This window comes from Paraburkholderia ribeironis (assembly GCF_900019265.1).
GTDB classification, from domain to species: domain Bacteria; phylum Pseudomonadota; class Gammaproteobacteria; order Burkholderiales; family Burkholderiaceae; genus Paraburkholderia; species Paraburkholderia ribeironis.
The window spans coordinates 1-57671 of sequence record NZ_CYGX02000032.1; the positions used below are offsets into that span (position 1 = coordinate 1).

The 57671-nt window shown below is 63.6% G+C and carries 51 protein-coding genes and 2 pseudogenes (1 of these 53 running past the window's edge); 32 read left to right on the forward strand and 21 right to left on the reverse strand.

Features of this window, described 5'->3' with window-relative positions:
• The 4 genes from BN2475_RS15480 to BN2475_RS15495 all read right to left on the reverse strand — a co-directional run.
• Positions 1 to 334 (reverse strand): ABC transporter permease subunit (locus tag BN2475_RS15480; protein ID WP_425435537.1); only part of this gene is annotated, 334 nt, incomplete at its 3' end.
• Between the two features lie 225 nt (positions 335 to 559).
• Entirely contained in the window at positions 560 to 1759 is a 1200-nt protein-coding gene (locus BN2475_RS15485; RefSeq protein WP_094780396.1) for a branched-chain amino acid ABC transporter substrate-binding protein, read from the reverse strand.
• A gap of 542 nt (positions 1760 to 2301) precedes the next feature.
• Complete coding sequence (gene ispH, locus BN2475_RS15490) at positions 2302 to 3261, reverse strand: 4-hydroxy-3-methylbut-2-enyl diphosphate reductase (protein WP_094780397.1); 960 nt, start codon at positions 3259 to 3261, stop codon at positions 2302 to 2304.
• Between the two features lie 2 nt (positions 3262 to 3263).
• Positions 3264 to 3719 (reverse strand): FKBP-type peptidyl-prolyl cis-trans isomerase, encoded by a 456-nt coding sequence (locus tag BN2475_RS15495; RefSeq protein ID WP_094780398.1) that lies wholly within the window; start codon positions 3717 to 3719, stop codon positions 3264 to 3266.
• Between the two features lie 212 nt (positions 3720 to 3931).
• On the opposite strand from BN2475_RS15495, the gene radC reads away from it, so the two are divergent.
• The 4 genes from radC to nadB all read left to right on the forward strand — a co-directional run bounded on the left by radC (position 3932) and on the right by nadB (position 7205).
• Positions 3932 to 4711, forward strand: coding sequence for a RadC family protein (gene radC / locus BN2475_RS15500; protein WP_094780399.1), 780 nt, complete (start codon positions 3932 to 3934; stop codon positions 4709 to 4711).
• Positions 4712 to 4950: 239 nt separating this feature from the next.
• Positions 4951 to 5184 carry a 50S ribosomal protein L28 gene (gene rpmB / locus BN2475_RS15505; protein ID WP_094780400.1) on the forward strand — a complete coding sequence of 78 codons (234 nt, stop codon included), beginning with the start codon at positions 4951 to 4953 and terminating at the stop codon, positions 5182 to 5184.
• A 10-nt stretch (positions 5185 to 5194) separates the two neighbouring features.
• A complete protein-coding gene (rpmG, locus tag BN2475_RS15510) occupies positions 5195 to 5362 on the forward strand; it encodes a 50S ribosomal protein L33 (protein WP_008919555.1) in 168 nt (55 codons plus the stop codon).
• A gap of 244 nt (positions 5363 to 5606) precedes the next feature.
• Positions 5607 to 7205 carry an L-aspartate oxidase gene (gene nadB, locus BN2475_RS15515; RefSeq protein WP_094780401.1) on the forward strand — a complete coding sequence of 533 codons (1599 nt, stop codon included), beginning with the start codon at positions 5607 to 5609 and terminating at the stop codon, positions 7203 to 7205.
• A gap of 85 nt (positions 7206 to 7290) precedes the next feature.
• Here the strand turns inward: nadB and nadC are convergent, their stop codons facing one another.
• The 6 genes from nadC to purN all read right to left on the reverse strand — a co-directional run bounded on the left by nadC (position 7291) and on the right by purN (position 14220).
• Positions 7291 to 8202, reverse strand: a complete 912-nt coding sequence (nadC, locus tag BN2475_RS15520; protein WP_094780402.1) for a carboxylating nicotinate-nucleotide diphosphorylase — start codon at positions 8200 to 8202, stop codon at positions 7291 to 7293.
• Positions 8202 to 9341: a quinolinate synthase NadA gene (gene nadA, locus BN2475_RS15525; RefSeq protein ID WP_094780403.1), complete on the reverse strand. Its 1140-nt coding sequence runs from the start codon at positions 9339 to 9341 to the stop codon at positions 8202 to 8204. Before nadA ends, nadC begins: the two co-directional genes overlap by 1 nt.
• A gap of 130 nt (positions 9342 to 9471) precedes the next feature.
• Positions 9472 to 10668, reverse strand: coding sequence for a DesA family fatty acid desaturase (locus BN2475_RS15530; protein WP_094780404.1), 1197 nt, complete (start codon positions 10666 to 10668; stop codon positions 9472 to 9474).
• A 218-nt stretch (positions 10669 to 10886) separates the two neighbouring features.
• Positions 10887 to 12239: a mechanosensitive ion channel family protein gene (locus BN2475_RS15535; protein ID WP_425435538.1), complete on the reverse strand. Its 1353-nt coding sequence runs from the start codon at positions 12237 to 12239 to the stop codon at positions 10887 to 10889.
• 71 nt (positions 12240 to 12310) lie between these two features.
• Positions 12311 to 13570, reverse strand: a complete 1260-nt coding sequence (locus BN2475_RS15540) for an RsmB/NOP family class I SAM-dependent RNA methyltransferase (protein ID WP_094780406.1) — start codon at positions 13568 to 13570, stop codon at positions 12311 to 12313.
• A complete protein-coding gene (purN, locus tag BN2475_RS15545) occupies positions 13567 to 14220 on the reverse strand; it encodes a phosphoribosylglycinamide formyltransferase (RefSeq protein ID WP_094780407.1) in 654 nt (217 codons plus the stop codon). The genes BN2475_RS15540 and purN overlap by 4 nt, the downstream gene beginning before the upstream one ends.
• 116 nt (positions 14221 to 14336) lie before the next feature.
• Between purN and BN2475_RS15550 the strand changes: the two genes are divergently transcribed.
• From BN2475_RS15550 to dut, 6 genes are all read left to right on the forward strand, one after another.
• Positions 14337 to 15332: a bifunctional riboflavin kinase/FAD synthetase gene (locus BN2475_RS15550; protein ID WP_094780472.1), complete on the forward strand. Its 996-nt coding sequence runs from the start codon at positions 14337 to 14339 to the stop codon at positions 15330 to 15332.
• 166 nt (positions 15333 to 15498) lie between these two features.
• Positions 15499 to 18336 (forward strand): isoleucine--tRNA ligase, encoded by a 2838-nt coding sequence (gene ileS / locus BN2475_RS15555; protein WP_094780408.1) that lies wholly within the window; start codon positions 15499 to 15501, stop codon positions 18334 to 18336.
• Entirely contained in the window at positions 18336 to 18854 is a 519-nt protein-coding gene (gene lspA, locus BN2475_RS15560) for a signal peptidase II (protein ID WP_094780409.1), read from the forward strand. Before ileS ends, lspA begins: the two co-directional genes overlap by 1 nt.
• A gap of 115 nt (positions 18855 to 18969) precedes the next feature.
• A complete protein-coding gene (gene coaBC / locus BN2475_RS15565) occupies positions 18970 to 20184 on the forward strand; it encodes a bifunctional phosphopantothenoylcysteine decarboxylase/phosphopantothenate--cysteine ligase CoaBC (protein WP_094780410.1) in 1215 nt (404 codons plus the stop codon).
• A gap of 72 nt (positions 20185 to 20256) precedes the next feature.
• Positions 20257 to 21273, forward strand: a complete 1017-nt coding sequence (locus BN2475_RS15570) for an LLM class flavin-dependent oxidoreductase (protein ID WP_094780411.1) — start codon at positions 20257 to 20259, stop codon at positions 21271 to 21273.
• Between the two features lie 16 nt (positions 21274 to 21289).
• Entirely contained in the window at positions 21290 to 21736 is a 447-nt protein-coding gene (gene dut, locus BN2475_RS15575) for a dUTP diphosphatase (protein WP_094780412.1), read from the forward strand.
• A gap of 142 nt (positions 21737 to 21878) precedes the next feature.
• Here the strand turns inward: dut and clpA are convergent, their stop codons facing one another.
• Both clpA and clpS read right to left on the reverse strand, forming a co-directional pair.
• Positions 21879 to 24176, reverse strand: coding sequence for an ATP-dependent Clp protease ATP-binding subunit ClpA (gene clpA / locus BN2475_RS15580; RefSeq protein WP_094780413.1), 2298 nt, complete (start codon positions 24174 to 24176; stop codon positions 21879 to 21881).
• Positions 24173 to 24487 carry an ATP-dependent Clp protease adapter ClpS gene (gene clpS, locus BN2475_RS15585; protein ID WP_008919570.1) on the reverse strand — a complete coding sequence of 105 codons (315 nt, stop codon included), beginning with the start codon at positions 24485 to 24487 and terminating at the stop codon, positions 24173 to 24175. The genes clpA and clpS overlap by 4 nt, the downstream gene beginning before the upstream one ends.
• Before the next feature lie 547 nt (positions 24488 to 25034).
• Here clpS and BN2475_RS15590 point away from each other — a divergent pair.
• Complete coding sequence (locus tag BN2475_RS15590) at positions 25035 to 25241, forward strand: cold-shock protein (protein ID WP_007180614.1); 207 nt, start codon at positions 25035 to 25037, stop codon at positions 25239 to 25241.
• 263 nt (positions 25242 to 25504) lie between these two features.
• On the opposite strand, the gene icd is transcribed toward BN2475_RS15590, so the two are convergent.
• The gene (gene icd / locus BN2475_RS15595; protein ID WP_094780414.1) at positions 25505 to 26761 is read right to left on the reverse strand and encodes an NADP-dependent isocitrate dehydrogenase; all 1257 of its coding nucleotides are present in this window, start codon (positions 26759 to 26761) and stop codon (positions 25505 to 25507) included.
• Between the two features lie 347 nt (positions 26762 to 27108).
• Between icd and BN2475_RS15600 the strand changes: the two genes are divergently transcribed.
• From BN2475_RS15600 to BN2475_RS15650, 11 genes and pseudogenes are all read left to right on the forward strand, one after another.
• Complete coding sequence (locus BN2475_RS15600) at positions 27109 to 27678, forward strand: pseudouridine synthase (RefSeq protein WP_094780415.1); 570 nt, start codon at positions 27109 to 27111, stop codon at positions 27676 to 27678.
• Positions 27679 to 28131: 453 nt separating this feature from the next.
• On the forward strand, positions 28132 to 28320 hold the full coding sequence (locus tag BN2475_RS15605) for a hypothetical protein (RefSeq protein WP_094780416.1): 189 nt from the start codon (positions 28132 to 28134) through the stop codon (positions 28318 to 28320).
• 144 nt (positions 28321 to 28464) lie between these two features.
• Positions 28465 to 28971 (forward strand): DUF192 domain-containing protein, encoded by a 507-nt coding sequence (locus BN2475_RS15610; protein WP_094780417.1) that lies wholly within the window; start codon positions 28465 to 28467, stop codon positions 28969 to 28971.
• A gap of 294 nt (positions 28972 to 29265) precedes the next feature.
• The gene (gene fusA, locus BN2475_RS15615; protein ID WP_094780418.1) at positions 29266 to 31371 is read left to right on the forward strand and encodes an elongation factor G; all 2106 of its coding nucleotides are present in this window, start codon (positions 29266 to 29268) and stop codon (positions 31369 to 31371) included.
• Positions 31372 to 31569: 198 nt separating this feature from the next.
• Positions 31570 to 32085, forward strand: a complete 516-nt coding sequence (locus BN2475_RS15620; RefSeq protein ID WP_094780473.1) for a cupin domain-containing protein — start codon at positions 31570 to 31572, stop codon at positions 32083 to 32085.
• An 85-nt stretch (positions 32086 to 32170) separates the two neighbouring features.
• Positions 32171 to 32500: pseudogene (locus BN2475_RS15625) on the forward strand (HoxN/HupN/NixA family nickel/cobalt transporter); the annotation flags it as partial.
• 284 nt (positions 32501 to 32784) lie between these two features.
• Positions 32785 to 34449, forward strand: coding sequence for an ABC transporter substrate-binding protein (locus tag BN2475_RS15630; RefSeq protein ID WP_094780419.1), 1665 nt, complete (start codon positions 32785 to 32787; stop codon positions 34447 to 34449).
• Between the two features lie 31 nt (positions 34450 to 34480).
• The gene (locus tag BN2475_RS15635; protein WP_094780420.1) at positions 34481 to 35491 is read left to right on the forward strand and encodes an ABC transporter permease; all 1011 of its coding nucleotides are present in this window, start codon (positions 34481 to 34483) and stop codon (positions 35489 to 35491) included.
• Complete coding sequence (locus BN2475_RS15640) at positions 35488 to 36366, forward strand: ABC transporter permease (RefSeq protein ID WP_094780421.1); 879 nt, start codon at positions 35488 to 35490, stop codon at positions 36364 to 36366. Before BN2475_RS15635 ends, BN2475_RS15640 begins: the two co-directional genes overlap by 4 nt.
• Positions 36363 to 38567 carry an ABC transporter ATP-binding protein gene (locus BN2475_RS15645; protein ID WP_094780422.1) on the forward strand — a complete coding sequence of 735 codons (2205 nt, stop codon included), beginning with the start codon at positions 36363 to 36365 and terminating at the stop codon, positions 38565 to 38567. The genes BN2475_RS15640 and BN2475_RS15645 overlap by 4 nt, the downstream gene beginning before the upstream one ends.
• Before the next feature lie 223 nt (positions 38568 to 38790).
• A complete protein-coding gene (locus BN2475_RS15650; RefSeq protein WP_094780474.1) occupies positions 38791 to 39252 on the forward strand; it encodes a hypothetical protein in 462 nt (153 codons plus the stop codon).
• 36 nt (positions 39253 to 39288) lie between these two features.
• On the opposite strand, the gene BN2475_RS15655 is transcribed toward BN2475_RS15650, so the two are convergent.
• Positions 39289 to 40134 (reverse strand): aldo/keto reductase, encoded by an 846-nt coding sequence (locus tag BN2475_RS15655; protein ID WP_094780423.1) that lies wholly within the window; start codon positions 40132 to 40134, stop codon positions 39289 to 39291.
• 265 nt (positions 40135 to 40399) lie between these two features.
• Here BN2475_RS15655 and BN2475_RS15660 point away from each other — a divergent pair, with 265 nt between their 5' ends.
• Positions 40400 to 41146, forward strand: coding sequence for a GntR family transcriptional regulator (locus tag BN2475_RS15660; protein WP_094780424.1), 747 nt, complete (start codon positions 40400 to 40402; stop codon positions 41144 to 41146).
• A gap of 127 nt (positions 41147 to 41273) precedes the next feature.
• On the opposite strand, the gene BN2475_RS15665 is transcribed toward BN2475_RS15660, so the two are convergent.
• Positions 41274 to 42662 carry a CoA transferase gene (locus BN2475_RS15665; protein WP_094780475.1) on the reverse strand — a complete coding sequence of 463 codons (1389 nt, stop codon included), beginning with the start codon at positions 42660 to 42662 and terminating at the stop codon, positions 41274 to 41276.
• Between the two features lie 136 nt (positions 42663 to 42798).
• Between BN2475_RS15665 and BN2475_RS15670 the strand changes: the two genes are divergently transcribed.
• Complete coding sequence (locus BN2475_RS15670; RefSeq protein ID WP_094780425.1) at positions 42799 to 44046, forward strand: citrate/2-methylcitrate synthase; 1248 nt, start codon at positions 42799 to 42801, stop codon at positions 44044 to 44046.
• A gap of 22 nt (positions 44047 to 44068) precedes the next feature.
• Here BN2475_RS15670 and BN2475_RS15675 read toward each other — a convergent pair whose 3' ends face one another.
• A complete protein-coding gene (locus BN2475_RS15675; RefSeq protein WP_094780426.1) occupies positions 44069 to 44374 on the reverse strand; it encodes a DUF2917 domain-containing protein in 306 nt (101 codons plus the stop codon).
• A 217-nt stretch (positions 44375 to 44591) separates the two neighbouring features.
• On the opposite strand from BN2475_RS15675, the gene BN2475_RS15680 reads away from it, so the two are divergent.
• Positions 44592 to 46010, forward strand: a complete 1419-nt coding sequence (locus BN2475_RS15680; RefSeq protein WP_094780427.1) for an aminotransferase-like domain-containing protein — start codon at positions 44592 to 44594, stop codon at positions 46008 to 46010.
• Between the two features lie 64 nt (positions 46011 to 46074).
• On the opposite strand, the gene BN2475_RS35555 is transcribed toward BN2475_RS15680, so the two are convergent.
• Positions 46075 to 46272 carry a hypothetical protein gene (locus tag BN2475_RS35555; protein ID WP_245841350.1) on the reverse strand — a complete coding sequence of 66 codons (198 nt, stop codon included), beginning with the start codon at positions 46270 to 46272 and terminating at the stop codon, positions 46075 to 46077.
• Between BN2475_RS35555 and BN2475_RS15685 the strand changes: the two are divergent.
• Both BN2475_RS15685 and BN2475_RS15690 read left to right on the forward strand, forming a co-directional pair.
• A pseudogene (locus BN2475_RS15685) lies at positions 46193 to 46886 on the forward strand (MFS transporter). The gene BN2475_RS35555 and the pseudogene BN2475_RS15685 overlap by 80 nt on opposite strands.
• A 245-nt stretch (positions 46887 to 47131) precedes the next feature.
• Positions 47132 to 48406 carry an EAL domain-containing protein gene (locus BN2475_RS15690; protein WP_094780476.1) on the forward strand — a complete coding sequence of 425 codons (1275 nt, stop codon included), beginning with the start codon at positions 47132 to 47134 and terminating at the stop codon, positions 48404 to 48406.
• On the opposite strand, the gene BN2475_RS15695 is transcribed toward BN2475_RS15690, so the two are convergent.
• A complete protein-coding gene (locus BN2475_RS15695; RefSeq protein WP_094780428.1) occupies positions 48362 to 49360 on the reverse strand; it encodes a sigma-70 family RNA polymerase sigma factor in 999 nt (332 codons plus the stop codon). The genes BN2475_RS15690 and BN2475_RS15695 overlap by 45 nt on opposite strands.
• 291 nt (positions 49361 to 49651) lie before the next feature.
• Here BN2475_RS15695 and clpP point away from each other — a divergent pair, with 291 nt between their 5' ends.
• Both clpP and BN2475_RS15705 read left to right on the forward strand, forming a co-directional pair.
• The gene (gene clpP / locus BN2475_RS15700) at positions 49652 to 50299 is read left to right on the forward strand and encodes an ATP-dependent Clp endopeptidase proteolytic subunit ClpP (RefSeq protein WP_094780429.1); all 648 of its coding nucleotides are present in this window, start codon (positions 49652 to 49654) and stop codon (positions 50297 to 50299) included.
• Between the two features lie 197 nt (positions 50300 to 50496).
• The gene (locus BN2475_RS15705) at positions 50497 to 51951 is read left to right on the forward strand and encodes an NYN domain-containing protein (RefSeq protein WP_094780430.1); all 1455 of its coding nucleotides are present in this window, start codon (positions 50497 to 50499) and stop codon (positions 51949 to 51951) included.
• A 358-nt stretch (positions 51952 to 52309) separates the two neighbouring features.
• On the opposite strand, the gene BN2475_RS15710 is transcribed toward BN2475_RS15705, so the two are convergent.
• The 3 genes from BN2475_RS15710 to xseA form a co-directional block, all read right to left on the reverse strand.
• Positions 52310 to 52882 (reverse strand): glycine zipper family protein, encoded by a 573-nt coding sequence (locus BN2475_RS15710; protein WP_094780431.1) that lies wholly within the window; start codon positions 52880 to 52882, stop codon positions 52310 to 52312.
• A 483-nt stretch (positions 52883 to 53365) separates the two neighbouring features.
• A complete protein-coding gene (gene sodB, locus BN2475_RS15715) occupies positions 53366 to 53944 on the reverse strand; it encodes a superoxide dismutase [Fe] (RefSeq protein ID WP_094780432.1) in 579 nt (192 codons plus the stop codon).
• A gap of 218 nt (positions 53945 to 54162) precedes the next feature.
• The gene (xseA, locus tag BN2475_RS15720) at positions 54163 to 55542 is read right to left on the reverse strand and encodes an exodeoxyribonuclease VII large subunit (protein WP_094780433.1); all 1380 of its coding nucleotides are present in this window, start codon (positions 55540 to 55542) and stop codon (positions 54163 to 54165) included.
• Between the two features lie 592 nt (positions 55543 to 56134).
• On the opposite strand from xseA, the gene lpxK reads away from it, so the two are divergent.
• The 3 genes from lpxK to kdsB form a co-directional block, all read left to right on the forward strand.
• A complete protein-coding gene (gene lpxK, locus BN2475_RS15725) occupies positions 56135 to 57151 on the forward strand; it encodes a tetraacyldisaccharide 4'-kinase (RefSeq protein WP_094780434.1) in 1017 nt (338 codons plus the stop codon).
• Positions 57132 to 57335, forward strand: a complete 204-nt coding sequence (locus tag BN2475_RS15730) for a Trm112 family protein (protein ID WP_094780435.1) — start codon at positions 57132 to 57134, stop codon at positions 57333 to 57335. Before lpxK ends, BN2475_RS15730 begins: the two co-directional genes overlap by 20 nt.
• Before the next feature lie 182 nt (positions 57336 to 57517).
• Positions 57518 to 57671, forward strand: partial view of a 3-deoxy-manno-octulosonate cytidylyltransferase gene (gene kdsB, locus BN2475_RS15735; protein ID WP_094780436.1) — the beginning only. Its footprint extends 647 nt past the window's final position; 154 of the gene's 801 nt are visible here — the first part of the coding sequence; it begins with the start codon at positions 57518 to 57520; its stop codon lies off the right edge, out of view.

The following is a 57671-nucleotide window of genomic DNA, read 5'->3' on the forward strand; positions in this document are numbered from 1 at the left end:
ACACCCCGATGGCCGTGATCAGCGGCGCGAGACGCGGCGCTTTGCGCAACGGCCGGTAAGCCACGCTCTTGATCGTGTAGCCGACCACCGAGCAGACGGCCGCTGCGATGATCAACGCGATGACCAGCGTCAGCACGTTGCCGAGGCCGGGGAAGTGGTTCTGCAGCACGCCTATGGCGGAGAGCGCGACCATCGCGCCCACCATCAACACGTCGCCGTGAGCGAAGTTGATGATGCCCAGAATGCCGTAAACCATCGTATAGCCCAGTGCGATGATGGCATAAACGCTGCCAAGCACCAGTCCGTTTAGGATCTGCTGGATGAAGATATCCATTTATTGCTCCTTAGCCCGTGCGACTGGATTCGTGTTCTGCATCAGCCGGTGGGTGATGCGCTACGGAATCTCAACGGCACTGCGGGTACTGATGTAAAAGACCGGTAAGGGTTATCCGCCGCCGGTTTCGCCTGTTGACCGGGATGCGGTCGCGGGCTCGCCTTGAACGGATGCAAAAACGGCACCGTTGGGTGGTTCGGTGCCGTCAGGCTGAACGTTCCGTCATCACATTTTCACGACGTCGAGAACCGCTTTCTTGCCGTCCTTGAAGTCGTAAAGCGTAATGGCGCCCTCTTTCAAATCACCCTTGTCGTCGAACGCGATGTGACCGATTACTCCGTTGTAGTCGGTCGATGGCATCGCAGCCAGCACCTTGGGCGCCTCGATCGAATTAGCGCGCTTCATTGCATCGACGACCACGTACACAGCGTCATACGTGAACGGCGCGTAAATCTGCACCGGCGTGTGGAAGCGGTCCTCGTACTTCTTTTCGAAGTCCGCTCCCTTGTCCATTTTCGAAAGCGCCAGTCCTGCCTCCGAACAGACCAGGTTTTGCACGGCGGTTCCCGCCAGCTCACCCACCTTGTCGGTACACACACCGTCGCCGCCAAGGATTTTTGCCCCGATACCGAGCGCCGCCGCCTGCTTCGTCAGCGGCCCGCCCGTTGCGTCCATGCCGCCGAACATGATCACGTCCGGCTGAACACTCTTGATCTTCGTGAGAATGGCCCGGAAATCCGTGGCCCGGTCGTTCGTCGCTTCCCGCGCGACGACTTTCGCTCCGCTCGCCTCCACGGTCTTCGCGAATTCATCCGCAAGCCCCTTACCGTAGGCGGTCGCATCGTCGACGATCGCGATGCGTTTGGCGCCCAACGCCTTCGTGGCGTAATTGGCGAGCGCCGGACCTTGTTGCGCGTCGGTGGCGACGACCCGATAGGTCGTCTTGAAACCCTGCCGCGTGAACGCCGGATTGGTCGACGACGGCGAGATCTGCACGATGACCGCATCGCTATAGATCTTCGAAGCCGGAATCGACACGCCCGAATTCAGATGCCCGATCACCGCGACCACATGGTCGTCGACCAGCTTCTGCGCCACCGACGTACCTGTTTTCGGGTCCGCCGCGTCGTCTTGCGCGTCGAGCTGCAACTGGATCTTGCGGCCGTCGATCGTCAAACCCTGCGCGTTGATTTCCTCGACCGCCAAACGCGCGCCGTTTTCGTTGTCCTTGCCTAGATGTGCGATACCGCCCGTCAAAGGGGCCGCATGACCAATCTTCACAACAGTTGCTTCGCTCGTGGAGGCCGCCGCGACCGCAGCCGCCGACGCACCCAGGTCCGCTTCGCCATCCTGTTTTTTGCCGCACGCGGTCAGCATCACGACCGCGGCCGCGATGGACACGGCGTAAGCAAACTTGACTCGCATTAAGTAGGTCTCCTGCGCCTTGCACCATCCAATGTTCGGGACCGTAAGGCCTTGAGAACGCGCGCATTGTAACTCCAATTATGCGGCAGGCAATATTGTTGAACCGGCAGGGTTTTCCTGCATTGCAACCGCATTTTGAAGGCCAATTCCCTCAAAAAGAGCAACCTGGTTGCGATTGATTTTCGTGCATCAGTTGCACCATCGCGAAACCCAATGGCATCAAGTGTTGCAGCGAATCGGCCCGAGCGCCGGTCGCACCGCGCTTTGCGTAAAGTATTACGTTTGTAGCCGCATTAAAGATCACGCACTATCGTAGTGCGCCAAAATTCAGCCCGGCTGATTTGGTGGATTTTTAACGGGGACGCATCACTCGAAAAGCATAAAGAACCGGATCAAAATTCCTAAGGAATTTGTGCGCAAGGACACCTTGAGGGGCTTTTGTCGATGATATGGCACTTTATTTTCTGCACGCTCTCCGAGAGACAGACGCAAAAAAAGCGCGCCCTGGGGCGCGCTTTCCTTTCAACTCAATCAGCCGTTTGTCAGGCCGGCAGACCCAGCCCGCGCGGCAGCGGAAACGCGATGTTTTCCTCGATACCGTCAAGCGCACGAACGTTGCGTACGCCGAGCTCACGCAAGCGCGCGATCACCGCTTGCGCCAGCACCTCCGGCGCCGACGCGCCGGCCGTGACGCCAATGCGGCGCTTGCCCTCGACCCAGACCGGATCGATCTGAGCGGGCGAATCCACCATATAGGCAGGCACGCCGAGCTTTTCGGCCAACTCGCGCAACCGGTTGGAGTTCGAACTATTCGGGCTGCCGACCACGATCACGACGTCGCACTGCGGCGCCATGAACTTCACCGCGTCCTGACGATTCTGCGTGGCGTAGCAGATGTCCTGCTTCTTCGGCTCACGGATGGACGGATATTTTGCCTTCAACGCGCGGATGATTTCCGCCGCGTCGTCGACCGACAGCGTGGTTTGCGTGACGAACGCAATCCGTTCGGGATCAGCTAACTGCAATGCCTGCACGTCTTCGATGTCTTCGACCAGGTGCATGCCTTCGCCCGCTTGCCCCATCGTCCCTTCGACTTCGGGGTGGCCCTTGTGGCCGATCATCACGATGTCGAAGCCATCCTGACGCATCTTCGCGACTTCGATGTGCACCTTGGTCACCAGCGGACAAGTCGCGTCATACACGCGCAGCCCGCGAGACTCGGCTTCCGAACGCACCGCCTTCGACACACCGTGCGCGCTGAAGATCACCGTGTTGCCGGCCGGCACTTCTTCCAGCCGCTCGATGAAGATCGCACCCTTCTTGCGCAGGTCTTCGACCACATAGGCGTTATGGACGATTTCATGGCGCACGTAGATCGGCGAACCGTGCAGCTTGATGGCCCGCTCGACGATCTCGATCGCCCGATCGACGCCGGCGCAAAATCCGCGCGGCTGCGCCAGCAAGATCTCGGCTTCGGCAAGAGTCGTATCCATGATGCTCATGTTTACAAAATCCCGATGATTTTCACTTCAAACGCCAGCGCCTGGCCGGCAAGCGGGTGGTTGAAATCGAACAAGGCCGACGTCTCGCCGACTTCCTTCAGCACACCTGCGTAGCGGCCGCCCCCGGGCGCGTTGAATTCGACCAGATCACCCGGCGAAAAATCCTCGCCGATCACGCTGTTTTCGCGCAGCGTGGCCAGCGATACGCGCTGAATCAGCTCCGGGTTGCGGGGACCGAACGCCTGGCCCGGCGCTAGCTGAAAGGTCGAATGGTGGCCCACCTTCAAACCCAGCAAAATGTCTTCCAGCGGCGGCGCCAGTTGGCCGGCGCCGAGCAGCAGCGTGGCCGGCTTGTCGATAAACGTATTGATGACTTCGGCGCCATCGGCAAGGGAAAGCCGGTAGTGAAGCGTCACGTGTGAACCGGGTTTCACCTCGGAAATGTCGATGATGCTCATGCAATGCTCGCTCAGTCGAAGCGCGCTGCACGCGTGTGCGGCGGACGCCAGTCAACGCCGCAGGCAACGCGTGTGGCAAACCGTCGTGGTGCCGTGCGCAAAGCGTCTATTGTAAGCCACATAGCGGGCGGCGGCTTGGTCCGTCGCGAGCATGGCGGCATGGCCGCCGCGCGGCGCCGCCCCACCCATCCGAAGCGGAGGACCCTATCCAGATGACCGATCACGTCAGCACAATCGACGCAACGCCCGTGGCGCCGGCCCCGCCGCAGCCACAGGCAAACGCCGCCACGCAATCCGCACCGCCCGCAGGTCCAGCGCGCCTGCGCGGTAAATGGCATAAGAGCGACATGCCGCGCGAGCGGCTGATCGAGCGGGGCCCCGGCGTGTTGTCCGATGCCGAGATGATCGTGCTGGTGCTGGGCTCGGGTCTGCCAGGCCACGACGTCTTCAGCGTGGCGCGCGCGTTGCTGGACCGCTTTGGCTCGCTGCGCGCGATGCTCGACGCGACCTACGCGGATTTCGACGGCCTGCGCGGGCTCGGGCCGGCGAAAAAGGCGCAACTGGTCGCGATCATGGAAATGGCACGCCGCTCGCTGGTCGATAAAATGCGCCGGCGCACGTTGATGAACTCGCCCGAAACCGTGGAAAACTATCTGCGCCTGCTGATCGGCGGCCGCCCGCACGAAGTTTTCGTGTCGCTGTTTCTCGACGCCCGGCATCGGCTGATACGTTGCGAGGAAAGCGCGCAGGGCTCGCTCACGCGCATGGCGGTCTATCCGCGCGAAATCGTGCGGCGCGCGCTGAGCGTGAACGCGGCCAGCCTGATCGTCGCGCATAATCACCCGTCGGGCGCAGTCCAACCAAGCGCGAGCGACTGCCGCCTGACCCACACGCTGCGTGACGCCCTCGCCCTGATCGACGTGCAACTGATCGATCATCTGGTGGTCGGCGCCGACAGCGTCTACTCGTTCGCCCGCGCCGGCTGGCCCTGACACGGCTCTAACCAGGATCGCGAGCGCATGGCGCCAGCTCAGGCATCGCAAATAAGGTTTGATTTTGCGGCTTTTTTTCTGCTAGAATTCCGGTTTGCCTATTTCCAACCCCCTGTTCCGAAGCCATTAAGGCGTTCCGGAAAGGACCAGGCGCCCTGGTTTCAAGAACTTGAGCGCGGATCTTTTCGGGAAACTTTCACGGCGTTCGAACTCAGAATTAGCGTATTAGGAGTGCTCTCATGGCACGCGTATGCCAAGTAACTGGGAAAGCGCCGATGAGCGGCAACAACGTTTCCCACGCGAACAACAAGACCAAGCGCCGGTTCCTGCCGAACCTGCAAAACCGCCGCATTTGGGTGGAAAGCGAAAACCGTTGGGTGCGTCTGCGCATTTCGACCGCAGGCCTGCGCCTGATCGACAAGAACGGTATTGACGCTGTGCTCGCAGATCTGCGAGCACGCGGTGAAGCCTAAGGAGTAAATCATGGCGAAAGGCGCACGCGACAAGATCAAGCTGGAATCGACCGCAGGCACGGGTCACTTCTACACGACAACGAAGAACAAACGCAACATGCCGGAAAAGATGCTGATCAAGAAGTTTGATCCGGTCATCCGTAAGCACGTTGACTACAAGGAAACCAAGATTAAATAAATCTTGGCTCCTGCCTGACGAAGGCAAAAGACATACAAAAAGCCTCGCATTCATGCGAGGCTTTTTGTTTTCTGCGCGCCGTTATCGCGTCATCCCAAGCTTGCCATTCGCTCTTCGCGCCCGCGAATCGTCTTATCCTGTTCGGCCAGCTTTCGTTCGCTCGCTGCGGCGCGTATCCTCTCCTGTTTTAGCGGTGAGCGAATCGCACGCCGCCATGGGAAAACAAAAGACGGAGATGTAGGCAATGGAATTCGATGTAGCGATTGTCGGTAGCGGTCTGGCTGGTCTGAGCGTCGCGCTCAATCTCGCGCAGACCCGGCGAGTAGCGGTGATCGCCAAGCGATCGATGACCGAAGGCGCAAGCGACTGGGCACAAGGCGGCATCGCGGCGGTCCTCGATTCGGCGGACAGCATCGAAAACCATGTGCGCGATACGCTGGTCGCGGGCGGCGGTCTGTGCGACGAGGCCGCTACACGCTTCATCGTCGAACATGGGCGTGCCGCGATCGAATGGCTGATCGCGCAAGGCGTACCGTTCACCAAAGACGATGCCGCCGAACTCGGGTTTCATCTGACGCGCGAAGGCGGCCATAGTCATCGCCGGATCATTCACGCCGCGGATGCGACCGGCCACGCGGTGGTCGCCACACTCAGCGAACGCGTGCGCCACCATCCGAACATCACGCTGCTCGAAGATCACTACGCGATCGACCTGATCACGTCCGACCGCCTCGGTTTGCCGGGACGCCGCTGTCATGGCCTGTACGCGCTCGATCTGCAAAGCGGCCGCACGGTGACGATTGAAGCGCCGCATACGGTGCTCGCGACCGGCGGCGCCGGCAAGGTCTATCTCTACACCACCAACCCGGACACCGCGACCGGCGACGGCATCGCGATGGCCTGGCGGGCCGGCTGCCGAGTGTCGAATATGGAATTCATCCAGTTCCATCCGACCTGCCTGTTCCACCCGTACGCGAAGTCGTTTTTGATCTCGGAAGCGGTGCGCGGCGAAGGCGGCATCCTGAAGCTGCCGGACGGCACGCGCTTCATGCCGAACCACGACGCACGCGCCGAACTCGCGCCGCGCGACATCGTTGCACGTGCGATCGATTTCGAAATCAAGAAGCGTGGCATCGATTGCGTGTACCTCGACATCAGCCACCAGCCGCCGGCGTTCCTGCGCGAACATTTCCCGACGATTCTGGCTCGCTGCCTGGAATTCGGCATCGACATCACCAAGGAAGCGATCCCGGTCGTGCCGGCCGCGCACTACACTTGCGGCGGCGTCGTGACCGATCTGGCGGGCCGCACCGATCTGGCGGGTCTCTATGCCGTTGGCGAGACGTCCTGCACCGGTCTGCACGGCGCGAACCGCCTTGCCAGCAACTCATTGCTGGAGTGCCTCGTGGTTGGGCGCTCGGCTGCGCAAGCCATCGAAGACGAAGGCTTCGGCGCCGCCGTCCACGCGCCGCTGCCGGATTGGGATGAAAGCCGTGTATCGGATCCCGACGAAGAAGTCGTAGTCGCGCACAATTGGGACGAGCTGCGCCGGCTGATGTGGAATTACGTCGGGATCGTGCGCACGGACAAACGGCTGGCGCGCGCAAAGCACCGCCTTGCGCTGTTGCGCGACGAAATCCACGAGTACTACGCGAACTTCAAGGTAAGCCGCGATCTGCTCGAACTGCGTAATCTGGTCGACGTAGCCTCGTTGATCGTCGAAGGTGCGCGCGCACGACGTGAGAGCCGTGGCCTGCACTTCAGCCGCGACTGGCCGGCGACCTTGCCCAAGGCGCTGCCGACGGTGCTATCGCCGGAGTACGTGCGCAATCGCAACGTCTGACACGGTGGGATGAAACGAAAAGGCCATCGCCGCTTGACCGCGGCGATGGCCTTTTCTATTGGACGCGAACGCTGAAGCGCAAGCGTCAAACAATCCGCATCGAGTAATCCGTCGCGCGCACGTCTTTGGTCAGCGCGCCGATCGACACCCGGTCGACGCCCGTTTCCGCGATCGTCCGCACGGTCTCGAAGTTGACGCCGCCGGACACCTCCAGCACCGCTCGCCCCGCCGTGATGCGGACCGCGTCGCGCATCGCATCGAACGAAAAGTTGTCCAGCAGAATGGATTGCGCGCCGTGCGCGAGCGCAGTTTCCAGCTCATCGAGCGTCTCGACTTCGATCTGGATCGACACGCCCGCATTCAACGCCAGCGCCGCGTCGATTGCCGCACCGACACCACCCGCGGCGGCAATGTGGTTCTCCTTGATGAGAATGCCGTCGTACAACGCGAGGCGCTGATTCGCCCCGCCACCCACGCGCACCGCGTACTTCTGCGCGAGCCGCAAACCCGGCAGCGTCTTGCGCGTATCGAGAATGCGCGTGCGCGTATGAGCAATCGCGTCGACATAGCGACGCGTTGCAGTTGCCACACCCGACAGAAGCTGCAGAAAATTCAGCGCGTTGCGCTCCGCGGTCAACAGCGCGCGCACCGGCCCGCGCAGTTCGCAAACCGGCGTGTCCGCGCTCATCCGATCACCCTCGCGGTAACGCCACTGCACCTCGATACGCGGATCGACCTCGCGCAGCACCGCGTTGAACCACGGCACGCCACATAGCACAGCATCCTCGCGCACGATGATGCGCGCATCGCGTATGTCGTCGGCGGGAACCAGGCGACCGGTCTGATCGCCGGTGCCGACATCTTCGGCGAGCGCATCGGCCACGTTGCGCGCCAACGCGGTGTCGAACGCCGCGCCGTACTGCGCGTGAATCTCAGCGAACAGCGGCGACACCGCCTCGATCTGATTGCGCTCCACTGCTCCCTCTAGCACCGCCATCACGCCGCCCCTACGTTCGAATACAGTTGCGCGTCGCGTGCGAGATCGCCGCTTGCCTGCACGCGCTTCTTGTGGCGCGCGGCAAAGTCCAGCATCCGGTCGATCGGCAGACGCGCCCGCTCGCCGATCGCACGATCGACGAAAATTTCGTTGTGGCCGCGCTCGAGCACGTCCGCCAGATTCGCGAGGCCGTTCATCGCCATCCACGGGCAATGCGCGCAACTCTTGCAGGTCGCGCTGTTGCCGGCCGTCGGCGCGGCGATCAGCGTCTTGCCGGGTGCGGCGAGCTGCATCTTGTGCAGAATGCCGAGATCGGTCGCGACGATGAAATGCGTCGCGTCGAGTTTTCGGGCGGCGTCGATCAGTTGCGTGGTCGAGCCCACCACGTCCGCTTGCGCGACCACGCTAGCCGGCGACTCGGGGTGCACCAGCACTTTCGCGCCCGGGTATTCGGCGCGCAGCAGATCCAGCTCGATGCCCTTGAATTCGTCGTGCACGAGACACGAGCCCTGCCACAGCAGCATGTCCGCACCAGTCTTGCTCTGGATGTAGCGGCCGAGATGCCGGTCCGGCGCCCAGATGATCTTTTCGCCGCGAGCGTGCAGATCGGCCACGATCTCCAGCCCGATCGACGACGTCACCATCCAGTCCGCGCGCGCCTTGACCGCCGCGCTGGTGTTCGCGTACACGACCACCGTGCGGTCCGGATGCGCGTCGCAGAAAGCCGAGAATTCGTCCACCGGGCAGCCGAGATCGAGCGAACAGGTCGCGTCGAGATCCGGCATCAGAATGCGCTTGTCCGGACTGAGAATTTTTGCTGTCTCGCCCATGAAGCGCACGCCTGCCACCACCAGCGTTTGCGCCTCGTGATCGCGCCCGAAGCGCGCCATCTCCAGCGAGTCCGCTACGCAGCCGCCGGTTTCATCGGCAAGCTCCTGCAATTCTGCATCGACATAATAGTGCGCGACGAGCACTGCCTTCTCGCGCGCAAGCAACGCGCGGATGCGCGCCTTCAGCGCCACCTTTTCTTGCGCCGATGGGATGGCGGGCACCTTCGCCCACGCCTGCCCGATCCCGCAGGTGGTGCCCTGCGCTTGCGGACGGTCGTACTCGACCGGTTTGATCGCCTGCTGATCCATGATCTCCTCTGCCTTCGCACTGCCGCTGCGGACTGTCAATCTCGTGTCGTTGCAGTTTGCGCGGCCCAAAAAGCAAAACCCCGCCAACGCGGGGTTTTGTGACGTAATGAAATTTTAATAGATTTCGCGATCAAGCATAGCGACGCAGTCGCAACGCAAAATCCTGCAGCGCTTTGATGCCGCTTTGCTCGGCGCGATGACACCAGTCCTGCAACTGGACCAGCAACTGATCGCGCGATGCATTGGAGCGCTCCCACATGGCCGCCAGTTCATTGCGCATGTCGATGTAGGTTTTGAGCTTCTGGCTGTTCGCGAAGATCTGCGGCAACAGGCGTTTCTGCGGCTCGTCCAGCCCGGCTTCTTCCTTGTGGAACCAGCTACGGGCGCCGCGCATGACCTGATACTTTTCGCGCGCACCGACTTCCTTCAGATGCGCAAGTTCCTGCCGATACGCGCGCTTGAGTGCCTTGCCATAGCGGGCCATCACTTCGTAGCGGTTTGCCAGCACCGCTTGCAGCGTGTCTTGATCGAGCACCAGTTTGCCGGTGGTCAGGCGCGGCGTAGGCGCGACCTTCTTCACTTTGGCAAGACGGAACGCCGACATGATGCGGATATACATCCAGCCGATGTCGAACTCGTACCACTTGTTCGACAGCTTGGCCGACGTCGCATACGTGTGATGATTGTTATGCAGCTCTTCACCGCCGATGATGATGCCCCACGGGAAGATATTGGTGCTCGCATCCGCCGAATTGAAGTTGCGATAGCCCCAGAAGTGCGCGAGGCCGTTGACCACGCCGGCAGCCCAGAACGGAATCCACACCATCTGCACCGCCCAGATCGTCAGGCCGACGACGCCGAACAGCGCGACGTTCAGCACCATCATCAGGCTGACGCCGAGGATCGGGTACTTGGTGTACACGTTGCGCTCCATCCAGTCGTTCGGCGTGCCGTGACTGAACTTGCGCATGGTTTCTTCGTTTTTCGCTTCAACGCGATACAGCTCCGCGCCTTCGAGCAATACCTTCCAGATGCCGCGCGTTTGCGGGCTGTGCGGATCTTCTTCGGTTTCGCACTTGGCGTGGTGCTTACGGTGAATCGCGGCCCACTGGCCGGTCAGCATGCCGGTGGTCATCCACAGCCAGAAGCGGAAGAAATGACTGGCGATCGGGTGCAGTTCGAGCGCGCGGTGGGCCTGACAGCGGTGCAGATAGACTGTCACGCCGATGATCGTAATGTGCGTCACGACCAGCGTGTACACCACGAATTGCCACCACGAGAAGCGCAGCAGGCCGTGGGCAAGGAAATCGAGCAAGGAATTCAACAAGGCAATTTACCTGTGGAACAAGAGACACGAGGCACGCGCAGAATGCGCGTGTCAAGAAAGTGAAAGCATACAGCGGAATTGGACGATATTCTACTTGAGGCATCCCCAAGTGTTTGTAACAAATAGGGATTTTTTGTTCGGTATCAAGCGCAGCGCGCCCGCCGGAGCCGGATTCTGGCTCTGCGACATAAGCGCACAATACCGTCAACCGGCGCCCGTCAGCCGGCGCTGTCCGTCTGGTTGGCGGCCGGAGCGGTGATTGTTACCGGTTGCAGCATTGCGTCGACCGCGCTACCGACGACGCGCACTTCGCGTTGCGCGACGGGAATCGAGATGCCGTGCTCGGAAAACAGGCGCCAGATATTGCGGTTGACCGCCGAGCGCACGCCCGCGGTGCCGGTCGCCGCATCCTCGATCCAGAAACCCAGCTCGAGATTGATGCCGTCTGGGCCGAAGCTCGCCAGAAGAGGCGTCGGCGCAGGCTCCCGCAGCACTCGCGCAACGCCTTCGCCGGCCTGCGCGAGCAGGCTCATCGCCTGCTCGACGTCGGATGTATACGCGATCTGCACGGCCGCCTTCGCGTAGCCGCGCGTCAGATACGACGACTGGTTCTGCACCACGTCCGTAATCAGCTTTTCGTTCGGAATCAGCGTTTCGATGCCGTCGAGCCCGCGCACCACCGTATAGCGCGTGCGGATCTGCGTGACCTTGCCCTGCAGGCCGCTCACGTTGATCGTGTCGCCGATGTGCAGCGACCGGTCGATCAAAATGATGAAGCCCGACACATAGTTGCTGGCGATCTTCTGCAGGCCAAACCCCAGCCCGACGCCCAGCGCGCCGCCGAACACGCCGAGCACCGTGATGTCGATGCCGACCAGCGACAGGCTGATCAACACCGCCGCCAGCACGAACGCCGCCCGGCCGACCCGCGCCACCACCACCTTCAGGTTCGCGTCGAGCGTCGTCGAGCGCATCAGGCGGTCTTCGAACGCGGAACCGAGCCACATCGCGACGATCATCGTAACGCCGACCCACAGCAGACCCGTGGTAAGCGAAAGGAGCGTCATGTGGGCATTGGCGAGCCGGAAGTGGACGCTGTCCATCCACGCGATCACGTCGTCCTGGATGCCTATCACGGTGAGCACCATAGCGACCCAGACGACCAGCGACACGGCCTTCTCAACGAGAAACAGCCACGGATGAATCTCGCCGTCCTTGCTGAAGACCCGGCGCGCGAAGAAAAACGCGATGTAAATCAGCCCGATGCCGAATAGCGGCACCAGCGCCAGATCGAGCAGCGACGTATGCATGAACTGGCCGGCGATCGACCGCGCGAGCCACACGAGCGAAGCGCCGATCAGCGGAAACGACGCCCGGTCGAGGCTCTCCGCACCAAAGCGCAGCGTCTGGTAGCGCGGCTGGCGGCGCTGCTCCAGCGCGCGGCGCAACGCGCGCGCGAGTAGCCACGCGACTAGCAACGTCGCGAGCAGGATGCCGACCTGCCACAACATCACCGGCTGACCGAAGTCGCGCACGAGGTCGCTGAACATGTGAGGAAAAATGTTGTGCATGATGTCGCCGATATCGCCGGTGCGCGCGGGTTCGGGAACGACCCGCGCGCACCGGCCAAGACCCGTTGCGCTTAGCTCTGTCGCTCGAGCACGGCGGCAAAGAAGCCGTCGGTTGCGTGGCGATGCGGCCACAGCGACAGATAGTCGCCCATTTCCAGATCGATACGCTGCTCGGCGAGCACATCGCGTACGGGCACCAGCGCGAAATCCGGATGGTCGGCGAGGAACTGCTGCACCACGGCCTCGTTTTCGGCTTCCAGGATCGAACAGGTGGCGTAGACCAGACGGCCGCCCTTCTTCACCAGACGCGCCGCGCTCGCCAGAATCGACGCCTGCTTCGGCGCCAGCTCGGCGACCGATTCCGGCGACTGGCGCCACTTCAGGTCGGGGTTGCGCCGCAGCGTGCCGAGGCCGCTGCACGGCGCATCGACCAGCACGCGGTCGATCTTGCCGGCGAGGCGCTTGATCTTCGCGTCATGTTCACTGTCGATCAACACCGGATTCACGTTCGACAGCCCGCTGCGCGCGAGGCGCGGCTTGAGCTTGGCGAGGCGCCGCTCGGAAATGTCGAACGCATACAGACGTCCGGTGGAACGCATCGCCGCGCCCAGCGCCAGTGTCTTGCCGCCGGCGCCCGCGCAGAAGTCGACGATCATCTCGCCGCGCTTGGGCGCGACCAGCGAGCACAGCAACTGGCTGCCTTCGTCCTGCACTTCGAGCCAGCCGTGCTGGAACGCGTCGAGCTTGGTGAGCGGCGGCTTGCCGACCACCCGCACGCCGAACGGCGCGAACGGCGTCGCGCCGGCCTCGATGCCGGCGTTCGACAGCGCGCCCAGCACGTCGTCGCGGCTCGCCTTGATCGGGTTCGCGCGCAGATCCAGCGGCGCCGGGTAGTTCAGCGCGGCGGCCAGTTGCGCCAGCTCCGCGGCTTCGAAACGCGTGCCCAGCGCCTGACAGATCCAGTCGGGCAGATTCAGGCGAATCCGCAGCGGCAGGCTCTCCGGGTCGATCATCGCGACATGTTCGAGCCACTTCGACTCCGCTTCCGACACGAACGGCTTGAGCGCCGTGCGACCCGCAGTCTGCATCAGGCCGAGCAGAGCCATGCGGCGTGCGGGGCTGCCCGTGCCGCTTTCGGCGAGGTGGGCGAATTCCATCCGGCGACGCAGCACCGCGAACACCGCCTCGGCGATCACGCCGCGCTCGCCGTGTCCGAGCTTCGGATGGGCGCGGAAAAAGCGGCTGGTGGTGGCGTCGGCGGGGCCGTTTAGCCTGAGCACTTCGGCCAGCAAAGTCTCGGTTTGTCCAATCAGAAAACCATGCAATCTCATGCGCCCTCTCCGGCGGTATGACCGGCAAAGAGCCATTGCGGCTCAGGCGGCGTAAGCGTGACGCGCAGGCCGTCGAGAGCCAGGCGCCCTTCGACGAACCAGCGCACCGCGCGTGGATAAATAATGTGTTCGGTTGCCAGCACGCGCTCGGCGAGCGTGGCCGGGGTGTCGCCGGTTTCGACGGGCACCGCCGCCTGCACGACGATCGGCCCGTAGTCCAGTTGCGACGTGACGAAATGCACCGACGCGCCGTGCAACCGCACGCCCGCGTCGAGCGCCCGCTGGTGGGTTTTCAGGCCCGGGAAGCTCGGCAGCAGCGACGGATGGACGTTCAGCATGCGTCCTGCGTAATGATCGACAAAGCCGGCCGTGAGCACCCGCATGAAGCCGGCGAGCACCACCAGATCAGGCGCGAAGCCGTCGATAACCTGGGCGAGCGCGGCGTCGAAGCTGTCGCGGTCGGGAAACTGGCGGTGATCGACCACCGCCGTGGCAATGCCATGCGACGTCGCGAACGCAAGGCCCGCGGCATCAGGACGGTTGGCAATCACAGCGGCGACTTGCGCCGGCCAGCCTTCACGCGCGCAGGCGCGAACGATGGCTTCCATGTTACTGCCCCGTCCGGAAATCAGGATGACGAGTTTTTTCATCCGCGGATTTTATCATTCGGCAACACCGGAACCGCGACGCGCAGCCGTCTCCAACGCCGAACGTTTATAATCATTTGTTTTGCGGCACCTTGGCCGCCCCACTGCCACCCGTTATCGTGAGAGTCTTCCGCGGTCTTCCCAATGCTGAAAGCCGTGCGCCCTGCGCACTGACCATTGGCAACTTCGACGGTGTCCACCGCGGCCATCAGGCTTTGCTCGCCCATGTGCGCGCGGCCGCCGATGCGCGCGGCCTGCCCGTCTGCGTGATGACCTTCGAGCCGCACCCGCGCGAGTTCTTCAATCCGGCCGGCGCGCCGCCGCGCATCGCGATGCTGCGCGACAAGCTGGAGGCGCTGCGCACCAACGGCGTCGACCGGGTGGTGGTCGAGCACTTCAATCACACGTTCGCGAGCCAGTCGCCGGACGCGTTCGTCGAGCGGATCATCGTCAAGGGGCTGCATGCGCGCTGGATCATGATCGGCGACGACTTCCGCTACGGCACGAAGCGCGCGGGCGATTTCGCATCGCTGAAGGCCGCGGGCCAGCAGTACGGTTTCGAAGTCGAGCAGATGGCCACGGTCGCCGATCCGTCGGGTGCGCGCATTTCCAGCTCCGGCGTGCGCGCGGCGCTGGTCGCGGGCGACCTCGACGCGGCGCGCGCCGCGCTCGGCCGCGACTACCTGATCAGCGGCCACGTCGTGCACGGCATGAAGCTCGGCCGCGATCTCGGCTTTCCCACGCTCAATCTGCCGATCGCCCATAAGCGTCCGGCGCTCGCCGGCATCTTCGTCGTGCGCGTGCACGGCGTGACGGACGAGCCGTTGCCGGGCGTGGCGAGCCTCGGCCTGCGCCCCACCGTCGACGACTCCGGCCGCGTATTGCTCGAAGTGCACCTGCTCGACTGGCACGGAGATGCATATGGCAAACTCGTGCGGGTCGAATTCCTGAAGAAGCTGCGCGACGAGGAGAAGTTCGTCGACCTTGAAACGCTGACCGCCGCCATTGCGCGCGACGTCGCCAATGCGCGCGCATGGTTCGCGGCCGTCGGCGCCGGCACGCCGGGCAGCCGTTCCACCGGTTTCGCCACCTCGGCCACCGACCGAATTAGATAACCGCCGCGGTGCAGGCGAGCGCTGGGCGCCGCATGTGCCGTCGCCGCGCGCATCGAAGGGCGTCCGTGGATCACGCGAGAAACCCGCCGGGCGCGCCACACGCCCACGCGCATCGTGCGCAACCCGCGCTCCGCTGCGCATAGAACGAATTCACCGCCACCACATCATGAGCAACAAGAAAGCCGATTCGAAACCGCAGGCCCGCTACCCGGTCAACCTGCTCGACACGCCGTTCCCGATGCGCGGCGACCTGCCCAAGCGCGAGCCGCAATGGGTCAAGGACTGGCAGGAACGCAAGATCTACGAGAAGATCCGCGCCGCTTCCAACGGCCGCAAGAAGTTCATCCTGCACGACGGCCCGCCGTATGCGAACGGCGACATCCACCTCGGCCACGCGGTGAACAAGATCCTGAAGGACATGATCGTCAAGGCGCGCAATCTGGCGGGCTTCGACGCGGTCTACGTGCCGGGCTGGGACTGCCACGGCATGCCGATCGAAATCCAGATCGAAAAGCAGTTCGGCAAGTCGCTGCCGGCCGCCGAAGTGATGCAGAAGGCGCGCGCCTACGCGACCGAGCAGATCGAGAAGCAGAAGGCCGGCTTCCGGCGCCTGGGCGTGCTCGGCGACTGGGACAATCCGTACAAGACGATGAACTTCGCAAACGAGGCCGGCGAAATCCGCGCGCTCGCGAAGATCATGGAAAAGGGCTACGTGTTCCGCGGCCTGAAGCCGGTCAACTGGTGTTTCGACTGCGGCTCGGCGCTCGCCGAAGCGGAAGTCGAGTACAAGGACAAGGTCGATCCGACCATCGACGTGATGTTCGGCTTCGCCGAGCCGGAAAAGACCGCCCAGGCTTTCGGCCTCGCCGCGCTGCCGCGCGCCGAAGGCGGCATCGTGATCTGGACCACCACGCCGTGGACCATCCCCGCCAACCAGGCGCTGAACCTGCATCCGGACATCGTCTACGCGCTGGTCGACACGCCGCGCGGTCTGCTGATCCTCGCGCAGGAGCGCGTCGAAGCGTGCCTGAAGCAATACAAGCTGGAAGGCACGATCATCGCCACCACGCCGGGCGCCAGGCTCGTCAATCTGCGCTTCAACCATCCGCTCGCGGCCGCGCATCCCGCTTACAAGCGCACGGCACCGGTCTACCTCGGCGACTACGTGACGACCGAAACCGGCACGGGCATCGTGCACTCGTCGCCCGCGTACGGCGTGGAAGACTTCGTGTCGTGCAAGGCGCACGGCATGGCGGACTCCGACATCATCAACCCGGTGATGGGCGACGGCCGCTATATCGAATCGCTCGCGCTGTTCGGCGGCCTGTCGATCTGGACGGCCAATCCGCAGATCGTCGAGGCGCTGCAAGGCGCCGGCTCGCTGCTGCGCACCGAGAAGTCCACGCACAGCTACATGCACTGCTGGCGCCACAAGACGCCGATCATCTATCGCGCCACGTCGCAATGGTTCGCCGGCATGGACGTGAAGCCGAACGACGCCCGCAAGACCCTGCGCGAGACCGCGCTGGAAGGCATCGAGAACACCGCGTTCTATCCGGCGTGGGGCAAGCAGCGTCTCTTTAGCATGATCGCCAACCGGCCGGACTGGACGCTGTCGCGCCAGCGCCAATGGGGCGTGCCGATGGCGTTCTTCGTGCACAAGGAAACCGGCGAGCTGCATCCGCGCACGCTGGAATTGCTCGAACAGGTCGCGCAGCGCGTCGAGCAGGCCGGCATCGAGGCGTGGCAAACGCTCGATGCGCGCGAGCTGATCGGCGACGACGCCAACCTGTACGAGAAGAACCGCGACACGCTGGACGTCTGGTTCGATTCCGGCACCACGCACTGGCACGTGCTGCGCGGCTCGCACAAGGACGAACTGCAATTCCCGGCCGACCTGTATCTGGAAGGTTCGGACCAGCACCGCGGCTGGTTCCACTCGTCGCTGCTGACCGCTTCGATGCTCGACGGCCGCCCGCCGTACAACGCGCTGCTCACGCACGGCTTCACGGTCGACGGCGAAGGTCGCAAGATGAGCAAGTCGCTCGGCAACGGTATCGACCCGCACGAAGTGGCGAACCGTCTCGGCGCGGAAATCATCCGCCTGTGGATCGCCTCGACCGACTACTCGGGCGAGCTGGCGATCTCCGAGGAAATCTTGAAGCGCGTGACGGAAAGCTATCGCCGCATCCGCAATACGCTGCGCTTCCTGCTCGCGAATCTGTCGGACTTCGACTTCGCGCAGCACGCACGCCCGGTGGACGACTGGCTCGAGATCGATCGCTATGCGGCGGCGCTGTCGGCGAACCTGCAGAACGACATCCTCGCGCACTACGAGAAGTATGAGTTCCACCCGGTGGTCGCCAAGTTGCAGACGTTCTGCTCGGAAGACCTCGGTGGCTTCTATCTGGACGTGCTGAAGGACCGCCTGTACACCACCGCGGCGGATTCCGTCGCGCGCCGTTCGGCGCAGACCGCGCTGTATCACATCGCGCATGGCCTGTTGCGGGTGATGGCGCCGTTCCTGTCGTTCACCGCGGAAGAAGCGTGGAAGGTGTTCCAGCCGGCGAGCGAAACGATCTTCACCGAGACGTATCACGCGTTCCCGGTGATGCCGGACGCCGGCACGCTGCTCGACAAGTGGACACTGCTACGCGCCGCGCGCAGCGACGTGACCAAGGCGCTGGAAGAAGCGCGTGTAGCGAATCTGATCGGCTCGTCGCTGCAGGCGGAAGTCGAAATCCGCGCGAGCGGCGCGCGTTACGATGCGCTCTCGAGCCTCGGCGACGACCTGAAGTTCGTGCTGATCACGTCGGCGGCAACCGTCGCGAAGGTCGACAGCGAAGCGCAAGAAGGCGTCGAAGTGATCGCTTCGAAGTACCTGAAATGCGAACGTTGCTGGCACTACCGCGCGGACGTCGGCGCGCACGCCGAACACCCGTCGCTGTGCGGCCGCTGCTTCAGCAACCTGTTCGGCGATGGCGAACCGCGGAGCGCGGCATAATGGCGAGAACCATGTCGAAAACGTCGTCGAAAACGTCCGGCGCGAGCGGTTCGCTGGCACCCTGGCTGGGCATCGCGCTGATCGTCATCCTGTTCGACCAGTTGACGAAGATCGCAGTCCAGAAGGTGTTCGCCTACGGTGTGCCCCACGAGGTCACGCCGTTTTTCAACCTGATCCTCGTGTACAACCGCGGCGCGGCGTTCAGCTTCCTCGCGATGGCGGGTGGTTGGCAACGTTGGGCATTTACCGCGCTCGGCGTGGTCGCCGCACTGGTGATCTGCTATCTGCTCAAGCGCCATGCCGGACAGAAAATGTTCTGCACGGCGCTCGCGCTGATCCTCGGCGGCGCGCTCGGCAACGTGATCGACCGGCTCGCGTATGGCCACGTGATCGACTTCCTCGACTTCCACGTGCGCGGATGGCACTGGCCGGCGTTCAATCTCGCCGACAGCGCGATTACGATCGGCGCTATCCTGCTTGTACTCGACGAGTTGCGGCGCGTACGCAGTTCACGCTAAACGTCATTGACGCCGGGCGCTGAGCTGCGCGTTTGGGTCCGGTTTGAAGGGCGCGGCGGCGAGGGTCCAATGTCCCACGCCGCGGCCCGCCACCACGCTTTGTCGGAGGCTTTCGTTGGCAACCGCAGAACTCGCAGGCAAACACGTCGTCCTCGGCATGACGGGCGGCATCGCCTGCTACAAGATCGCCGAACTCACGCGTCTCTTGACCAAGGCAGGCGCGAGCGTGCAGGTCGTGATGACCGACGCGGCCACCCAGTTCATCACCCCCGTCACCATGCAGGCGCTCTCGGGCCGCCCGGTCTACACCAGCCAGTGGGACGCTCGCGTGCCGAACAACATGGCGCACATCGATCTGTCGCGTGAAGCGGACGCGATCGTGATCGCGCCCGCCTCCACCGACTTCCTCGCGAAACTCGTGCACGGCATGGCCGACGACCTGCTGTCGACGCTGTGCGTCGCACGCGACTGTCCGCTGCTCGTCGTGCCGGCGATGAACCGGCAGATGTGGCAGAACCCGGCGACGCAGCGCAACGTCGCGCAACTGCGCGCGGACGGCGCGGAGGTGCTGGGGCCCGACTCCGGCCCGCAGGCGTGCGGCGAAATCGGCGACGGGCGCATGCTCGAAGCCGCAGCCACCTACGAAGCGATCGCCTCGTTCTTCTCGCCCAAGATCCTGTCCGGCCGGCGCGTGCTGTTGACTGCCGGGCCGACCTTCGAGCCGCTCGACCCGGTGCGCGGCATCACCAATCGTTCCAGCGGCAAGATGGGTTTCGCGCTGGCTCGCGCCGCGCAACAGGCCGGCGCCGACGTGCATCTGATCGCCGGACCGGTCGCGCTGGAAACGCCGTGGGGCGTGTTCCGCGAGGACGTGCAAACCGCGCAGCAGATGCATGATGCAGTGATGCGCGCAGTCGCGGACGCCGACATTTTTATCGGCGTTGCGGCGGTGGCCGACTGGCGCGTCGATCACGCCAGCGAGCACAAGCTCAAGAAGACCGCCGGCAATGCGCTGCCGAGCTTCACCTTCGTCGAGAATCCGGACATTCTGGCGTCGGTGGCGAAGCTGCCGCATCCGCCGTTCGCGGTCGGCTTCGCGGCCGAAAGCGGCAACCTCGAAGTCCATGGCGAAGAAAAGCGCGTACGCAAAAACGTACCGCTCCTGATCGGCAATCTCGGGCCTCTCACGTTCGGCCGCGACGACAATGAAGTGATTCTGTTTGAAGCGGACGGCGCCACGAAGCTGCCGCGCGCCGACAAGCAGACACTTGCGCGCGCGCTGATCGCGGAGATCGCGAAGCGTCTGCCCGACGCAAGTCTGATTCTCTGAACATGGGTCGGCGTGTCGACGTAGTGGCCGCGCATCGCTCTGACGCATGGAATCATCTGGAGCCGTACTGACATGACGCTACTTTCCGTGCTCGATCAAACACCTGTGATCGCCGGGTCGACGGTGGCGGACGCGATCGCCGCCACCATCGACCTCGCGCAACTCGCCGACGACCTCGGCTATACACGCTACTGGTGCGCCGAGCATCACGGCTTGCGCGGCGTATCGAATCCCTGCCCCGAAGTGATGCTGGCGCGCCTCGCCAGCGTGACCAAGCGAATTCGCCTCGGCTCGGGCGGCGTGATGCTGCCGTACTACAGCCCGTTCAAGGTCGCCGAGCAATTCATGATGCTCGAGGCGCTGTTCCCGAATCGTATCGATCTCGGCGTGGGACGCGCGCCGGGCGGCGACATGCGCACGGCGCAAGCGGTCGCCGCCGGCGAGTACAATCGCGGCGACCTGTTCCCGCAGCAGGTAGCCGATCTGGTCGGCCTGATACACGGCACACTACCCACGGGTCACCTCGCCTATGGCGTGCTGCTGCAACCGCAGATCGAGACGCGCCCGCAACTGTGGATGCTCGGTTCAAGCGAGTTCGGCAGCCTGCTGGCGGCACAGCTCGGCATCCCGTTTTCGTTCGCGCATTTCATCAATCCGCACTTCGGCGAGCAGGTGGCACTCTCCTATCGCGAGCGATTCCAGGCGAGCAGCGCGGCGCAGAAGCCGTATCTGGCCGCTGCCGTCTTCGTGATCTGCGCGGATACCGAGCAGGAAGCCGCCGACCTCGAAAAAGCCGTCGATCTACGCCGCGTGCAAATGGCATATGGCCTGAACGAACCCATTCCGACTATCGAACAGGCCATCGCGCAGGAGTACGGCGAGCGCGAGCAGCTCGTGATCGAGCGGGAAAAGCAGCGCAGCATCATCGGCACGCCGGAAACCGTCACTGAACGGCTCCACGCATTGCAGGAACAGTTCCAGGCCGACGAACTGATCGTGCTCACCGTCGCAGGCAGCTATCGCGCACGGGTGCGCTCTTACGAACTTCTCGCCGACGCGTTCCAGCTCGGCTCTAACGCCACGCCCTAACCTCACTCCACTCTGCATGAAACTCGACCTGAAGATTCTCGACGCGCGCATGCGCGAACAGCTCCCGGCTTACGCCACCACCGGCAGCGCCGGCCTCGACCTGCGCGCGTGCCTCGATGAACCATTGACGCTGAAGCCCGGCGAAACCGCGCTGGTGCCCACCGGCCTCGCGATTCACGTCGCCGACCCGGGCTACGCGGCGCTCATTCTGCCGCGTTCGGGATTGGGGCATAAGCATGGGATCGTGCTCGGCAATCTGGTCGGCCTGATCGACTCCGACTACCAAGGTCAACTAATGATTTCGACGTGGAATCGCGGTGAGACGACGTTCGTACTGAATCCGATGGAACGTCTCGCGCAACTGGTGATCGTGCCGGTCGTGCAGGCCGCTTTCAATATCGTCGACGACTTCGAGCAAAGCGAGCGCGGCGCGAATGGGTTCGGCAGCACCGGCAAGCACTGATCGATTATTTCGGATTGCTTTGGATTGCTTCGCGCCTTCGGCTGCGGACCCGAAGCAAAGCTGAACGCAAAAAAGCAGAACGGCGCGGGGTTGAAACCGCGCCGTTCTGTTTTCAGATCAAATCAGACGCCCGCTGCGCGCCTTATTCGATTTCGACCGCTTCCGGATTCGGATTGCGCGGCGCCGGATGCTCGTCGAAAGTCAACTGCACCTTGTCTTCCGCATCGACGTCGACCGATACGCGGCCGCCGTTCATCAGCTTGCCGAACAGCAGCTCGTCGGCCAGTGCACGACGGATCGTGTCCTGAATCAGACGCTGCATCGGCCGCGCGCCCATCAACGGATCGAAACCGTGCTTGGCCAGATGCTTGCGCAACGCGTCGGTGAAGAGCGCGTCGACCTTCTTCTCGTGCAACTGATCTTCCAGTTGCATCAGGAACTTGTCGACCACGCGCAAGATGATTTCTTCATCGAGCGAACGGAAGCTGATCGTCGCGTCCAGACGGTTACGGAACTCAGGCGTGAACATCCGCTTGATGTCGACCATCTCGTCGCCAGTTTCGCGGCGGTTCGTGAAGCCGATCACCGCCTTGCCCATCGACTCGGCGCCCGCATTAGTCGTCATGATGATGATGACGTTGCGGAAGTCAGCCTTGCGGCCGTTGTTGTCCGTCAGCGTGCCGTGGTCCATCACCTGCAGCAGCACGTTGTAGATGTCCGGATGCGCCTTCTCGATTTCGTCGAGCAGCAGCACGCAATGCGGCTTCTTCGTGACGGCTTCGGTCAGCAGGCCGCCCTGGTCGAAACCGACATAGCCCGGCGGCGCGCCAATCAACCGGCTGACAGCATGACGTTCCATGTATTCCGACATGTCGAAGCGGATCAGCTCGATGCCCAGCGTGAACGCCAGCTGCTTGGCCACTTCCGTCTTGCCGACGCCCGTGGGCCCGGAGAACAGGAACGCGCCAATCGGCTTGTCCAGCTTGCCAAGACCGGCACGCGCCATCTTGATCGCGGCCGACAGCGCGTCGATGGCCGGGTCCTGCCCGAACACCACGCTCTTCAGATCGCGGTCGAGCGTTTGCAGCTTGCTGCGATCGTCTTGCGACACGCTTTGCGGCGGGACACGCGCGATCTTCGAGATGATTTCCTCGATCTCGTTCTTGCCGATGGTCTTCTTCTGCTTCGACTTCGGCAGGATGCGTTGCGCCGCGCCCGCTTCGTCGATCACGTCGATCGCCTTGTCCGGCAGATGACGGTCGGTGATGAAGCGTGCCGACAACTCAGCAGCCGCCGACAGCGCGCCCGACGAATACTTCACGCCGTGATGCTCTTCGAAACGCGACTTCAGGCCGCGCAGGATCGCCACCGTCTGTTCGATGGTCGGCTCGGTCACGTCGATCTTCTGGAAACGGCGCGACAGTGCCGCGTCTTTTTCGAAGATGCCGCGATATTCAGTGAACGTGGTCGCGCCGATGCACTTGAGCGTGCCCGACGACAACGCCGGCTTCAGCAGATTCGATGCATCCAGCGTGCCGCCCGACGCAGCGCCCGCGCCGATCAACGTATGAATTTCGTCGATGAACAGGATCGCGTGCGGGCGTTCCTTCAATTCCTTGAGGACCGTCTTCAGGCGTTGTTCGAAGTCGCCGCGATACTTGGTGCCGGCCAGCAGCGCACCCATGTCGAGCGAATACACCTGCGCATCCGCGAGGATGTCCGGCACTTCGCCGCGCGTGATGCGCCACGCCAGACCTTCGGCGATCGCCGTCTTGCCCACGCCGGCCTCGCCGACCAGCAGCGGATTGTTCTTGCGGCGACGGCACAGCACCTGCACCACCCGCTCGACCTCCGACTCGCGCCCGATCAGCGGATCGATGCGGCCGTCTTTCGCCATCTGGTTGAGGTTCTGCGTGAACTGGGCGAGCGGCGTTTCCTTCTGCGCGGCAGCTTCGTCGGACTCGGCATTCGCGTCGCTCGATTTCGCGGCGTCCGTGCTGCTCGTCTTGGCGATACCGTGCGAGATGAAATTCACCACATCGAGGCGCGTCACGCCCTGTTGTTGCAGGTAGTACACAGCATGCGAATCCTTCTCGCCGAAGATCGCCACCAGCACGTTCGCGCCGGTCACTTCCTTCTTGCCATTCGAGGTGGACTGCACATGCATGATCGCGCGCTGGATCACCCGCTGGAAACCCAGCGTGGGTTGCGTGTCGACGTCGTCCGTGCCTGGCACGGTCGGCGTGTTGTCATGAATGAAGTTGCGCAGGTTCTGGCGCAGATCCTCGATATTGGCCGCGCATGCACGCAACACCTCCGCGGCGGTCGGATTGTCCAACAGTGCCAGCAAAAGATGTTCGACCGTTATGAACTCGTGCCGCGCCTGGCGTGCTTCCATGAACGCCATGTGCAGGCTGACTTCCAGTTCCTGGGCAATCATGCTTCCTCCATCACACACTGCAGCGGATGCCCGGCCTGCCGTGCGTGGGTAACGACTTGCTCGACTTTGGTCGACGCGATGTCCCGCGTATAGACCCCACAAACTCCCCTGCCTTCGCGATGCACCTTCAACATGACTTGCGTTGCGGTTTCGCGATCCTTATTGAAATATTCCTGCACGATCATCACGACAAATTCCATTGGCGTGAAGTCGTCGTTCAGCAACACCACCTTGTACATGGAGGGCGGCTTGAGTTTCTGCTCCTGCCGCTCCAGTACGGTGCCGTCCTGCTTGTCCGGGATAATCGCCATACACCCATTCTAAACAACTAGGACAGGCCCGCAATCCTGTCAAAACCCGGCCGTCCGGCCGGTGAGCCCGTTCGCCGCCTGATGGGTGATGACCCGCAAGGCGTGCGCGATTCGACGAGCCGATTGCGGAGCCGGCCCCGATCCAGTGATGTAGCGCGGCCGTGCTGCACCGCAGTCGGATCGAGTATCGCACAACCTGCTGGCGCTGGCTGTCGGCGCTCGCCGCGGGCGGGCGGCAGCGGCAACCCGTAGCACGGCATGTGGGTCGATTATGCGACTTTTCAAGCCGCACCGCTTGCGCCACCGCACATAAGGGAAGCGGGAAAAACCCTGGAAAGCGCCTGTTTGCAACGGCACAACCGACATCTCAAAATCTTCTTGACACTCGAATAAAGAGCCCCAACAATCAAGCTGGCACTTTTTTCACTGCGCCATAATTTCGAAAAAATGCCGATGGTGAGCTTGTGAGGAGGGAGCGACTGCATCGCGCGGTCGTCGAGCTTTTCGAGGGCTCGTGGTAGTGACATGAGTTACAGGGGAAGTTGGAATGGCAACTGGTACGGTCAAATGGTTTAACGACGCAAAAGGTTTCGGATTCATCACGCCGGACGAAGGTGGTGAAGATCTGTTTGCACACTTCTCGGCCATCCAGATGAATGGCTTCAAGACGCTCAAAGAAGGCCAAAAGGTCACCTTTGAGGTCGTGCAAGGTCCGAAGGGCAAACAGGCATCGAACATTCAGGCACCCGCCTGAAATCGTTCGATACCCGTGCTTTTTGAAACCCGGCTTCGTGTCGGGTTTCTTTTTTTGCGCGCCCCGTCTTCGTCTTTGTCGGACAGACGCGGTCCCAACTATCGGACACGTCGCTGCAGTCGCGCTGCGGTGGTGTGCCCGGTGCTTGTTTGCGACCGTGTCGGCCGTGCCGGGTGCTCACGCCGGCAGGCAAAAAAATGACCCGGCCGCCTCGCGGCGCCGGGGCGGTCTATGCGAAATGAATCACGCCAGTCCGCTTCGCCTTACATGTTCTCGACCAGCACCTGGCCGAAACCTGAGCATGAGACCTGCGTCGCACCTTCCATCAGGCGCGCGAAGTCGTAGGTGACGCGTTTCTGCAGAATCGATTTCTCCATCGACTTGATGATCAGGTCCGCCGCTTCAGTCCAGCCAAGGTGGCGCAACATCATTTCCGCCGAAAGAATTTCCGAACCCGGATTCACGTAGTCCTTGCCCGCGTATTTCGGCGCGGTGCCGTGCGTCGCTTCGAACATCGCGACCGAGTCCGACATGTTCGCGCCCGGCGCGATGCCGATCCCGCCGACCTGCGCGGCCAGCGCATCGGAGATGTAGTCGCCGTTCAGGTTCAGCGTGGCAATCACGTCGTATTCAGCCGGGCGCAGCAGGATCTGTTGCAGAAACGCATCAGCGATAACGTCCTTGACGACGATGTCGCCGCCCGTCTTCGGATTCTTGACCTTCATCCACGGACCGCCGTCGATCAGCTCGGCACTGAATTCCTTTTGCGCGAGGCCATAACCGTAGTCGCGGAACGCGCCTTCGGTGAACTTCATGATGTTGCCTTTGTGCACCAGCGTGACCGAACGGCGATCGTTGTCAATCGCGTACTGGATCGCCTTGCGCACCAGACGCTCCGTGCCCTCGCGCGACACCGGCTTGATACCGATGCCCGACGTATCCGGGAAACGGATCTTCTTCACGCCCATCTCGTCGCGCAGGAATTTGATGACCTTCTTCGCCTGCTCCGATTCAGCCGCCCATTCGATGCCGGCGTAGATGTCTTCCGAGTTCTCGCGGAAGATCACCATGTTGGTCTTCTCCGGCTCACGCACCGGCGAAGGCACGCCCTTGAAATACTGCACGGGTCGCAGGCACACGTACAGGTCGAGCTCCTGGCGCAACGCGACGTTCAGCGAACGGATGCCGCCGCCTACCGGCGTGGTCAGCGGACCTTTGATCGACACCACGTATTCCTTGAGCACCTGCAGCGTTTCTTCCGGCAGCCACACGTCGGGACCATACACCCTGGTCGACTTCTCGCCCGCGTAGATTTCCATCCAGTGAATTTTCTTCTTGCCCGCGTACGCCTTCTCCACCGCTGCATCCACGACCTTGATCATGACCGGCGTGATGTCGAGACCGGTACCGTCGCCTTCGATGAACGGAATGATCGGCTGGTCGGAAACATTGAGCGTGAAATCGGCGTTGACAGTGATCTTGTCACCACCAGTCGGAACCTTGATGTGCTGATACGGCATGATCGGACTCCAGTGAAGGCTGTGCTGAAAGCAGATGGGAGACTGCGAAAATGGGCGCTCCTCGCTATGCGCAATGCCGGACGCCCCGCAAGCGGCCTGGCCGTTATTCTAGCCCACGCGTTTGCCGCCACGCGGGCGCATCGGCTTGGGGTTTTCCAACATGGACGAAATGCCGAACCCGGTGCATGGGTCTTATGTCTTTTATAAGATAGAGGAATGGACGCCGGGTTTATACGTCGGCTTATGCATTATCATCGCGCCATTCACGACTGCCCCGGCGGCCGTCCCGAAGCCGTCGCGACATTGCCGTTGCGACCGTGTCCGCGCGACTTTCAGCCATTTGCCCTATGCGCCTTCTCGCACTGAACAAACCGTTCGGCACCATCTGTCAATTCTCGCCGCATGAAACGCGTGCGTCGCTGGCCGACTGGATCAAGGTGCCGGGTGTCTATCCGGCGGGGCGACTCGACTCCGACAGCGAAGGCCTGCTGCTACTCACCGACGACGGCGCGCTGCAAGCGCGAATTGCCGAGCCGCGTCATAAACTCGTCAAACGTTATTGGGCGCAAGTGGAAGGCGCGGTCGATCCAGCCACGCTAAAGAAGCTCGCACGCGGCGTCGATCTCGGCGATTATGTGACGCGCCCCTGCCGCGCCGATTACGTGGAACCCACCGACACACTCTGGACACGCACACCGCCGATTCGCTATCGCGCCGCGATACCAAGCACATGGATCGAGTTATCGATCACCGAAGGCAAGAACCGTCAAGTGCGTCGCATGACAGCGGCGGTCGGTTTTCCGACGCTGCGTCTGGTGCGCGTGGGCATCGGTGCGCTTGACATTTTTTCACTCGGACTGCAGCCAGGAGAGAGTGTCGAATTGCCGTCGAAGGCGCCGTGGGAAGGTGTCGCCTGAACGCTCACCCGCGCACACTGGCTGTCACCGAATCCGCTTGACGTCTGTGCGTTTTACTTCGAAGCCACTCGGCTAACTCGTTGTATCGGCAAACAAAAGCGCGCGTGAAACTATTGAAAAAAAACGTGAAACATACACGTGCGCGAGAGCAGTAAAAACACGCATCGGCATCCCACTATTTCGATATAAATTTTCCGGAAAATTCGCGTCAACCGGTGCGCAAGCTCACGCGTTATTCGACCCAGATGCCGCCTAAAGCTATCCGGCATTCAGCCTTAAGGGCCTTTGCGCAAGTCATTTTCGTGATGAGCGCAGGCAGTCCGAGCGCTAGCAGACGTGTCGAAAATTTGTTCGATACGGCTGTCAACCGAAAGGTGGATGGCACGTTTACCGACTTGACTCTACATATGACCGGGTCATTTGGTTAATTAACTAAAGCTGAGGATTCACAAAATGAACAAACTGATCGCCGCTCTGGTCGCTGGCCTGTTCGCAACGGCAGCATTCGCACAAGCTTCGGCACCGGAAGCAGCTTCGCCGGCAGCCGCAGCTCCGGCAGCAAAGAAGACCACGAAGCACGCTCACAAGCATTCGCACAAGAAGGCAGCAGCTGCTGCTGCAGCTTCGGCAGCATCGGAGTAAGTTTGTTGTAAAAACGCAGTCAAGAATAGCTTCACTGCCGTTCTTACGGCGTTGTAAGGCAGATCCCCGCAAGGCGATCTGCCTTTTTGTTTTTGACGCGCTCGCGTAACATTCGCGGGTTAAATTCCAGCAAGGAGTCATGCCGTGCGATTTTCCATGCGCTCGTTGATTGCGCGTTTCGCTGTTGCCGTTGCACTGCCGCTCGCCGCGCTGTCGTTGGCCGCCACCAGCGCCGTTCCCGCTCGTGCGCAGCAGATGCCGCCAGGTGCGAAGCAGCCCAGCGAGTTTCCACGCGTCAAGTTGACGGCGGGCATGTACGTGATCGACGCCGGCGTCGCGGCCAACGACGCCGACCGGGAACAAGGTCTGATGTATCGCACGAATCTCGGACCGAACGAAGGCATGCTGTTCGTCTTCAACGAGAACGCCGGGCATTGCTTCTGGATGAAGAACACGTTGATCCCGCTGTCGATCGCGTTCATGCGCGCGGACGGCACGATCACCGACATCGACGAGATGCAGGCGGAGACCACTAACAATCACTGCCCGACGCACAACGGCGTGTTTGCGCTCGAGATGAGCAAAGGCTGGTTCACGTCGAAGGGCATCAAACCGGGCATGCAGATCCAGGGCTTGCCGGCCCTGCACTAAGCCGCGGTAGCTGCGGCAGCGGAGAACCCCGCCGCTTCGTCGCAACGCTTGCGGAAAAAGCCGGCGCCTTGTGAAAGGGCCGGCTTTTTTCATCCAGCCGGAGCCGTGCCAGCGGTCCCGGCGCGGGCGTCAAAAGCCCGCCGGCTGGCGCTCGCACCCGGCTGGCAAGATTCCTGCAAAAGCCTGCCCGACGCGCTATGCTTGTAATCTCAGTAAAGCAGCACCCAAGCTCTCCGGGTCGCGCAGACTGCCGCCCGGCAAGCATTTCAGGCGCGCTATTCCAAGGAGGTTCACGTGCCCCGCAAGACTCCCATCGAGCGCTACCGGAACATCGGCATCAGCGCTCACATCGATGCCGGCAAAACCACCACTACTGAACGCATCCTGTTCTACACCGGCGTGACCCACAAGATCGGCGAGGTTCACGACGGTGCGGCGACGATGGACTGGATGGAACAGGAGCAGGAGCGCGGCATCACTATCACGTCGGCAGCGACCACCGCCTTCTGGAAGGGCATGGCCGGCAACTACCCCGAACACCGGATCAACATCATCGACACGCCGGGTCACGTCGATTTCACCATCGAAGTGGAGCGCTCGATGCGCGTGCTCGACGGCGCGTGCATGGTGTACGACTCGGTCGGCGGCGTGCAGCCGCAGTCCGAAACGGTGTGGCGCCAGGCGAACAAGTACAAGGTGCCGCGCATCGCGTTCGTCAACAAGATGGACCGCGTCGGTGCGGATTTCTTTCGCGTGCAGCGGCAGATCGGTGATCGTCTGAAAGGCGTCGCGGTGCCGATCCAGATTCCGATCGGCGCGGAAGAACACTTCCAGGGCGTGGTCGATCTGGTCAAGATGAAGGCGATCTTCTGGGACGAAGAGAACCAGGGGATCAGGTTCGAGTACCGCGATATTCCGGCCGAACTCGCGGCCACCGCGAAGGAATGGCACGACAAGATGGTCGAGGCCGCCGCGGAAGCGAACGAGACGTTGCTGGACAAATATCTGCACGGCGGAGCGCTGACCGAGGAGGAAATCAAGCACGGCATCCGCGCGCGCACCATCGCCAATGAGATCGTGCCGATGCTGTGCGGCAGCGCGTTCAAGAACAAGGGCGTGCAGGCCATGCTCGACGCGGTGATCGACTATCTGCCGTCGCCGGCGGACGTGCCCGCGATCACCGGCCACGACGAGCACGACAACGAGATCGAGCGTCATCCGAAAGACGACGACCCGTTCTCCGCGCTCGCGTTCAAGATCATGACCGACCCGTTCGTCGGCCAGCTGATTTTCTTCCGCGTGTATTCGGGCGTGGTGAATTCGGGCGACACGGTCTACAACGCGGTCAAGGAAAAGAAAGAACGCCTTGGCCGGATCCTGCAGATGCACGCGAACGAGCGCAAGGAAATCAAGGAGGTCTACGCGGGCGACATCGCGGCAGCCGTCGGCCTGAAGGAAGCGACCACCGGCGACACGCTGTGCGATCCGAACCACGTGATCATCCTCGAAAAGATGATCTTCCCGGAGCCGGTGATTTCGCAGGCCGTCGAACCGAAGACCAAGGCCGATCAGGAAAAGATGGGCATTGCGCTGAACCGTCTCGCGCAGGAAGATCCGTCGTTCCGTGTGCAAACGGACGAAGAATCCGGCCAGACGATCATCTCCGGCATGGGCGAGTTGCACCTCGAAATTCTGGTCGACCGGATGAAACGCGAGTTCGGCGTCGAGGCCACGGTCGGCAAGCCGCAGGTCGCGTATCGCGAGACGGTGCGCAACAAGGTCGAAGATGTCGAAGGCAAGTTCGTCAAGCAGTCGGGCGGCCGTGGTCAGTACGGCCACGCGGTGATCACGCTCGAGCCGGCACCGCAAGGCAAGGGCTACGAGTTCGTCGACGCGATCAAGGGCGGCGTGATTCCGCGCGAGTTCATCCCGGCAGTCGACAAGGGCATCGTGGAAACGCTGAAGGCCGGCGTGCTGGCGGGCTATCCGGTGGTCGACGTCAAGGTGACGCTGACCTTCGGTTCGTATCACGACGTCGACTCGAATGAAAACGCCTTCCGCATGGCCGGCTCGATGGCGTTCAAGGACGCGATGCGCAAGGCGAGGCCCGTGCTGCTCGAACCGATGATGGCCGTCGAGGTGGAAACGCCGGAAGACTTCATGGGCAACGTGATGGGCGACCTGTCGGGCCGCCGCGGGCTCGTGCAAGGCATGGAGGATATCGCCGGCGGTGGCGGCAAGCTGGTGCGCGCCGAAGTGCCGCTCGCGGAAATGTTCGGCTATTCGACGGCGCTGCGCTCGGCCACTCAGGGCCGCGCCACCTACACGATGGAGTTCAAGCACTACGCCGAAACGCCGGGCAACGTGGCCGACGCCGTGATCAACGCGAAGCAGAAGTAAGCGCCGCAATGCATACGTCGTGTGCCGCGACTCCCGCAGCTCACGCGAATGCGTCGAAAGCCCGTTCCATCCGAACGGGCTTTTTTTCGTGCGCGGCGCGACGCGGCGCGGCTTGCCCACACAGTCGTTTTTGAACGTGCCAGAATGCCTGACGATGCCGCGCCGAGCGCCAACGCACCCAGCCTGGGAGGAGCCACCATGAGCCAGGATCACGAACACCCGCATTACCGCACCGACCAGCCCGGTGCGCCCATCGATTGGCGCGAGCACGGCGTGAAGGTCATCAGGGGCGACCAGCTCGACAGCAACACCGCGCAAACGCCCGGCATGAATCGCGCCGCCGCGATCAACGCGGCGCGGGTCGGCGCACAGAAAATCTGGGCCGGCACCGTGACGATCCACCCCAACGCGAAGACCGGCGCTCATCATCACGGGCCGCTCGAAAGCGTGATCTACGTGGTGCGCGGCCAGGCCCGCATGCGCTGGGGCGAACACCTGGAGTTCACCGCAGAGGCTGGCCCGGGCGACTTCATCTTCGTGCCGCCGTATGTGCCGCATCAGGAGATCAACGCCAGCACCGACGCCCCACTCGAATGCGTGCTGGTGCGCAGCGACAACGAGGCGGTGGTGGTCAATCTGAACATCGACGCGGTGGAAGCGCCTGAAACGGTCTACTGGGTCGATCCGATTCACAAACATCCGCACGATCACTAACGCCCGGCCACGCGATCCATGACGCCAACCGCTTCGCTGCGCCCTCGCCTCGTCACGCTGTACGCCATGCTGATCGCCGCCAATCTCGGCGGGCATGACGCTGGTCGATTCGACCGACAATGTGCTGATGGTTCACGCATACGGCTGGGCGATGGACGATCCGAAGCGCAAGTTCTACTACAACGCGAGCATCACGCTGGTCTCGGCCGTGGTGGCGGTCGTCGTCGGCGGTGTCGAAGCGTTGGGACTGCTATCGGACAGGCTCGGTTTGAGCGGCGGGGTATGGGATGCGGTGGCGAGCCTCAACGAGCGCTTCGGTGCGATCGGTTACGGCATCGTCGCGGCCTTCATGGCGTGCTGGATCGGCTCGTTGCTGTCTCATCGCTGGCGGCGGCCGGGCATCGCCGCGCGATAAGTCAAACGCGTCGCGGTGCGCGTGCGCCAAACGTTGTGATGACCGTTGTGACGACGATACACGGCAGCACTTTTATCCGCCAATCGGCGACCCGGCGGCGCTGCAAGCGCTCCGCATCCGTGAGCAATCGCTTACACTGAAACCGCTTTGCGCAGCCTGTCGGCAGAGCCAGCGTCAGCGTCATCGCAGCCTGGCGCCGCAGGACGTGGCGCAGCAGTCGCGTGTCGCGCGCATCCGGCGCGACGCTTCAGAACCGGCAACAGAACGGACTGGACTCTCCATCGATGAAAACACCCGTGGACCGACCTCTCGCCCTCGACGCAGCCCGCCTCACCGCCGACGCCTATGGCAACCACGCCATCGACGAATTCCGCGCCGGCCGTCTCACGCGCCGCGAGCTGCTGCGTTATGCGAGCGTAATCGGCCTGTGGCTGGCCGGCGGCGGCGTGCTGGGCTTGCCGCGAGCGCGGGCGCAAGGTGCGCCGGGCGCATCCGGCCAGACGATCCGCGTCGCTCACCTGACGCCCGCCGGCGCGGTCGACCCGCTCACCGTGACCGACGCCGCCAGTCTCGCGCTGCTGAACCAGACCGGCGAATTCCTGATCGACGACGACGGCGAAAAGCTCATGCTGAAGCCCGCGCTCGCCTTGTCGTGGAAGCCGAACGACAACGGCGACGTATGGACCTTCAAGCTGCGTCCGAACGTCAAATTCCACGACGGCCAGTTGTTCACCGCGAAAGACGTGGTGGCCACGTTCGACCGCCTCGCCGACCCCGCGAGCGGCTCGGCGGCGCTCTCCGTGCTGAAGGGCGTGCTGTCGAAAGGCGGCGCGAAGGTCGTCGACGAGCACACGGTAGCCTTTCATCTGGATGCGCCGAACGGCAATTTCCCCTACTACGTTTCCTCCGACAATTACAACGCCGTGATCCTGCCCGCGAGCTATACGGGCGGCTATGAGAAGAGCTTCATCGGCACCGGCCCGTTCAGGTTCGAGAAGTATCAGCCGAAGGTCGGCGCGTCGTTCGTACGCAATCCCGACTATTGGGGCGACAAAGCGTTACCGCAACGCGTACAGTTTTCGTTCTACGCCGACGAACAGGCCCAGATGCTTGCATTGCAAGGCCATCAGGCGGACGTGATGGGCACCTTCACCGTGCAGGGCGGCGCGGGCATCCTGAACAATCCGGATTACAAGGCCGTCGGCGTGAAGTCGAGCGCGCATCGGCAGATTCATATGCGCAACGACAACCCGCTCTTCAAGGACAAGCGGGTGCGCCAGGCGCTGGCCTTGTGCCTCGATCGCGACGTGCTGGTGCGCGGCCTCTTCAAAGGACGCGCGCAGCTCGGCAACGACAGTCCGTTTGCGCCGGTGTTTCCGTCATCGGATACGGGCATTCCGCAACGCAAGATCGACATCGCGAAGGCAAAGCAACTGCTCGCGCAGGCGGGCGTGCCAAACGGCTTCGACGTGACGCTGACCACCGAAAAGTACATGGAGATTCCCGATCTCGCGGTCGTCGTGCAGAACGCGGCGAAGGCGATCGGCGTGCGCATCAACCTGAAGGTCGAGAGTCAATCGCTGTACTACGGCGCGGGTACGCCGGGCAAATCCGATTGGCTCGACTCGCCGCTCGGCATCACCGACTACGGTCATCGCGGCGTGCCGAACGTGTTCCTGAATGCGCCACTCACCAGCAACGGCACGTGGAACGCCGCGCACTTCAGGAATCCGCAATACGACCAGCTGGTCGCGCAATTCGTCGCTGCGGTCGATCTCGGCTCGCAGAGAAAAATCGCCGGGCAGATTCAAACGCTGCTGCTCGACGAGACACCCATCATCATTCCGTTCTTCTACGATCAATTGATCGCGATGCGCAAGGGCGTGAGCGGCGTACGCTTCACCGCGCTCGCGCAACTCTATTTCGATCGCGCGGTGCTGAGCGCGTAAGCGCCGGCGCAGCCTTCGACAGGAGCCCACGATGTCGGCCACGGCGCCCCCTTCCGCCTCCCGCTTATCGAGCGGCAACGCGGGCCGCGTCGCGCGGTTTCTCGCGGCGCGCCTGGGCTTGTCGTTGATCACGCTGTGGCTACTCTCAGTGATCGTGTTCGCGGGCGGCCAGCTGTTGCCCGGCGACATCGGCCGCGCGATGCTCGGCCCGCTCGCGGATGCACGCGCGGTCGCCGCGCTCGATCATCAACTCGGCGCCGACCGTCCGCTCTTCACCCAGTACATCGGCTGGATCACGCATTTCGTGCGAGGCGATATGGGGCTCTCGTATGCCTATCGCGAGCCGGTCGGGCCGTTCATTTCCGACGCGCTCGCGAATTCTGCAAAGCTCGGCCTGCTCGCGTTCATCGTCGTGGTGCCGCTCGGCATCGCGGGCGGCGTGTGGTCGGCGATGCACGCGGGGCGCTGGCTCGATCGCACGATCAGCGTTGCCGGCTTGTCGGCGACCGTGGTGCCGGAATTCGTTTCGTCGCTCGTGCTGATTCTGGTGTTCGGCGTGTGGCTGCGCTGGTTGCCGATCGAAGCGTCGTATCCGCCCGAAGCCAACGCACTCGAGCAGCTTCGGCATCTGATTCTGCCGGTGCTGCCGCTGGTGCTGGTGTTCTTCGGCTACATCGCGAGGATGGCGCGCGCCGGCACCGTCGAAGCGCTCGATGCGGACTACACGCGCACCGCGATTCTCAAAGGCCTGCCACGCCACATCGTGATCTGGCGGCACGTGCTGCGCAACGCGCTGCTGCCCACCATCACGGTCGCCGCAACCCAGCTCGGCTACATGATCGGCGGACTCGTGGTGGTCGAGACGCTGTTCCGCTATCAGGGCATCGGCTCGCTGATTTACAACGCAGCCAAAGCCAAGGACTTTCCGATGCTCGAAGCTGGCGTGCTGACGATCGGCGTGGTCTACACGGCCGCCAATCTCGTCGCCGATGCAGTGCACGTGCTGCTCAATCCGCGGCTGCGGGTGAGGAGCGCCGAATGAGCACCACCGTTCCGCCGGCCACGCCACCTGCTCAAGGTTCGGCCAGCGAGCCGCGCTTCGAGGAGTTGCGCATGCTGCTGCGTTCGCCCACCTTTGTGGTGGGCGTGGTCATCGTCGCGTGGTGGATCATCTGCGCGCTCGCCGGGCCGTGGATCGTGCGCCTCGATCCCTATGCGTCGGACCCGCTCAACTCGCTGCTGCCGCCCGATCGCATGCACTGGTTCGGTACCGACCAGCTCGGCCGCGACGTGTTTTCACGCGTGATCGTCGGTGCGCGCGACATCCTGACCATCGCCCCGCTCGCGACGCTGCTCGGCACGCTGGCGGGCACGACGCTCGGCTTGATCGTCGGCTACTTCGACGGCTGGGTGGACAACGTGGTCGGCCGCGCGATCGACGCCGTGCTCGCGCTGCCGCTCGTGATCGTCGCATTGCTCGCGCTGGCCGCGGTCGGCGCGTCGAACTTCACGGTCATCCTCGTGATCGGCTTCACCTTCACGCCGATCACCGCGCGCACCGTGCGCGCCGCCGTGTTCGCCGAACGGCATCTCGACTATGTCGCCGCCGCGCAACTGCGCGGCGAACGCGCGCCGTACATCATGTTTGCCGAGATCCTGCCGAACGTGTTGCCACCGATCATCGTCGAGGCGACCGTGCGCCTCGGGTACGCGATCTTCGCGGTCGCCACGCTGTCGTTTCTCGGCTTCGGCATTCAGCCCCCTTCGGCCGACTGGGGTCTCGCGCTGTCGGAGTCGTACACGCTGATGGCGGGCGGCGCGTGGTGGACCGTGGTGTTCGCGGCGTGCGCGATCGCCACGCTGGTGGTCGGCGTGAACCTGATCGCCGACAGCGTGCAAGGCGTGCTCGACCGATGAGCGGCCCGTCGCCCTCCTCGTTTCCCGCCTTCGACGTATCGAAGAGCGATCGCACGGATGCGCTGACCGTCGTCGGCCTGACGGTCACGTACCGGATACGCGGCCGCGATCGCGAGGTGCTGCAAGACGTTTCGTTTCGCGTACGGCGCGGTGAAGCGTATGGGCTCGTCGGTGAATCGGGCTGCGGCAAATCGACGGTCGCGATGGCGGCGCTACGCTATCTGGCCCGCAACGGCAAGGTGAAGGCGGGCCGGGTCTTGATCGCCGGTGCCGACGTACACAAGCTCGGCGCCGATGCGTTGCGCAGCATGCGCGCCAACGCGGTCTCGATGGTCTATCAGGACCCGGCGCGTGCGTTGAATCCGTCGCTGACGATCGCACGGCAGGTGTCCGAAGCGTTCGAAGCCGCCGGCGCCACGCGCGACGAAGCCATGCAACGCACGCCGCAGATGCTCGCGCGGGTACGCATCGCCGAGCCCGAGCGGGTGATGGACAGTTATCCTCATCAATTGTCGGGCGGCATGCAGCAGCGCGTGGTGATCGCGATGGCGCTCGCGTCGAACCCCGCGCTGCTGATTCTCGACGAACCGACCACCGGACTCGACGCGACCGTCGAAGCGGAAGTGCTCGACCTCGTCGCGCAGTTGCGCGAGGAACTTGGCACCGCCGTGCTCTTCATCAGCCACAACCTCGCGGTGATCGGACGCATGTGCGAGCGCGTCGGCGTGCTTTACGCGGGCAAGCTGGTCGAAGAAGGCGCGACGCAGGACGTCTTCGCGAGGCCGCGTCATCCGTATACGGTCGGACTGTTGCGTTGCCTGCCCACGGCCGGGCGCAGCAAGGACAGCGAGCGGCTCGATACGATCGCCGGCACTTTGCCGTCACCGGGCTCGGTCACGCAAGGCTGCATTTACGCAGACCGCTGCCGCCTCGCCGATGACCGGTGCCGCCGCGAAGCGCCGCCGCCGTATCGGCTGAACGCCGCGCATGGCGATCAGATGTCGCGCTGCCACTACCATGAACGCGCGATCGAATTGCCACGCGCGAGCGCACAAGCGCTGCCTCGTCCGCTGGACGGCGTGCCGCCACGCAGGCCCGCCAGCGTCATGCTGCACGCGCAGAAACTCTCGAAGACATTCCACGTATCCGGCGCGGCGCTGCGCGCGCTCGACGATGTCTCGATCGATCTGGCCAGCGGCGAAACGCTGGGCCTCGTCGGTGAATCGGGTAGCGGCAAGACGACACTCGCGAGACTGATGCTCGGTCTGCTCACGCCGGATGCGGGCGGCGTGCTCGAACTCGACGGCGCGCCGCTCGCCGCGCGTGTCACACGACGCAGCGACGAGCAGGTCAAATCGCTGCAGACGGTGTTCCAGAATCCCGACTCGGCGCTCAATCGCGCGCATTCGGTGAAGCGGCTGATCGGCCGCGCGCTGTCGCGCCTTGCCGGATTGCGCGGCGCCGCGATCGACGCACGCCTCGCCACGTTGACTGCCGCCGTGCGTTTGCCCGAACGCTACCTTGGCTCGCGCACGCGCCAGTTGTCCGGCGGACTCAAGCAACGCGTGGCGATTGCTCGCGCGTTTGCCGGCGAACCGCGCGTGGTGGTCTGCGACGAACCGACCTCCGCGCTCGACGTCTCCGTGCAGGCGGCGATCCTCAACCTGCTCGCCGACCTGCAGCGCGAGCGGGGCGTCAGCTACGTGTTCATCTCGCACAATCTGCACGTGGTACGTTATCTGTCCGATCGCATCGCGGTGCTGTATCTCGGCAGGCTACTGGAAATCGGGCCGGCAGCGACGGTGTTCGACGGGCCGCAGCATCCCTATACCGAAGCGCTGCTGTCTTCAGTCCCGACACTCGACGGCGAGCACGGCCGCAACCGCATCCGTTTGTCCGGCGATCTGCCGAGCGCGGCTTCGCCGCCATCGGGCTGCGTCTTTCATACACGCTGCCCGCGCAAGCTCGGCGCCATCTGCGAACAGCAGGACCCGCCGTTTCTCGACGCTGGCGGCGGCACTGGCGATGCCGCGCCACCCGGTGGCGCGCATCGAATCCGCTGTCATATTCCCGTCGACACATTGCGCACACTGCAGAGCGCGTCGCGCGACATGATGAGCAACGCTACGGGCAATGTGACGCACGATGGTGCGGGCGACGGCGCCGCAAACGCGCCGGAGAACGCCGGACGCAACGAATAGCGTGGCTCGCCAGGGTGTTCGCGGCCACGCGTTTCGTCGTCGAAGCGCTTTCGCGTGCATCGCCCTTCGTGCGCCAACTCCGGCAAAGCATACAAAAACATTCACACCAATCACGCGTCAGACAACGCACGCACAAAACAACCCAGCGCGCGCAAGTGTTACGGAACCAATCCGAGGCGGCAGCCTCATATCAGATTCAACGTTCGATATGAGGGCCGACAACATGCAACGAAACGTTCACCCCTCCGCAGCCCGCGCCACCACCGGTCTGATGATGGTCACCGCCCTGGGCCTCGCATCGCTCGCTCACGCTCAAGCCCCGGCGCAACCCATGCAGCCGACCCTGTCCCAGGCCGCACCGCCAGTCGACCCCAGCTTTTCGGCCTACTCGCTCTTCCAGACCTGCAAACAGCGCAACGACAATGTCGCGCAAGGTCAGTGCGTCGGCGCGATCCGCGGCATCATTCACGGCTACCAGTACGGCGTACTGTTCCTCGGTCAGCGCACGACGCTACCGCCTAACGAGATGCAGCGCGTATCGCTTTGTCTGAACGACATAACGGTGTCGTCGATCATCGATGATTTCCTCGCGGACGCCGCCCAGGTCGACGCGGACGCCCTCAAGCACACCCCCGCCGAAGTCGCGGTGCTGGGTTCCGTGCACATGCACCACGCCTGCACCTGACAACGCCGCCGCGGCTGGCGGATGCGGCCGCGGCACCTACAACATCTCGAGCGGGCGCTTGCGGCGCGGCGGTTTGAAATAGCGATCAAGCGCGGCGAGTTCTTCCGCGCTCAACCGCAGTTGCGCCGCGTGATAGTTATCGCGCACATGCTCGACGCGCCCCGCCTTCGGAATCGCGCAGACGCCAGGCTTGACCAGCACCCACGCGAGCGCCACCTGAAACACGGAGACGCCGCGTACGTCGGCAATGTCATCGAGCGGCGAGCGCTTGGGCAAACGCGCGTGATCGACCGGGCTATACGCCATCGCCGGCATCTTGCGTGCGGCGAGCCATGGCAGCAGATCGAACTCCGAGCCGCGCCGCGCCACGTTGTAGAGAATCTGATTGGTCGCGCACGCGTTGCCGCCGGGCGTGGCGACGAGTTCTTCCATGTCGTCGGTATCGAAGTTGCTGACGCCCCAATGCCGGATCTTGCCCGCCGCGCGCAACGCCTCGAACGCCTGGACGGTTTCCGCGAGCGGCACCGAGCCACGCCAGTGCAGCAGATACAGATCGAGTCGATCCGTTTTCAGACGCTTCAGGCTCTGCTCGCAGGCTGCGATCACGCCGCGCCGGCTGGCGTTATGCGGATAGACCTTGCTGACCAGGAACACCTGCTCGCGCAAACCGGCTAGCGCTTCGCCAAGCAGCGATTCGGTCGCGCCGTCGCCGTACATTTCCGCCGTGTCGATCAGCGTCATGCCCAACTCGATTCCGCAACGCAGCGCGTCGATCTCCGCCGCGCGCCGCGCTGGCGCTTCGCCCATCTCCCAGGTGCCCTGCCCCAATGCCGGGATGCGTTCGCCGTCGGGCAGGCTCACGCTTGCGATATCGCTCGTCATGCTGGCTCTCCTCGAATTGGCTCGATCCACCGCGCGTGGCCGCCCGCGGAATGAGTTACGACAATGAGTTACGACAATGAGTTACGACAATGCAGCTACGACGATGCAGCCGCGAAAACGCAGCTGCAAAAGCGCTGGCGACGAAAAATCACAGCGACGAGTTTAGCGGCTCGACGGACATTCGATGGTGTCCCAGGCAAAAGCCCGCTATAACGCGAGGCGCCGATGTCATAGAATTGCCGCTTGCCCATCTTGCCTGAGCCCCATGACTTCTGCCTCGGAAGACCGCTGGCGCGATTTGCGCCCGGACCCGGAAAACGACACACCGCTGTATCTGCAACTTGCTCGCAAGCTCGGCAGTGCGATCCACGAAAACCGCTGGAACGCCGGCGAGGCGTTGCCGTCCGAGCGCGTGCTCTCCGAGGCGCTCGGTGTATCGCGGATCACCTCGCGCAAGGCGATTGCGTTGCTGGTCGAGCAGGGATTGATTCGCCGCACCCAAGGTGCGGGCAGCTTCATCACGCCGCGCTACGAAGATCCGCTGTCGCGTCTGTCGAGCTTCAGCGAGATGCTGCGGCGGCGAGGCTTCACACCGAGTTCGAAGTGGTTGTCGCGCGAGATTTCGCCGGCCAATCGCGACGAAGTGATTCAACTCGGCTTGTCGCCGGCCGCCGCGGTGACGCGGCTGCGGCGTCTGCGGCTCGCCGATGGCATCGTGATGGCGGTGGAGAACTCCACCTTTCCGGCTGCGGTGATTCCCGATCCGCAAGCCATCGGCGACTCGCTGTACAGCTTTCTGGAACAGCGCGGGCTGACGATCGTGCGCGCGCTGCAGCATTTTCGCGCGGTGAACGCCAGTGAGGAGATCGCGCAGCAAATGAGCATCGCGCCGAACGAGGCACTGCTGTTGATCACCCGTGTGGGCTATACCGCCGACCAGCGGGCGATCGAATTGACCGACACGTATTGTCGGAACGATTACTACGATTTCGTGGCGGAGTTGAGAAAGTAAGTGGGTTGTCGTTCGCGGCTGCCTGCGGCGCGCAACCGGGTCGAGGCTCGCCGGCAAGCTGACCGATAGCCGAACGATCCGTGCCAGCATGAACCGCCGCGCGCAGGCTCGAAGCAGGCTCGAATCTTCACACCCACCGCGCGTCATGCGCGCCCAGGCGCGTCGGCGGCAGTGCATAGAAAGCAGGTGTCTCCTGCAGTTGCTCGGCCGGCTGCACTGCCGACACACGTCCAAACTCCGACTCGACGGTCGTAATGCAATCGCGCACATCGTCGAGCGCGACATCGGCAGCCTGCCAGCCGTCGGGGAGCAGGCCGAACGACTGCAGCCATCGTCCGATTTGCGCGAGCGAGACCCGCACGTGCCAGCTTCCGCCTTCGGTGGCGCGCCGCGTCAACGCGACCATCGCGCCGAACGCGGCGAGGTAGCCGGTCGCATGATCGAGTGCCTGGCACGGCAGATGCCTCGGTTCGTCACCACCCGCCGCCTGCCGTTCGGTAAAAGCGATTCCGCTCGCCGACTGCACCAGACTATCGAACCCGCGCCGCTGCGCCCACGGCCCCTCATGTCCATACGCGGACACCGACACATACACGATTCCCGGCCGCATCCGCGCCAGCTCGTCGGGGCCGAAGCCGCGCGCCGCCAGCGCGCCTGGACGATACGTCTGCAAGAACACGTCAGCCTCGCCGACGAGGCCGCGCAAGGTCGCGCACCCGGCGGCGTCGCGCAGATCGACCAGCGCCGAACGCTTGCCGCGGCCGTTGTCGATCACTAGCGGCGCGATGTTCGGCAGATGCGGGCCGTTGATCAACAACACGTCCGCGCCATGATGCGCGAGCGCGCGCCCGGCTACTGGCCCCGCGATGATGCGCGACAGGTCCAGCACCCGCACCCCGGACAGCGGCCGGCCCACAGCGCCGCGCTGCGGCTCGACCGGCGCGTCGCCGAGCCGTTCGATCTCGAACAGCGGCAGCCCGGCAACCGCATTCGCCTGATCGAGCGCGGCCCATTCGTCCGGCGTGCGGATCAGCGCGGCACACAGTCCCGCATCGGCGAGCGTCTGGTCGAGCGTCGCGCCGTCCCAGCCGCGAATCGCAGCGGCCACCGCGGCGCGATCGCGGTCGCAGCCGAGCACCTTCAATACACCCTGGAGATGATGCGCGAAATTCGTATGCAACTGGATCCAGCGGCCGTCGCGAGTCTCGTAGAAGCCCGTGACCGGATCGCGCAACGCGGGCGGCGGGCCATCGTTGATACGCAAGTAACGTTCGCTGCGAAACGACGCCAGCGCGCGCCGCATCTGCACCGAAACCTGCTGCCTGCGTGCCGTGCGCAGCCGATGGTATTCAGCCGCCGCAAGGCCCGTCGCGGCGACGGTCGCCGAGGCGAGAGTGCCGACCCGATAGACCGACGGCAAACCCGGATCCGCGCCAGTCAGGGAGACGGAACTGAGCGCGGCCGGATCGCATCCCGCGACGGTCCAGATGTGTTGCAGAGCGAGTTCGGGCGTCATCGCGGTCGTCATGGCGGTCATCATGGCGGTGATAGCAGAGCAGGAAGTGAATCGAGTCTAGAATTCCATCCCGCTGCAATCAATCTTGATTATGATAATCAATATATATTGATTTTTTCTGTTTCTCCGCATTTCCATGCCGACTCCCATTTTCTTGAACGCCACCGAAGCCGCCGCCACGCTCGGCATCAGCTTGCCCACGCTGTATGCGTACGTAAGCCGCGGCATGCTGAGTTCGTCGCCGGATGCGCAAGGCCGGCATCGCCTCTACGATGCCGCCGAGGTGCGCCGCCTCGCGCGTCGCAAGCAGGACGGCAAGCGCGCCGGCAAGGTCGCGCAGAAGGTGCTGGACTGGGGCGTGCCGGTACTCGAATCGTCGATCACGCTGGTCGCCGACGGCCGCCTGCTGTATCGCGGCCATGATGCGATGGAGCTGGCGCGCGCCGCGTCGCTCGAGGACGTCGCGGCATTGCTGTGGGAATGCAGCGCACGACGCCTTGCCAATGCGCCGGCCGTGCCGCTCGCCGCCGCTCAGTGGGCGGCGTGGCTCAAGCTGTGGAGCGACAGCACGCCGCTCGATCGCGCGCTCGTGCTGCTCCCGGCGGCCGCGGCGCAAATGCCGCGCGTCTGGGCGCTCGGCCGCGATGCGCAACTCGATACCGCCTGCGCGGTCATGCGGCTCTTGGCCGCCGCGATGATTTCGGCGGCGCCGTCGCACGAGCCGCTGCATCGGCAACTGGCTGCGGCGTGGCATGTCCGCAACCGGCAACAGGCCGGCCTGCTGCGCGCAGCGCTGGTGGCCTGCGCGGATCACGAACTGAACGCGTCGACCTTCACGGTTCGTTGCATCACGTCGACGGGGACGCACCTGTTCGGCGCGGTGGCGGGAGGACTTGCGGCCCTGGCGGGCCCGCGTCATGGCGGCGAGACGGTGCGCATTGCCGCGCTGCTCGACGAAGCGTCGCGCGCACCCGATCTCGACCGCTATCTGGCCAATCGCCTGGCGCACCATGAGCATGGTGCGTATGCGTACGGAGCCGTGCTACCGGGCTTCGGCCATCCGCTCTATCCGGACGGCGACCCGCGTGCGCGGCTGCTGCTGACGATGCTCGCCGATTGCGCGCCGACGCGCTCGCCGCTCGCTGAAGTGCTGACGCTCGCGCGCACGGTGCGCGACACGACCGGCGCGGAACCGACCGTCGACTTCGCGCTTGCGGCCATCGAGCGGGTGTTGGGGCTGCCGGCCGGCGCCGCGTTCACGCTGTTCGCGGTGGGCCGGGTGGTCGGCTGGATCGCCCATGCCATGGAACAAACGCGCGATGGCCGGTTGATCCGGCCACGTGCGCGCTATATCGGAGAGTATGAGGCGGCCGCCCTGGAGTAAGGTTGGCCGCCGCCTGCGCGCTTCAAACCGCGCCGATCCCGCGCGACAGCCAGCTCAACACCGGCAGTCCGAACAGCGGCTTGGGCGCGGCGCGCTCGGAGCCGCTCGCCAGCGCGAAGCGCGCCCCCGCCTGACCCGCACTGATCCACGCCACCGCCCGCCGCGGCAACTCGATCGACTCGCCGGTAGCGAGCCAGTGATCCTCGCTATGGCCTTCGATGGTCAGCCAGATCTCGCCCGCGATCACCTTGACGATCGACGGACGCGCGACACGCCAGGCCGTCGCCGGCTCGTCCTGTTCCAATTCGAATATCCGGACTTCACGCATTGCCGTTCTCCTTCAACGCACTTTCTGTTGTATCGATTATTGACGTGCGATGATCGGATACCCATGCACAGTTCCGAACACTTTCATCGGAACTGTTCAGTCGAAAAATCGGACAGTTGACACGACTGTTGCGTCGCGAGCCACGCGCTTCGGCTCGAGTGCGCTCGACAACACGCAGCATGCTGCTCGCCGCTTGCCGCTCGAAGGAAGCCTTCGTATGAAACTCGAAATCCAGCTCGACCGTGAAAACGGCGTGCCGCTCACCGAGCAGATCGTCAGCGGCGTCACTGCGTGGATCCGCTCGCGCGCCGCCCACCCCGGCTCGAAGCTGCCGTCGATTCGCCAGTTCGCCGCCGACTTCGGCGTGAGCCGCTTTCCGGTGATCGAGGCGTATGACCGGCTGGTTTCGCTCGGCTATGTCGACTCGCGACACGGCTCGGGCTTCTATGTCGCCGACCGCCAGCCGGCGGCCTCACGTTGCCAGGGCACTTCCGATCCGCGCCGCGCCGAGGACGAATCGGGACATCTGCTGCAGCAGTTCAACTACCCGGGCGAGACGCTCAAGCTCGGCAACGGTTCCATTCCGGAAAGCTGGCGCGACATGGACGCGATCGCGCAGGCGATCCGTCACGTGTCGCGCACCGACCCGGCGAGCATGGTCGACTACGCAACGCCGCTCGGCAATCTGACCTTGCGCGAACATCTGCAAAGCCGCATCGGCCAGTTGGGCATTCAGGCGGACACGTCGCAGATCCTGATCACCAACGGCGCTAGCCAGGCATTCGATCTGCTGATGCGCTACATGCTCAAGGCCGGCGATACGATCTTTGTCGAAGACCCCGGCTACTACAATCTGTACGGCCTGCTGAAGCTGCACGGCGTGAACCTGGTCGGCATTGCGCGCACCCGCAACGGCCCCGATCTCGACGTGATGCAGGCGCAGCTCAAGCTGCACCGGCCGAAGCTGTTATTCATCAACACCGTATTCCACAACCCGACCGGCACCACGGTCGCGCCGCAAGTCGCGTTCCGGCTTTTGCAACTGGCGCGCGAGCATGGCTTCTCGATCATCGAAGACGACATCTACGCCGACTTCCAGACTGAGCTCACCGATCGCCTCGCGACCCTCGATCAGCTCGAGCACGTGATTTACGTCGCGGGTCTGTCGAAAACGCTGTCGTCGTCGCTGCGGATCGGCTGCGTGGTGGCGAGCCACGCGATCATCAAGGATCTGGTCGACATCAAGATGCTGACGAGCATCGGCGGCTCGCGCTTTGCCGAGGCGGTCGCGGTGTCGCTGCTGGAGCGCGGCGCGTATCGCAAATATCTGGAACGCCTGCGCCGCCGCATGCGCGACGCGCTCGGCTCGACTATTCAGACGCTCGAAAACGCCGGCTGGGAGATTTTCGAAAAACCCGTCGGCGGCAAGTTCGTATGGGCTCGCGTGCCGCATGTCGCCGACGCACAGCGGCTGGTGGAGTGCGGCGTGCCGCTGGGCGTGACGGTGGTGCCCGGCTGCTACTTCCGGCCGAACATGGAGGTCAGCCCGTGGATCCGGATTCACGCGGCGTTCAGCAACGATCCCCGCGCACAAGCGTTCTTTCACGCCGCCGCGGCATTGCCGGCGGACGCTTGAGGGCGCGGCTGCGTGGCGCCGCACTTTTCCCTGGAATAGCGAGTACCAGCCCGTCCCCGCGCGCCTAGCCGCCCTCCATGTCCACGACGCCGACCCCGTCCGCCTCCGCTGCCAACGCTCCGTCGGGACCATCGGCCCGCTCGCTCACCGTGATGTTGTGGCTCGTCGCCACCGGCTTCTTCATGCAGACGCTCGACTCGACCATCGTCAACACCGCGCTCCCCGCGATGGCGACGAGCCTCGGCGAGTTGCCGTTGCGCATGCAGTCGGTGGTGATCGCCTATTCGCTGACGATGGCAGTGATGATCCCGGTGTCGGGCTGGCTGGCGGACAAACTCGGCACGCGGCGCGTGTTCTTCAACGCGATCCTCGTGTTCGCGGTCGGTTCATTGCTGTGCGCGAACGCGCACACGCTGAACCCGTTGGTAATTTTCCGCATCGCGCAGGGCGTGGGCGGGGCGATGCTGCTGCCGGTCGGACGGCTCGCGGTGCTGCGCACTTTTCCCTGCGAATCAGCCACTGTGGCTGCGGCTCGTGCAACTGGCGTTCTTCGGCGCCGTCAACTCGATGCAGTTCACCGCGATGAACACGTTGACGCTCAAGGACCTGGGCACTGGTGGCGCGAGCAGCGGCAACAGCCTGTTTTCGCTGGTCCAGATGCTTTCGATGAGTCTCGGCGTGACCGTGGCCGGCGCGCTGCTCGCGACCTTCACCGGTCTGTTGCAGCGCGTGACCGCGATCAACTCGCTGCCCGCCTTTCACGCGACGTTCCTGTGCGTTGGGTTCATTACGGCGTGCTCGTCGTGGATCTTCGCGCAACTGTCCCCGGACATTCGCACGCCAGCGAAAAAGACCGATCCTTCGGAGCGGACCTGAGACGCGTGACGCTCGCCGCCGATCCGCAACGGGGCATGCGCCGCACCAGCAAAGTGCGAAGCGGCGGGTCCAGATCCGGACTGGCGCACGATCGTCGTATCAACGCGCCTCTACCACGTGTGCCTGCTGTGTTGCAGTACGCGCATAGTTCTTGCTCGGCTATCCTGTAAACTCTCGCGTTCTACGCGTGCGCGTGACTTGCGTCGAGCCTGCAAGCGCGCCGCCACTTTCACACGACTGACATGATGAGCATGATCGAACTCGATCCTCCCGGCTTCCAGCCACCACGCCCGATGGCCGGCGACGAAGGCTCGCGGCGCACCGTTCTGTACGGCGCCTACACCGTCTTCAGCGTGTTTCAGCCTGTTTTCTCGGTGTCGCACCGGCGCGCGATCGGCTATCACGCGTCGCTGCGCGCCCACGACGAGCACGCGCAGCACGTGCCGTCGCACGAGGTCTTCACGCAAGCCGCACGGCGCGGCGACCTGCTGGAACTCGGCCGGCTGGCCGAATCGCTGCATCTTGGCAACTTCAATGCGTTCGACAGCCATGACGAATGGCTCTTCCTAAGCCTCCACCCAGCCGCGCTGATGGACACCAGTTACGGCGATGCGCTGCTTGCCGGGCTCAAGGCGCTCGGCTTGCCGCCGCAACGCGTGGTGCTCGAAGTGTCCGAGCAGGCAGGCGGCGAGACCACGCGCTTTGCCGAGATCATCGACGCGCTGCGCAAGTCCGGTTTCCTGATCGCACTGGACGGCTTCGGCGCGAAGCATTCGAACATTGACCGCGTGTGGAATCTGCGCCCGGACATCGTCACACTCGACCGCTGCATCCTCGCGCAAGCCAGCGAACACTCGCATATTGAACGCGTGCTGCCAGGGCTCGTCTCGCTGCTGCACGAATCCGGGCAACTGGTGCTGATGGGTGGCCTGAGCACCGAGCGTGACGCGTTGATCGCGCTCGAATGCAACGTGGACTTCGTGCAGGGCGCGTTCTTCGCGGGCCCGAGCGTTGAGCCGGTCAAACCGCAGACAGCGGCCGGCCTGATGGACTCGCTCTCGGCGGCGCTGCGCGAACGGGTCGCGGCGCGCGAACGCGCACAATCGACGCGGCTCGCACCTTACGTCAAGGCACTGGAAACAGCCGCCGCGCAGTTGATTGCCGGCGAGTCGATCTCGCAGGCGACCGCACCGCTGCTCGCGCTCGGCGAAACGGCGCGCTGCTTCGTGCTCGACGGTTCGGGCAGGCAGATCGGCGACAACGTGCTGCCGCCAGGACGCACATCGCAACGCGCGAAACGTTTCCGGCCTCTGTTGCATTCGGAAGGCGCGAGTTGGGAACGCCGGCCGTACTTTATCCAGGCGATGCGCGTACCGGATCGGGTGCATCTGACGCCGCCCTACCTGTCGATCAACGAAGCGCACCTGTGCGTAACCGCCTCGATCGCCGCGCATACGCCGCATGGCACACAGGTGCTATGCCTCGATATCAACTGGGAAGTCGCGGCTCATCGCAATTGAATGTGCCGAGCGTTGCTGGATTCGTGCGAGTAGCCGCTTGACTGCCGCACGACCCAGCACCCGGTTGGCGGCATCCAGATTCGCTGCGCTGGTGACGATGCGCAACGCGACGATCCTGGTCGAGCCATCCGTCCGGCCGTTTGTCCACACGTCGAGCATGCCGACGACATCGCCTTCGAAGAACAAGGCGACGCACATGGCCCCCTCCACCGACACCACCTCTGCATTGCTCGCTTGCTGTGCAAGCGACGTGACCGTGTCCACCCACCCTGCCGCGACCGGCTCAGGTGCACACACCGGCGCACACACCGGCGCAAGGACAGGCACGTCACTGACGACTTGCGGCGTGTCACTGAAGAGCCGCAACAGGCCCGCTCGATCCTGCGCTTCCAGCGCGGCGCGCAAGCGCTCGACGATCCGCGCATGTGCGGCGGGATCGGGCCGTTGCAACGGCGCCCCCGCGCGCTGCAGCTTCGTTCTGGCCCGATGGACGATCTGCCGGCAAGCGGCCGGCGTGCGCTCGAGAATTCTTCCGATCTCCGCGTAATCGCAATCGAAGGCTTCGTGCAACACGAACGCCGCGCGTTCGTCGGGCTTCAGACGTTCGAGCAGCAGCATCACCCCGTAGGACATCTCCGCCGCCCGCAAGGCCAGCTCTTCCGCCGATGGCGCCACCTCGTCGAGCCACGGCTCCGGCAGCCAGCCCGCATGCTGCGACGCGCGTTCGCGCTGCACGTGTCGCAAACGGTCGATCGCGGCGCGCGTGGTGATCGTGGTGAGCCAGGCGGCCGGTGTTTGCACCGCTTGCGTATCCGCCAGATGCCACTTGAGCCAGACGTCCTGCACCACGTCCTCTGCTTCGGCGCGGCTGCCAAGCATCCGGTATGCCAGCGCGAGCAGGCGGGCGCGCACGGCCTCGAAACTGGATGCCTTGTCGATTCCTTGTTCCGTCATGTGTAGACCTCCAGATCGTGCGTGATGAAAAAGCGCGCCTTGCCTGCCTGCAATAGTGCCCAGGCGCGCGCCGTACTCGGTATCCTGTTCAACTTGACGCGCGGGCAATCGGCGATGTGACAGCCCGACGCAAAAATATTCCTGTCACGCGGCCGCGCGCTACTTCGTCAAATGAGCAATAACCGGCGCATGGGGCGCGCGGTTTCTGAACCGGCCGCGGCTCAACACGCTGCTCACCACGCTTGTGACAAGCTTGTAACGAGTATCCGCGCCGTCCATCGCGAGACTCCTATGCATCCCAACTATCCATCCGTCACTGGTCTCGGCCTCGTGCCTACCGTGATCGAACAATCCAGTCGCGGCGAGCGCGCTTACGACATTTACTCGCGGTTGCTGCGCGAACGCATCGTGTTCCTCGTCGGGCCGGTCAACGAGGAATCGGCAAGTCTGATTGTCGCGCAAATGCTGTTTCTGGAATCCGAGAACCCCGACAAGGATATTTCCTTTTATATCAACTCGCCGGGCGGCTCGGTATATGACGGCCTCGCGATTTACGACACCATGCAGTTCATTCGCCCGCAGGTATCGACGTTGTGCACCGGCTTCGCTGCCAGCATGGGGACGTTCCTGCTGAGCGCGGGTCAACGCGGCAAGCGGTATGCGTTGCCGAACGCGCGCATCATGATCCACCAGCCGTCCGGCGGCAGTCAGGGCACGGCGGCAGACGTCGAGATACAAGCCAAAGAGGTGCTGTATCAACGGGCACGCCTGAATGCAATCATGGCCGGGCACACCAGGCGCAGCGTCGAGGAAATCGCCCGCGACACCGACCGCGATAACTTCATGTCGGCACACGAGGCCAAGGAATATGGATTGATCGACGACGTACTGGAAACACGTGCATCGCTAGGTGGCACGATTCGTCATCAGGACATGTAGTGGCGCTATCCCATTGTCTTTGCTCTTTGCAAATCTGATGAGAATGGCGACAGCACCCACCTCCACCACTCACGCCGACCACGGCTTTCCGCCGCCCTTGTCGGTGCGCACGGAACACAAAAGCTGGCCACCTTCGCTGGAATCGCTATCATGGTCGCGATTCGTCGAAATCGACGATCGCTTCAATGGAGAGATTTATGGCGTCATCCAACGAAACCGTCAGCATGGCGCTATTTTGCGACTTCGAAAACGTCGCGCTCGGCGTGCGCGACGCGAAATACGACAAGTTCGATATCAAGCTGGTGCTCGAACGCCTGCTGCTCAAGGGCAGCATCGTCGTGAAGAAAGCATATTGCGACTGGGATCGCTACAAGAGTTTCAAGGGCGCGATGCACGAGGCCAATTTCGAACTGATCGAGATTCCGCACGTGCGTCAATCGGGCAAGAATTCAGCCGACATCCGGCTTGTGGTCGACGCGCTCGACCTCTGCTACACGAAATCACACGTGAATACGTTCGTAATCATCAGCGGCGATTCGGATTTTTCACCGCTGGTGTCGAAGTTGCGCGAGAACGCCAAGCAGGTGATCGGCGTCGGCGTGCAGCAGTCCACCTCCGACCTGCTGATCGCGAACTGCGACGAGTTCTTTTTTTACGACGACCTCGTGCGCGAGAGTCAGCGTGCGGTCGCCAAACGAGAGTCGGCGCGCCCGCAACAGAACGTGCAGCAGGCGACCAAACGCACACCCGACGAAGACAAAACCCGTCACAAGGAAGATCTCGAAAAACGTCGCACCAAGGCGGTCGAAATTGCGGTGCAAACGTTCGATGCGCTCGCTTCCGAACGGGGCGACAGCGGCAAGATCTGGGCGTCCGTATTGAAGAACGCGATCAAGCGTCGGAAGCCCGATTTCAACGAGACGTACTACGGTTTTCGCGCCTTCGGCAATCTGCTGGAAGAGGCGCATGCACGTGGGTTGCTCGAGTTCGGCCGCGACGAGAAGTCGGGTGCGTATGTGTACCGCAGCACGGCGGCGAACTTGGCCGGCGAAAACGTGGGTGAGCCTGCCGAAGCCGAATCGACTGAACAGGTGTATGAGGCGCAGGCTGCTGAAGCGGCGGTCGCTGAATCTGGTGGTAAACACGAGTCGCGTCGTGGCGGCCGCGGTAAACGCAAGGCGGCGCGCGGCCAGCAGGAAGCCAGTCACGAAGAACGGGCCGTTGTCGAGCATACGGCCAACGTGCAAACGCGGGAAGACGACGCGCATGTGCAGGTGCCGTCCGCTGGCGAACCGGTTGTCGAACTGCCAGAAGGCAACCGGGTAGCACCGGAGAACGCTGACGTCGAGCCGGTCGCCGCAGTTGAATCGGTCACCAGCGGCAACGAAGACGTCCCGCACGCCGAAGCCAATCAAGCCGAGCGCCGTAAGACACGCGCGCCGCGCAAGACAGCCGCGAAGAAAGCCAGGAAGAACGAGAAGAGCGCGCCGCAAACGATCGAAGATGTGCCCGCGATCACCGCGCCGGCTGAGCCATCTGCACCGGCTGCGCACGCAGAAGAAGCGCCTGCGGCGGACCGGAAGGCAGCGCGTAAAGCCGCGCCGCGTAGTCGTCGTTCGCGCAAGGCGGCAGCAACCAGCGACGCAGAGTGAGTGCCGCTGCACACATGCCCACTGCGCAACAAGCAAAAAGCCCCGGCTCGTGATGAGCCGGGGCTTTCTCCCTCGGCGACCCACCGACACTGATCGCGCTGAAAACGGACACCGCGTCATGACAGGTATCAGAGCGCGCCATCTGTCAATAACCGGTGATCAGCAGGTTTCCTAACGATAGCTTTGTCAGCTGGCTGCCAAAGTCGCCGTCGGCTGAAAAGCTCTGCCCGTTTAGCGCGACGCCAAGCGCGTTTCGCCCCTTTGCGCCACATCACGGCATCAGCTTTACAGCGACCAGCTTGCGCGGCCGCTGGCGAGATGCGTTTGCTTCGACGAAGCTGCGGATTCCGAACGACGGTCAGTAATATGGGTAAGGTGCGTACATAACCGGTGGCGGTGCGATGTAGCCCGGCGGGGGTGCGTAGTACGGCTGTGGCGCGACATAGTAAGGCTGCGGCGCCACGTAGTAAGGCCGCGGTTGCGCGATCGTATCGCCCTTCGCGGTCATGCACTGGGCGTAGGCGGCGTCGTAGTGTGCCTGCAGGCCAGCGGCGGAATACTGCGCGCTATTGGCGCCGCTCGCGCCGCCGATCAGCAGTCCACTGCCCGCGCCGATCGCCGCGCCGGCGCCCGCGTTGCCGCCCGCCGCGCCAAACAGCGCACCGATTGCTGCGCCGCCGAGCGTGCCCAGCGCTGCGCTGTTCACGCTATTCGTGGTTGCCGCCTGCGCTCCACCGGACGCATTGGTGGAGCGGTACGCATAGTCGCGGCACGCATAGTCGTTCTGCTGGAACTGGTCGAGCGATTCGCCCTTGTGCGGCAGAGCGACCACGCTCGGGGCGCTCGGCGGCGCCACCGCACAACCGCCGAGCGCAAGCGCAATGGCGGAGACCGGGATCGCAAGGCTTATCGATTTAGTGCTGGAGATCATGCTGATGCGGTTCAGAACCTTGGAATTTATACGTTATGCCAAACGGTGCGATCCGTGTTTACTAGATCGTTACAGAAAGTTTTTCATTACGCCGCCCGCCATCGCCGCGCGAATCATGAGAGCGCCGGGTGTCGCTCCTGTCATATCGGGCGACGCGTGTAAGCGGACGGGCAATTAAATTCTGCACGGGCGGCCTGGACTGGCTTCAAACGATGTCTCGCCCCGTCCCGACGCCGGCGGTGATACTCCGATGCAGCCTTGCCTTGATCAGCGCACGCGCAAAACTGCTTGCGAGGTTCAATCTCGATGCCGTAAAAGCAGAAAGCCCTCACGCGGGAGGGCTTTCATTTTTCACAACTATTGTCCACCCGATCAACGCGGTGGCGATAGCGGTGGCGGTGATGCCAGCGTGGGCGGCCAGTCCGGATCGCCCACATCGCATTGGACCATCCCGATCATCCCGTCACGCGGCAATCAGCAATCTCACGCGAAGTTCTTCGCCGCAAATTCCCAGTTGACGATGTTCCAGTACGCTTCAACGAACTTCGGACGCGCATTGCGGTAGTCGATGTAGTAAGCGTGCTCCCACACGTCGATGGTCAGCAGTGCTTTCGCATCGGTGGTCAGCGGCGTGGCAGCGTTGCTCGTCGACACCAGGTCGAGCGAACCGTCAGCCTTCTTCACCAGCCATGCCCAACCCGAGCCGAACGTGCCGACCGCGGTCTTCGTGAATTCTTCCTTGAACTTGTCGAGCGAACCCCACTTGGCGTTGATCGCGTCGGCCAGCTTGCCGGTCGGCGCACCGCCACCTTGCGGCGACAGGCTGTTCCAGAAGAACGTGTGGTTCCACACTTGCGCTGCGTTATTGAACAGGCCGCCCGATGCCTTCTTGACGATCTCTTCCAGCGACAGGTTCTCGAACTCCGTGCCCTTGATCAGATTATTCAGGTTGGTCACATAGGTCTGGTGATGCTTGCCGTAGTGAAACTCGAGCGTCTCTTCCGACATGTGCGGAGCGAGTGCGTTTTTCGCGAACGGCAGCGGCGGGAGCGTATGTTCCATGGTGCTTTCCTTCTGTCTGTATCTGTTGTGGGGAGTCTGCGGATAACGCTGTAGAGCACTCGATTGTAGGCGAGTTGGAATAACCCCGCAAACCAACGGACTTTATGCGCGGCATCGGCAAAGCGGCCGCGCACAGAGCCTGACTAGTGCCTTCGCATGCCGTGTGCCTGGACCGTTGGACAATCAAAAGTACGGCGACGATGGCAGTCGGCGCAGTGTCAGAAACCGTCGGCCAGACGCGTTTGCACATCCGCCAGCGCGATGTCGGCCGAGCCTTCGGCAAGATGCACCGTGAAGCGCCGTCCAGGTTTCAACGACGACGGCGCGCGCACCGCTCGACCGCTCTGCGCATCGAGCATGGCGGCATAACCGCGCTCCAGCGTACGCTGCGGACTGAGCACCTCGAGCCGCGCCGCAAGCGTGCCGATTCGCGCGACCTGACGTTCATGCTGGCGTAACAATGCGGCGTCGAGGCGTTGCGCGAGATTGCCGAGCCTCGCCCGATGGGCGGCGAGGTCCGGACGCCAACGCTGCCAGCGCATCTGCAGCAGCACAAAGCGTGCTCGTGCGTCACGCAGCGGGCGCGCGCCCGCCGACGCGAGCCGCACGCTCAATTGCTGCAGGTGGATGCGTTGTCGCGCGAGACGCTCGGTCGGCGACACGAGCCGACGCGCGAGCCAGTCGAGTTGTTGTGCGCGCCGCTCCATCATGCGGCCGAAACCGCGTGCGAGCGTCGCGTGCCGATGATCGAGTTCGCGCAACAGCAGCACGCGCTGCGGACTGACGAGTTCGGCGGCACCGGTCGGCGTCGGCGCGCGCATGTCCGCGGCGAAGTCGGCGATCGTGAAATCGGTTTCGTGACCGACGCCACTGACCACCGGAATCGCGCTTTGCGCAATCGCACGCGCCAGCACTTCTTCGTTGAAGGCCCACAGGTCTTCGATCGAGCCGCCGCCGCGGCACACGATCAGCACGTCGACCTCACGCCGCGCACTGGCCGCGTCGACCATCGCCGCGAGCTTGCTGCTCACGCCCGCGCCCTGCACCGGAGCCGGATAGACGATCACTGGAATATGCGGCGCGCGACGCGACAGCGTGGTCAGTACATCGCGCAACGCCGCGGCCTGCAACGACGTCACGATGCCGATCGCACGCGGATGCGCCGGCAACGCGCGCTTGCGCTCGGCGGCAAAGAGGCCCTCGGCTTCGAGCTGCGCCTTCAGTCTGAGAAACGCTTCGTACAAGCGGCCCTGGCCGGTGCGGCGCACCGCCTCCACATTCAGCTGGAGCTCACCACGCGGCTCGTACATCGTGACCAGCGCGCGCACTTCGATGCGATCGCCTTCGCGCGGCGTGAACTCGGCGTATTGCGCCCGCCCGCGGAACATCACGCAACGCATCTGCGCCTGCGCGTCCTTGATCGAGAAATACCAGTGGCCGCTCGCGGCCCGCGTGAAATTTGACACTTCGCCCGCCACCCAGACGAGCGGAAACGAGCGTTCGAGCATCGCGCCAATTGCGCGGTTGAGCGCGGAAACAGGAACGACGACCTCACCGCCGGGCGTAGCCGGCGAAGCAAAGGGATTATCGGAATTCATGCGAAGAGGACTATCCGTGACTGGCCGGTCAGACGATAGACCGACTGGCCATCGGCGTCCAGCGTAGTCGCTGAACTGTTAAAAGTGTCCACATGGCGGGACGCGCCTGCCGGATTCCGCCAGATCGCCGCCAAAGCACCATGAACCCGTAGCATGTCATTGATTTATATGCAATTTATATATCCACCGAAGCGCTGACCGCCGAGCCAAAGCGCTCGGCACGGCCCTCCCGGCCCGTTTGATGGCAGGTTTTCCACAAAGTTATCCACAGGTTGTCGGTATTGTTCGAAACCGCGACTCGCCGCGCCGGGCGCGCCGCGCGACTTGCCGGGCGGGATACCTGCGCGCTAGAGTGGCGGGTTCGACGGCATGCGCCGCGCTCCACGCAGCGTGTCATTGCGGCACACTAGGGCAGACCGTGCGAGCGCTTCGAGCGCCGACGCTGCTGCAAAGCTACTGCAAATTTCGCCTCACTTTCGATTGTCCGGAGAACCGCGTTGATGCAGACCCCGCCTATTGCGCATGGCGCTTTTGCGCCGCCGCGTCGTCCGTCGCCGGCGAACCACGCGCCGCTCGTGCGCGCAGTTTGCCCATGAGCGAGCTCAGCGCCCGTCTCGAAGCGCGCCTCGCACGCGAATGGCAACAGCGCGGCCCGTTCGCCTGGGCGCTGACGCCCCTCGCGTGCGTGTTCGGCGCGATTGCCGGCGCACGCCGCGCCGCCTTCTCGCTCGGCTGGTTGACGTCGGTGCGCGTCGGCGTGCCGGTGGTGGTGGTCGGTAACGTGACCGTCGGTGGAACCGGCAAGACGCCGACGGTGATCGCGCTGGTCGAAGCCCTGCGCGCCGCGGGTTTCCAGCCCGGCGTGGTGTCGCGTGGCTACGGCGCGCGCGTGAAAACGCCGACGCCGGTCACGCCCGCGTCCGCCGCGCATGTCGGCGGCGACGAACCGTTGCTGATTGCGCGCCGCACCGGCGCGCCGGTGTGGGTCTGTCCCGATCGGGTGGCGGCCGCGCAGGCGTTGTGCGCCGCGCATCGCGACGTCGACGTGATTGTCAGCGACGACGGCCTGCAGCATTACCGCCTCGCACGCGACGTCGAACTGGTCGTGTTCGATCACCGGCTGGGCGGTAACGGCTTTCTGCTGCCGGCCGGGCCGCTGCGCGAGCCGCTGTCGCGCCGCCGCGATGCGACGCTGGTCAACGATCCGTACGCGCGCACCCTGCCCGCATGGCCGAACACATTCGCACTGCAACTCGCTCCCGCCGACGCGTGGCATCTGGACAACCCCGCGCTGCGCCGCCCGCTCGCGCAGTTCAGCGGCGAGCGCGTGCTGGCCGCGGCCGGCATCGGCGCACCTGAACGCTTTTTCGCGACGCTGCGCGCGGCTGGCCTCACGCCAGCCACCCGCGCGCTGCCGGATCACTACGCGTTCGAACGCAATCCCTTTGCGGACGCTGACGCCGACACGATCCTGGTAACGGAAAAGGATGCGGTAAAATTAGGGTCCTGGCACGACGCGCGCATCTGGGTTGTCCCGGTCGAAGCCGCGCTCGATCATCGCCTCATTGCATTAGTTGTGGAGAAAGTCCGTGGACGCTCGCCTGCTTGAAATTCTCGTCTGCCCGATGTGCAAGGGCCCGCTCAGCTACGACCGCGCCGCGCAGGAACTGATCTGCAACGCGGACAAGCTGGCCTATCCGATTCGCGACGGCATTCCCGTGATGCTGGTCGACGAAGCGCGGCAAACCGTGGAAGGCACGCCGGTCGATCTGAATCCGGGCTCGGTCGCCTGAGTCGGGTTGTAGGCGGGGCGGCCGCCGTGCGCGCCGCCTCGCGTCGTTGAGCGCATCATTCGCTGTCGCTTCCCGGGGCTGTTTCCAGCGGTAGTTTCCCGCAGTTACTCAGTTACTTGCTTGCGCCGCATGCGGTATGCGCGGCGCCTCCTCCTCCGGTTTTATCGCCGCCCCTCTTTTCGATGACTCACGCCAATCACGCCACTCCCCCGTTCATCGCCGTCGTGCCGGCCAGGCTCGCGTCGACGCGCCTGCCCAACAAGCCGCTCGCCGATATCGGCGGCAAGCCGATGGTGGTGCGGGTCGCCGAGCGTGCGCGTGAATCGGGTGCGCAGC

Bases quoted from the DNA above. Each gene is read 5' to 3' on its own strand.
- BN2475_RS15690 (WP_094780476.1), top strand. From the start codon at position 47,132: ATGAGCATGATCGAACTCGATCCTCCCGGCTTCCAGCCACCACGCCCG.
- BN2475_RS15605 (WP_094780416.1), top strand. From the start codon at position 28,132: ATGAACAAACTGATCGCCGCTCTGGTCGCTGGCCTGTTCGCAACGGCA.
- clpP (WP_094780429.1), top strand. From the start codon at position 49,652: ATGCATCCCAACTATCCATCCGTCACTGGTCTCGGCCTCGTGCCTACC.
- BN2475_RS15590 (WP_007180614.1), top strand. From the start codon at position 25,035: ATGGCAACTGGTACGGTCAAATGGTTTAACGACGCAAAAGGTTTCGGA.
- BN2475_RS15630 (WP_094780419.1), top strand. From the start codon at position 32,785: ATGAAAACACCCGTGGACCGACCTCTCGCCCTCGACGCAGCCCGCCTC.
- dut (WP_094780412.1), top strand. From the start codon at position 21,290: ATGAAACTCGACCTGAAGATTCTCGACGCGCGCATGCGCGAACAGCTC.
- BN2475_RS15710 (WP_094780431.1), bottom strand. From the start codon at position 52,882: ATGATCTCCAGCACTAAATCGATAAGCCTTGCGATCCCGGTCTCCGCC.
- rpmG (WP_008919555.1), top strand. From the start codon at position 5,195: ATGGCGAAAGGCGCACGCGACAAGATCAAGCTGGAATCGACCGCAGGC.
- ispH (WP_094780397.1), bottom strand. From the start codon at position 3,261: ATGAGCATCATGGATACGACTCTTGCCGAAGCCGAGATCTTGCTGGCG.
- sodB (WP_094780432.1), bottom strand. From the start codon at position 53,944: ATGGAACATACGCTCCCGCCGCTGCCGTTCGCGAAAAACGCACTCGCT.
- BN2475_RS15635 (WP_094780420.1), top strand. From the start codon at position 34,481: ATGTCGGCCACGGCGCCCCCTTCCGCCTCCCGCTTATCGAGCGGCAAC.
- BN2475_RS15620 (WP_094780473.1), top strand. From the start codon at position 31,570: ATGAGCCAGGATCACGAACACCCGCATTACCGCACCGACCAGCCCGGT.
- lpxK (WP_094780434.1), top strand. From the start codon at position 56,135: ATGAGCGAGCTCAGCGCCCGTCTCGAAGCGCGCCTCGCACGCGAATGG.
- BN2475_RS15650 (WP_094780474.1), top strand. From the start codon at position 38,791: ATGCAACGAAACGTTCACCCCTCCGCAGCCCGCGCCACCACCGGTCTG.
- purN (WP_094780407.1), bottom strand. From the start codon at position 14,220: ATGAAAAAACTCGTCATCCTGATTTCCGGACGGGGCAGTAACATGGAA.
- lspA (WP_094780409.1), top strand. From the start codon at position 18,336: ATGGCGAGAACCATGTCGAAAACGTCGTCGAAAACGTCCGGCGCGAGC.
- ileS (WP_094780408.1), top strand. From the start codon at position 15,499: ATGAGCAACAAGAAAGCCGATTCGAAACCGCAGGCCCGCTACCCGGTC.
- BN2475_RS15600 (WP_094780415.1), top strand. From the start codon at position 27,109: ATGCGCCTTCTCGCACTGAACAAACCGTTCGGCACCATCTGTCAATTC.
- BN2475_RS15540 (WP_094780406.1), bottom strand. From the start codon at position 13,570: ATGAGATTGCATGGTTTTCTGATTGGACAAACCGAGACTTTGCTGGCC.
- BN2475_RS15680 (WP_094780427.1), top strand. From the start codon at position 44,592: ATGAAACTCGAAATCCAGCTCGACCGTGAAAACGGCGTGCCGCTCACC.
- BN2475_RS15495 (WP_094780398.1), bottom strand. From the start codon at position 3,719: ATGAGCATCATCGACATTTCCGAGGTGAAACCCGGTTCACACGTGACG.
- clpA (WP_094780413.1), bottom strand. From the start codon at position 24,176: ATGATTGCCCAGGAACTGGAAGTCAGCCTGCACATGGCGTTCATGGAA.
- BN2475_RS15675 (WP_094780426.1), bottom strand. From the start codon at position 44,374: ATGCGTGAAGTCCGGATATTCGAATTGGAACAGGACGAGCCGGCGACG.
- BN2475_RS15670 (WP_094780425.1), top strand. From the start codon at position 42,799: ATGCCGACTCCCATTTTCTTGAACGCCACCGAAGCCGCCGCCACGCTC.
- clpS (WP_008919570.1), bottom strand. From the start codon at position 24,487: ATGGCGATTATCCCGGACAAGCAGGACGGCACCGTACTGGAGCGGCAG.
- BN2475_RS15705 (WP_094780430.1), top strand. From the start codon at position 50,497: ATGGCGTCATCCAACGAAACCGTCAGCATGGCGCTATTTTGCGACTTC.
- BN2475_RS15660 (WP_094780424.1), top strand. From the start codon at position 40,400: ATGACTTCTGCCTCGGAAGACCGCTGGCGCGATTTGCGCCCGGACCCG.
- BN2475_RS15570 (WP_094780411.1), top strand. From the start codon at position 20,257: ATGACGCTACTTTCCGTGCTCGATCAAACACCTGTGATCGCCGGGTCG.
- nadB (WP_094780401.1), top strand. From the start codon at position 5,607: ATGGAATTCGATGTAGCGATTGTCGGTAGCGGTCTGGCTGGTCTGAGC.
- nadC (WP_094780402.1), bottom strand. From the start codon at position 8,202: ATGGCGGTGCTAGAGGGAGCAGTGGAGCGCAATCAGATCGAGGCGGTG.
- BN2475_RS15665 (WP_094780475.1), bottom strand. From the start codon at position 42,662: ATGACGCCCGAACTCGCTCTGCAACACATCTGGACCGTCGCGGGATGC.
- BN2475_RS15655 (WP_094780423.1), bottom strand. From the start codon at position 40,134: ATGACGAGCGATATCGCAAGCGTGAGCCTGCCCGACGGCGAACGCATC.
- BN2475_RS15645 (WP_094780422.1), top strand. From the start codon at position 36,363: ATGAGCGGCCCGTCGCCCTCCTCGTTTCCCGCCTTCGACGTATCGAAG.
- radC (WP_094780399.1), top strand. From the start codon at position 3,932: ATGACCGATCACGTCAGCACAATCGACGCAACGCCCGTGGCGCCGGCC.
- nadA (WP_094780403.1), bottom strand. From the start codon at position 9,341: ATGGATCAGCAGGCGATCAAACCGGTCGAGTACGACCGTCCGCAAGCG.
- BN2475_RS15640 (WP_094780421.1), top strand. From the start codon at position 35,488: ATGAGCACCACCGTTCCGCCGGCCACGCCACCTGCTCAAGGTTCGGCC.
- xseA (WP_094780433.1), bottom strand. From the start codon at position 55,542: ATGAATTCCGATAATCCCTTTGCTTCGCCGGCTACGCCCGGCGGTGAG.
- BN2475_RS35555 (WP_245841350.1), bottom strand. From the start codon at position 46,272: ATGCGCAACGGCAACTCGCCGAGGCTCGTCGCCATCGCGGGGAGCGCG.
- icd (WP_094780414.1), bottom strand. From the start codon at position 26,761: ATGCCGTATCAGCACATCAAGGTTCCGACTGGTGGTGACAAGATCACT.
- BN2475_RS15485 (WP_094780396.1), bottom strand. From the start codon at position 1,759: ATGCGAGTCAAGTTTGCTTACGCCGTGTCCATCGCGGCCGCGGTCGTG.
- rpmB (WP_094780400.1), top strand. From the start codon at position 4,951: ATGGCACGCGTATGCCAAGTAACTGGGAAAGCGCCGATGAGCGGCAAC.
- BN2475_RS15535 (WP_425435538.1), bottom strand. From the start codon at position 12,239: ATGCACAACATTTTTCCTCACATGTTCAGCGACCTCGTGCGCGACTTC.
- BN2475_RS15695 (WP_094780428.1), bottom strand. From the start codon at position 49,360: ATGACGGAACAAGGAATCGACAAGGCATCCAGTTTCGAGGCCGTGCGC.